This is a genomic window from Kineococcus deserti, from assembly GCF_050871945.1.
GTDB lineage: Bacteria > Actinomycetota > Actinomycetes > Actinomycetales > Kineococcaceae > Kineococcus.
The window spans coordinates 112,770-169,782 of the sequence record NZ_JBJLSI010000007.1; the positions used below are offsets into that span (position 1 = coordinate 112,770).

A 57,013-nucleotide genomic window follows, 5' to 3' on the forward strand; every position below is an offset into this window, starting at 1 on the left:
GTGGCGCGCCTCGGCGTGCAGCATCCCGGCCGTGAAGGCGCACAGCTGGCCCGGCAGGTCCTCCTTGGCCAGTCCCTCGTAGGGGCCGGCGGCGACGTGCCGGACGCGGACCCCGTCACCGTCCTCCACGACGGGCGGCTGGTCGGAGGAGGTGCGCCGGGTGAAGACCTCGACCTCCACGCCGCGACGGGCGAGCTGGCGCGCGAGCTCGACGACGTAGACGTTCATGCCGCCGGCGTCACCGGTGCCGGGCTGGGCGAGCGGGGACGTGTGCACCGAGACCATCGCGACCCGCGACACGTTCCCCACGCACGCTCCTCCTGCTGTGATGACCGGCTGCCACGACCGGGGGTGAGGTCCGGCCGCCGACCCGTCGTAGTGTCCCGACGTGCCCCGGCAGTCTGCCTCCCGAGTCCGCACCGGCGCCTGCGGGGGTTCCCCCTCCGGCGCGGCGGTGGGAGCGGTGACGCGCGGCACGACCGGCCCGGACCGGTTGCGGCGGGTCGAACGCTGGCTGGCCCAGACGCAGGCGGCCCGGCTGCGCCGCGCGGCCGATCCGCTCGTCGTCGACCTGGGCTACGGCGCCTCCCCGGTGACGGTGACCGACCTGCAGCGCTGGCTGCGCCGGGTGTGCGCCGACGTGCGCGTCGTCGGCCTGGAGATCTCCCCCGAGCGGGTCGAGGTGGCGCGGGCGGCGCTGGCCGGCACCGAAGGCGCCCCGCAGTTCGCCGTCGGGGGCTTCGAGATCCCCACGGCGGGCGATCCCGTGCTGGTCCGGGCGTTCAACGTGCTGCGGCAGTACGAGACCGACCAGGTGGAACGGACCTGGGAGCTGATGCGCTCGCGGCTGGCGCCGGGGGGTCTGGTCGTCGACGGGACCTGCGACGAACTGGGCCGGCGCTCGACCTGGGTGGCCCTGGAGCGCGATGCCGGGCCGGTGTCGCTGACGATCTCGGTCCGGCTGGCCGGTCTGCCCGCGCCCTCGGCCGTCGCCGAACGGCTGCCGAAGGTGCTCATCCACCGCAACGTGCCCGGCGAGGGGGTGCACGACCTGCTGCGCGCGGCCGACGAGGCGTGGGCGCGGGCGGCCCCGGCCGGCACGTTCGGCGTGCGGCAGCGGTGGATCGCCACCTGCCGCGACCTGGCCCGGGACTGGCCGGTGCTGGACACGGCCGCGCGCTGGCGGCTGGGTGAGCTGACCGTGGACTGGTCGTGCGTGGCGCCGCGGGCCGCTGCGGCATGATCGGTCGAGGGGTCGGGAGGGGTGGCGGAAGGGGGTTCGGGTGGCACGCACCACCGGTGGCCGGCCGACGATCCGCGACATCGCCCGTGAGGCCGGCGTGTCCAAGGCGTCGGTCTCCTACGCGCTCAACGACCTGCCCGGCGTCTCCGACGGGACGCGCGCCCGCATCCGGGCCGTGGCCGCCGACCTGGGCTGGCGGCCCAGCGCGGCCGCGCGGTCCCTGTCCAGCGACCGCGCCGGGGCGGTGGGGCTGGTGCTGGCCCGCGACGTCGGGCTGCTGGAGGAGGAGCCGTACTACATGCGGCTGCTGGCCGGGATCGAGAGCGTCCTGGCCCGGGAGGGCCTGGGCCTGCTCCTGACCGTCGTGCCCGACGCCGCGGCCGCCGTGGACGTCCTGCGCGCCTGGTGGGCCGAACGCCGCGTCGACGGTGTGATCCTCACCGACCTGCTGGTGCGGGACCCGCGCGTGGAACTGGTCACCGAACTCGGGATCCCCTGCGCGCTGCGCGGCGGCATCGACGACCGCCTGCCCTCCGGCGGGCACCTGGCGCTGACGGTGGAGACCGACCGGCAGCCGTTCGCCGACGTCGTGGGGCACCTCGTGGAGCAGGGGCACCGGCGGATCGCCCGGGTCAGCGGACCGCGGGAGTACCTGCACACCCGGCGTCGCGACATCGCCTGGCAGGAGGTGACGCGCTCGGCGTTCGGCGAGCCCGCGCCGGTCGTGCCCGCCGACTACACCTCCGCCGGTGGGCTGGCCGCGACGCGTGAACTCCTGGGTCGCGACGACCCGCCGACCGCCGTCGTCTACGACAACGACGTGATGGCCGCAGCCGTGGTGGCCGAGCGCGCCGAGCTGGGCCTGCGCGTTCCCGGGGAGTTCGCGGTGGTGGCGGGCGAGGACTCGATGCTGTGCCGGCTGGCCTCCCCCGCGATCAGTTCGCTGCGCCGCGACGTCGTGGCCGACGGTGCCGGAATCGCGCGGTTGCTGCTCGACGTGGTCGCGGGACGGGCCAGCACCGCGACGGTCGCCGAACCTCGCGAGTTCGTCGTGCGCGGGAGTTCCAGCCGGATGTGACCGGCACCTGTCGATCCGGGTTGACGGGAACCGGGTGCAGGTTCACCGTTGGCCCACCACGGGCAACGGAGTCTCGTGGACCTCCCCGAAGGAGAAGACCGTGCGCCGACGCACCCTCGGCACCGCGCTCCTCGCGGCTGCCGCGCTGACCACCACCACACTCACCGCCTGCTCCTCCGGGGACGACTCGGGCGGCGATGCGGGAACGACCCTGACCTACTGGGCCAGCAACCAGGGCACCAGCCTGGACGACGACAAGGCAAAACTCACCCCCGAGCTGGAGAAGTTCGAGCAGCAGACGGGCATCCAGGTCGAGCTCGAGGTGATCCCCTGGGACAGCCTGCTGAACCGGATCCTGTCGGCCACCACCTCCGGGGAGGCCCCCGACGTCCTGAACATCGGCAACACCTGGTCGGCCTCCCTGCAGGCCACCGGCGCGTTCCTGCCGTTCGAGGACGAGCAGTTCGAGGCCATCGGCGGACGCGAGAAGTTCCTGGAGTCCTCGCTGAGCTCGACCGGCGCGGAGGGGGAGCCACCCGCGTCGGTCCCGATCTACGGGCTGGCCTACGGCCTGTTCTACAACAAGCAGATGTTCGCCGACGCCGGGCTCACGCCCCCGACGACCTGGGCCGGTCTCGTCGACGCGGCGAAGAGGCTCACCGACCCCGCGGCGGGGACGTACGGGCTGACGGTGGCCGGCGCGAGCTACACCGAGAACGCGCACTTCGCGTTCATGTTCGGCAAGCAGAACGGTGCCGAGTTCTTCGACGACTCCGGGCAGCCCACGTTCACCGAGCAGGGCAACGTGGCCGGCCTGAAGCAGTACCTGGACCTGATGGCCACCGAGAAGGTCGTCAACGTCTCCGCGGCCGAGCACCCGACGACGAACGACATGATCGGCGACTTCACCTCCGGCAAGGCCGCGATGTTCATGGCCCAGAACAACGCCGAGGCGACCATCGCGGCCAACGGCATGAGCGCGGACCAGTACGGCGTCGTCCCCATCCCCCTCCTCGACCCGCTCCCGGCGGGCGGACAGCGCGTCAACAGCCACGTCGCCGGCATCAACATCAGCGTCTTCGCCGACTCGGACAACACCGACGGCGCACTGCAGTTCGTGGAGTTCATGACGAGCACGGAGGAGCAGGTCGTGCTCAACCAGGCGTTCGGCTCGCTCCCGGTCACCCAGGAGGCCGCGGCGGACCCCGCGTTCGCGACCGAGAACCTCGAGGTCTTCAACAGCGTGCTGGCCGAGACCGCGGCGCCGATGCCGATGATCCCCAACGAGAGCCAGTTCGAGACGACGGTCGGCCAGGCCATGCAGGGCCTGTTCGGCCGGATCGCGACGGGGCAGACCGTCGGCGAGGCCGAGATCGCCGACGCCCTCGACCAGGCGCAGCAGCAGATGGCGGCGGGCGGGGCCTGACCGTGGCCACCCCCAGAGCCACCGCCTCCGGTTCCGGGGGGGGGGGGGGGGGGGGGGGGGGCGCCCCCCCCCCCCCCCCCCCCCCGCCCCCCCCGCCCCGCCCCCCCCCCCCCCCCCCCCCCCCCCCCCCCGCCCCCCCCCCCCCGCCGGGCCCGCAGCCTGCTGGCGCCGCGCTGGCTGCCCTACGCGCTGCTGGCCCCGGCGCTGCTCTTCGAGCTGCTGGTCCACATCGTCCCGATGCTCACCGGCATCTTCATCAGCACCCTGCAGCTGAACCAGTTCTTCGTCCGCCGCTGGCTGGACGCCCCCAGCGCGGGACTGGGCAACTACGCGGTGGCCCTGAACTTCGACGGGGCGATCGGCGCGGCCCTGCTGCGCTCGTTCGCCATCACGTTCGCGTTCACCGTCGCCACCCTGGCCTTCTCCTGGGCGCTGGGGATGTTCGCCGCGGTCCTGCTGCAACGGCCGTTCCGGGGCCGGGCGTTCCTGCGGACCCTGTTCCTCGTCCCGTACGCCCTGCCCGTCTACGCCGGCGTCATCACCTGGAAGTTCATGCTGGGCCGCGACAACGGCATGGTCAACGCCCTGCTCGGCGACCTCGGCGTCACGAACGGCGACACGTTCTGGCTGCTGGGCGGCAACGCGTTCGCCTCCACCGTGGTCACGGCGGTGTGGCGACTGTGGCCCTTCGCCTTCCTCACGCTCATGGCCGGTCTGCAGTCGATCTCGAACGAGGTCTACGAGGCCGCGGCCGTGGACGGGGCCGGCCTGTGGGAACAGTTCCGGCACTTCACCCTGCCGATGCTGCGACCGGTCAACCAGGTCCTGCTGCTGGTGCTGTTCCTGTGGAGCTTCAACGACTTCAACGTCCCGTACATCCTGTTCGGGCAGTCGGTCCCCGCGTCGGCGGACCTCATCTCGATCCACGTCTACCAGTCGTCGTTCATCACCTGGAACTTCGGCGTGGGGTCGGCCATGAGCGTCCTGCTGCTGCTCGTCCTGCTCGTCGTCACCGCGATCTACCTGCCGTTGAGCAACCGGAGGCTGCGCGATGCATGAACCCGTCTCGTTCCGCGTGCTGCGCGTCGTCGGGCTGACCGCCCTGTCGCTGTTCGTGCTCGCCCCCGTCTACGTCATGGTCTCCAGCTCGCTCAAACCGCTGGGCGACGTCCAGGGCGAGTTCACCTGGATCCCGTCCACGGTCACGGTGCAGCCGTTCGTCGACATCTGGTCCACGATCCCGCTGGGCCGGTACTTCGTGAACAGCCTGGTCATCTCGCTGCTGGCGACGGTGTGCTCCGTGGTGCTGGCCATCTCGGCGGCCTACGCCATCAGCCGCTACCGCTTCCACGGGCGGTCGGCGTTCCGGGTCACCGTGCTGTCGACGCAGATGTTCCCCGGCATCCTGTTCCTGCTGCCGCTGTACCTGATCTTCGTCAACCTGGGGCAGGTGACGGGGTTCGCCCTGCAGGGCAGCCGGGTCGCCCTGGTGATCACCTACCTGACGTTCTCGCTGCCGTTCGCGATCTGGATGCTCGTCGGCTACTTCGACTCGATCCCCCGCGAACTGGACGAGGCCGCGCACGTCGACGGCGCGGGACCGCTGCGCGCGCTCGTCACCGTGATCCTGCCCAGCGCCGCCCCGGGGGTCGCGGCGGTCTCCATCTACTCGTTCATGACGGCCTGGGGCGAGACGCTGTTCGCCTCGGTCATGACGAACTCGAGTTCGCGGACCCTGGCGATCGGGCTGCGGGAGTACTCCACCCAGACCAACGTCTACTGGAACGAGGTGATGGCGGCCTCGCTCGTCGTGAGCGTCCCCGTCGTGGCCGGCTTCCTGCTGCTGCAGCGCTACCTGGTGCAGGGCCTGACCGCGGGGGCGGTCAAGTGAGCCCCGGGACGCCTCAGGCCTCCAGCCAGATGGTCACGGGCCCGTCGTTCACGAGCTCGACGGCCATGTCCGCCCCGAACCGGCCGGTCTCCACCCGCAGCCCGTGACCGCGCAGGGCGTCGGCGACGGCGTCGACGAGCGGCTCGGCCACCGCACCGGGAGCGGCCGCGTTCCAGGTCGGTCGCCGCCCCTTGCGGGTGTCGGCGTAGAGGGTGAACTGGCTGACGAGCAGGACGGGGGCGCCGACGTCCACGGCGGACTGCTCCTCGCGCAGGATGCGCAGCTGGGCGACCTTGCGGGCGACGAGCTCGACCTGCGCGGGCCCGTCGTCGTGGGTGGCGCCCAGGAGCACCAGCAGGCCCGGTTCGTCGATCGCCCCCACCATCTCGCCGCCGACGGTGACCTTCGCGCGCGTGACGCGCTGGACGACTGCCCGCACGGTCTGCTCCTCCTCTTGACCCGTCCGGGTGGACGCGTGGTGACGATCCGGTCGACGTGGGCTGAACCTGACGCGACGGCAGGGTTGCGAGCCTACGATCGACGGGTGCTCCAGACCCTGCTCGACGTGCCCGTCGTGATCCCCGTCACCCTGCTCGCCCTGGGGATCTGCGCACTGGGAGCGCTGGTGCGGCCGCGGATCGACGTGGCGCTGGTGCTGGGACTGCTGGCGGCCATCTGGACGCGGGTGAACCAGCCGGTCGAAGGCCGCATCCTGCACACCTGGAGCCGCGACCGGGGGTTTACCGAGGCCGACCTGCTCTCGGTGGCGGCCCTGGTCGTCGTCGCGGTGACCCTGCTGCGCTGCGCGTGGCGCTGGGTCGCGCGGGCGCGCGCCGGCGAGCCGGCCGTCGCGCCGCGCTGAGCCTCAGCGGCTCACCAGGGGCCGTAGGGGCCCTGGTTGCCGCCGCGGTTGCCTCCGCGCGGGCCGCCGCCGTACTGGCGCACCGCGGGGCGGACGTCGGCCAGGTACACCGCGGCGCCCACGACGGAGATGATCCCGAAGATGCTCAGCGGGGAGAACACGGAGACGAAGGCGACCGCGGCGGCGACCGCGGCGATGATCGTCCAGAACGTCTTGGTGCGCTTGCCGGCCGCGACGAACGCCCCGGCCGGGCGGCGCAGGCAGTCGACGAGCGCCCACGCGCACAGGGCGAACGCTGCGACCCCGAGGATCAGCAGGACGCCGTTCTGCAGGTTGTTCAGCAGCTCCACACCAGAACTCTACGGTCCAGACCCCTCCGGAGTTCCGGCCTGCGGGGTGTCGGTGCGCAGCAGGTCCCCCAGCCGGCGGTACGCCGCCTGCTCCTCGGCCTGGGTCCGCGGGGCCGGAACCCGCCAGTCGTCGTCGTGCAGCCGGGCCCGGGCCTCGGCCACGGACAGCAGGTGCCGGCGCACGGCGTGCGGGTCGGTGTGCGGGCCCAGGCCCGCCGCCCGCAGGGCGTCGAGGGCGTCGGCCAGCGAGCGGTGCGCGTACCGGTTGCGGACGAGCACCGCCACGACGACGGCGACGAGCACGCCGAGCACGGTGTCGGCCACCCGGTCCAGCACGAGCGTGGACACCCCCGCCCCCGAGGTCCCGAGCCGGGTCAGCAGCAGCGACAGGCCGGTGATCGCGATGGTGCCGATGGCGTAGTTGCGCGGCATGCAGAACTCGACGGCGAACATGCACAGCGCGGTGAGCAGCCACAGCCGCACGTCGTCGGTGGCCAGCGGCACGAGGGCGGCCGCCAGCCCCACCCCCACCAGGGTGCCGGCGCCGCGTTGCACCGCCCGCTGGGTGGTGGTGCCCGCCGACGGCGACTGCAGCACCGCCGCGGCCGCCACCGCCGCCCAGTACACGTGCCCGAACCCCAGCGCCGAGGCGAGCAGGGTGGCGGCGGCGCAGGCGATGCCGACCCGCACCGCCGGGGCGTGCAGCACGCCGGGCTCGCGCAGCGCCGTCCACACCCGCCGACGCGGCCAGGCAGCCGCCGCGGGGAACCGGCCGGCCGGGGCGGCCGGCACGGGCCGCCGCCCGGCCAGGGTGGGCAGCACCACGCGCAGCGGGCGCTCGGGAGCACCGGCGTGCAGCACCCGTTCGGCGTGGGCCAGCCACCCCGGCAGCGGACCGCAGGTCCCCTGCTCCGGCCCGGGCCCCAGCACACCCCACGCCGCGTGCACCGCGGCCACGGCGGCGGTTTCCGCGCGGGGATCGCCCGGGCACCGCCGGGCGTGTAGGACGGCGGCCAGCGCCCGGGCGACGGCGTTGCGCTCGGGGCCGTCCGGCCGCCACAACCCGGCCGCGGCGCTGAGGGCGACGGCGAGCGCCGCGCACGTCAGGGACACCGCGGCCACGGCGGGCAGGTCGGCGAGCGTGAGCGGCTCGACGCCGAGGGTGCCCGCGGCGAAGACGGGGATGAGCCCGGCCGGCGGTCCGGTGCGGACGGCGTCGGTGACGAACTTGGCGACGGTGGCGACCACCGCGACGACGACGGCCGGGACGAGCACGTCGGCCCACCCCGTCAGCGGCAGCACGGCCGCCCCCGCGCCGGCCAGGACCGCGAGCGTGAGCCCGAGCCCGGTCCAGGCCTGGGTGCGCCAGCGACGGGCGTAGGACTCGTTCCGGCCGTAGAGGTTGGCCAGCGCCCCGAAGGTGGCGGGCGCGGCGAGTTCGGGAACCTCGGCCCACAGGGTGAGGGCCAGCGGGACGCCGAGCGCCACGGTGGCGGTGCCGGCCGCCCACCAGGGGTGCCGTCCGGGGGCCAGGCGCAGCCAGCCGGGCACCGCCCGGACGAGGTGGGCGATGAGTTGCACGGGGCAACCGTAGCAAGAAGTCAACAGGTGTTTCACCTGCGAAGTACTTGTCCCTACACTGCCGGGGTGAGTCCGAGTTCCCGTGCCAGGTCGCAGGACCCGGTCGACGTCGCCCGCCGGGAGTGGTCCGCCGTCCACCCCGACCTCGACACCGGGCCGATGGCCGTCACGGGTCGGCTGCGGATGGTCGCGGCGGCGCTGGCCCGCGCCACCGAACCCGTCGTGCGCGCCGAGGGCCTGACCCGCCCGGAGTTCGACGTGCTGTCCGCCGTGCGGCGGGCGGGGCGCTCCCCGCTGACCCCCACCGGCATCGCCGCCGCGACGCTGTCCTCGGGGGCGGCCACGACCAAGCGCCTGGACCACCTCACGAAGGTCGGCTACCTGCAGCGCGCTCCCGACGAGCGCGACGGCCGGGTGACGCGGCTGTCGCTGACCCCGGCGGGCACCGCCCTGGTCGACCGCCTGCTGCCCCGGGTCCTGGACGCCGAACGCGACTTCGCGGCGTCCCTGAGCGAGGCGCAGCGCGACGACCTCACCGAGAGCCTGCGGACCCTGCTGCGCGGTACACCCTGACGATCGGGGACGGACGGGTCAGCGCGGGGTGCGCAGCGCCTCGTCCACGGACACGACCCCGTCGCGGTACCGCCGCGTGATCTCGTCGGTGCACGCGTCCATCGCCTGCTGCACCCGCGAGCGGTCCGCGGACAGCTCGTGCTCGAGCTCGACGAGCCGCTCCCGCGCGGCCTTGAGCTGGGAGTCGTCCATGGCCGACAGGTCGGACAGGTGCGGGTCGGCGACGGCGAGCTCGGCGCGCCGGCGGTGCTCCCCGACGCGGCTGGGCTCCACGGAGGTGAAGCGGCCCATGCCGTGGTTGGTGCGGCGCGGGTCGGCCAGGACGTCGGTCAGCTTGGCGACGAGCTCGGCGTCGGACCGGGCGTGCCGCACGTCGGCGGCGCCGTCGGTGCCGGTGCGGCGTTCCTCCTCGGCCCCGAGCAGGTCGAGCCGGCCCTGGATGAGGCGCCGGGCGTAGGAGAGGTCGGCCTCCTCCTGCTCGGCGGTGGTGCGGTGCTGGCGCAGGGTGGCCAGGTCCATGTCCTGCAGTCCCGCGAGGAACTCCGGTGCCAGGACCTTGTCGAGCGCGCGCCGGCCTCCTGCCTGGTACCCGCTGACCTGCTCGTCCACATCGGCCTCCCCCGTCGACTCCACCACTCGCAGCAACATCACCATCACGGCGCGTGCGCACCCCGAGTATGACCCACGCACCCGCCGAAGGGCAGGCCCGACGCGTCGGAGACGCTCCGCAGGGCGGCTCGAGGCCGGATCAGGGAGCGACGACGACTTCCTGCGCGGCGGCGATCCGCCGCTGCTCGGCCCCCTCGGTCGCCGAGCCCGCGACCGCGTACAGCTGGGCGTCCACCGGCAGCGACCGCTTCACGACGGCCAGGGCCACGGGCCCGAGCTCGTGGTGGCGCGCGGCCGTCGTCACCGTGCCGACCCGCCTGTCCCCGTGGACGACGTCGTCGCCGTGGGCGGGCAGGTCGTGGGAGGACCCGTCCAGGTGCAGCAGCACCAGCCGGCGCGGCGGGCGGCCCAGGTTGTGCACCTTGGCCACGGTCTCCTGCCCGCGGTAGCAGCCCTTGTGCAGGTGCACGGCCGTGCGCAGCCAGTCCAGCTCGTGCGGGATGGAGCGCTCGTCGGTGTCGCGCCCCAGCCGCGGCCGCCACGCCTCGACCCGCAACGCCTCGCTCGCCCAGGTCCCGGCCAGCCGCCGGTCCCCTACCGCGGCGGTCAGCTCGGCGCGCGGCACGAGCACCTCGCGCCAGGGCCGCTCGGCGCCGGGGTGCTCGTAGGTCGACACCGCCGAGTAGCTCGCGGTGTCGGCCGAGCCTCCCTCGTTGGCGGGGACCGCCCCCGGCCACGGGTCGACCCACACCGGCCCGGCCGGGGAGTCCGCCGCGCGGCTCGGCTCGCCCAGGACGGCGAACTGCGCCGACACGTCCTCGATCTCGACGCGCAGCATGAACCGCATGCGCTCCAGCCAGGTGCGCAGCGCGTCGACGGCACCGGGTTCGGTGGTGATCCAGGTCGCCTGCCCGTCCTCGAGCAGGTGCAGGTCGTGCTCGATCCGTCCCGTCGGGCTGAGGACGAGGGTCTCCGTCGAGGTCCCCGCCGGCAGGCCCGTCAGGGCCTGGGTGGTGATGCTGTGCAGCCAGCTCAGCCGGTCCGGACCGGTCAGCCGCAGCACCCCGCGGTGGGACAGGTCGACGACGGCCTCGCCGCGCACGAGGGCGCGCTGCTCACCGTTCGGGTCGCCGTAGTGCCAGGCGACCCCGGCGTCCAGCCCCTCGGCCGCGACGGCACCGGGACTGTCGAGCAGTGGCGAGCGGAGCTCCTGGGCCGGTGCGCTCACGGGTTTCCTCCTACTGCGGTTGCCGGCACCGGGCGCACCGGCCCCGCAGGGCCAGGTGCCCGGTGTCGACGGCGAAGTCGTTGCGGGACAGGATGTCGGCCGCCATCGTGTGCGCGGGCCCGGGATCGGCTTCGGCCACCTCACCGCACCCGTCGCAGACCAGGTGCAGGTGCCCGCCGTGCTCCACGGCGTGGAACACGGGCACCCGCCGGTCGAGCTGGGTGCGGGCGACGAGCCCGACCTCCTCCAGGACCGCCAGCGCCCGGTAGACGGTCGAGGGGTCCACCGGGCCTGAACCCGGCTGGGCCGCGAGGTGTTCCGCGACGTCGTCCGCGCCGGCGTGGCCCAGGGCGCGCACGGTCTCCAGCACGCGCCGGCGCTGCGGGGTCAGCCGCAGCCCGCGGGCGTGCAGCACGTCCCCGAGGTCGGCGGGCTCCACACCCGGCGGGGAGGTCAACTGGAGGAGACCCGCTTGAGCCGCGCCGAGGCGTAGCTGCGCATCGGGTGGCCCTCGAGCGTCACGTCGAGCGCCCACAGCAGGTCGCCCTCGACGAGGCCGTACATCCGCGTCGCCGCGGTGTACTCGTGCGCCGTCGTGGTGCGGGCGACGACGTCGGTGGTCAGGTCGATGCGCGGACCGCGGGCGGTGCCGGCCAGGATCTCCACGACGCCGGTCGGGTGGGTCAGCAGGACCTCGAGCTCGACGGGGCGGGGCCCGTCGGCGGGCGCCCCGGTGGTCAGGTCGACCGGCTGCGGACGCCAGTACCCGGTCTCGACGTCGAGCGGTTCGGTCGTGTTCCCCTCCTCGTCCAGCGCCCACGTCGTCGACGTGTAGGAGAGGAAGTCACGGCCGTCGTGGGCGAACTCGACGACCTGGCCGAAGCGGGTGTCACCTTCGCCGCGGGCGGGGTGGCCCAGGACGCCGGCCCCCTCCCAACGGCCGATGAGCCACGACAGCGGGACGAGGGTGAGCGGGGTGTCGGTGCGCAGAGGAAGGGCCACGGGTCAGCGCTGACCCTTGTAGAGGCGGTACACCACGAAACCGGCGAACCACGCGATGACGATCGACACCACGATCAGCAGGACGAGGAAGAACACTTCGAGGGCGTGCACCCGCCCGAGACTACCCGGGCGGGGACGCACGGGCCCCGGGACGTGGGCGGGCTCACTACAGCAGCAGGAGACGCCCCACGAGGTAGGCGCCGCCGCCGGCCAGCGCCACCGGCACGGCCGCCACGGCCAGCGCCGCGGGCACCGCGTGCACGGCCGGCAGCCGCCCGGACAGCGCGCGCCACGCCGAGACCAGCAGACCCGCCCCCGCACCGGCGACGATCCCGGCCACCGCCCAGCGACCCTCGGACACGACCCCGTCCGCGCCCAGCAGCACGGTCAGGGCCGCCGCGAGCCAGCCCGTGGCCCCGCCCACGACGAGGTTGACCGGCCCGGCGACCCGCAACGGCCAGGTCGTCGCCGCCACCGCGCTGGTCGTGACGACCGCGGCCAGCACGACGGGCGCCAGCGAGGGCCCGGCGTAGGTGGTCGGCACGGCGATCCAGCCCGCCGCCAGGACGACGACGGCCTGGCCGGTCACGACCGCGGTCACCGACTCCACCAGGCGGGGACGGCCGTCGCGACGCAGCAGCTGGTGCCCGAAGGCGCCGAGCAGGGCGAGGGCGGTCACGGCCGGCAGGCTGCCCAGCACGCCGGAGACCTGCGTGCCGTCCGCGCGCGCCGTCTCGGCGGTCGCCACGGCGACGACGGCCGCCACGACGGCGACCAGGGCCACGACCGCGGTCGTGCCGCGGCGGGCGGGCAGGTCCAGCAGTTCGGGCCAGCCGACGGCCACGAGCGCGCCGAGCAGGACGACGGCCAGCCCGAGCACCGGCAGCGGACCGAAGGAGGCCAGGCCCAGCAGCCCGGCCAGGGCGAGGGTGGCGGTCGCGGTCGCGGTCGAACTCACGAGCTCCGCCGTCCGGTCGTGCGGGGCGCCCCGGTCCACGGCGTCACGACGCGCCCCTTCTCGCTCACGGTCCGATCCTCGCAGAGCGTCGCCGGGACGGCAGGGGTGGTCCTGTTCGACTTCGCGCCACACGTAGGCTGCGCACCGTTATCCTGCAGACCTCCGTAGGCGCGCGACAGGGCGGGGTCGACCCGACCGGCCGTGACGCGGCGCCCACGGCCCGAGCGAACGGAGGGCAGGACAGCGGGTGGCCCAGATCCTCGTCTTGACCAACGCACTGGCTCCTTCGACGGAGGTGCTGCCGGCTCTCGGGTTGTTGCCGCACAGCGTCCGGGTCCTGCCGGCCGAGGCCTCCGTCCTCGTCGACGAGCCGACCTCCGACGCCGTCCTGGTCGACGGCCGACGTGAACTGGCCGCCGCGCGGTCGCTGTGCCGGCTGCTGCGGACCACGGGTCTGTCGCAGCCGCTGCTGCTCGTCCTCACCGAGGGGGGCATGGCGGCGGTCGCCGCCGACTGGGGCGCCGACGACGTCCTGCTCGACACCTGCGGCCCGGCCGAGCTCGACGCCCGGCTGCGCCTGGCGGCCGGGCGGTTGCGCCGACCCGTCGAGGACCCCGAGGGCGCCACGCCCAGCGAGATCCGCGCCGGTGACGTCGTCATCGACGAGGCCGCCTACTCCGCGCGCGTCCGCGGCCGCCAGCTCGACCTGACCTACAAGGAGTTCGAGCTGCTCAAGCACCTCGCCCAGCACCCGGGCCGCGTCTTCACCCGCGCCCAGCTGCTGCAGGAGGTCTGGGGCTACGACTACTTCGGCGGCACCCGGACCGTCGACGTCCACGTCCGGCGGTTGCGCGCCAAGCTCGGCGCCGAGCACGAGAACGCCATCGGCACCGTGCGCAACGTCGGGTACCGGTTCGTCTCCTCCGGCCGCGGCCTCGACGACGGCCTGGAGCTGGGCGAGGGCCTGGATCCGGACGAGGGCCTGGAGCCGGGCGGAGACCTGGGCCACGGTCCGGCCGACCAGGGCTCGCCGTCCCCGGCGGACCTCCTCGACGGCCCGGCCGCCCCGGACGCCGGCCCGTTCGGCCGCGGTCTGCCGCGCCGGTGAGCGGCCCGAGCGCCCTGAGCACGGCGCCCGAGCTGACCGGGGGGACCCGCACGGCGGTGCTCGACCTGGCCGCGGCCTCCTCGGAGGCCGACGACGCGACCTCGCTGTCCGAGGACGCCGTCCTGCGGCTGGGTCCCGGGCACGAGGGGGTCCACCACCTGCTGCGCACCGACGGCGACGACGTCGTGGGGTACGCCCAGCTGGTCGGCGGGGCAGCGGGGTACGAGGGCGAACTGCTCGTCCACCCCGCACACCGTCGCCGCGGTCACGGAACCGCCCTGCTGGCCGAGGTCGAGCGGCTCACCGACCGCGCCCCGGTGCGGCTGTGGTCGCACGGCGACACCGCCGGGGCGGTGGCCCTGGCGGCCCGGCACGGCTGGTCGCGGGTGCGTGAACTGCTGCGGCTGGAACGCCCGGGCCGGGGCCTGGCCGACCTCGAGGTCCCCACGCTGCCGGCCGGGACCTCGGTGCGCCCCTCCGTCCCCGGCGCCGACGACGAGGCGTGGGTCGCGGTCAACGCCGCCGCCTTCGCCACCCACCCCGAGCAGGGACGCTGGACCGTCGACGACCTGCGCGCGCGGCAGGCCGAGGCGTGGTTCGACCCCTCGCTCCTCCTGCTCGCCGTCCAGGAGGGCGCCGGGGGTGAGCAGGTTGTCGGGTTCTGCTGGATGAAGGTCGCCGACGGGCAGGGTGAGCTGTACGTCCTGGGCATCGCCCCCGACCACGCCGGAGCGGGGCTCGGCCGGGCCCTGCTGGTGCGCGGCCTGCAGGCCGTGGCCGCCCACCCGGACTCCCCGCGGCTGGTCGACCTGTACGTCGACGGCGACAACACGCCGGCCGTGAAGCTGTACACCCGGCTGGGTTTCGAGCGGGCCGGCGTCGACGTCCAGTACGCCTCACCCACCCCTCGCCCCACCCCCTGAGCTGCGGCGACGACGGTTCACCCACCGTTCACCCGGGTCACAGGCGCTCACTGCGCGTGTACGGGAGGCGATGGCAGAATCGACCCATGACGGCCACGACGCGCGCCACCGCACCCCTGCCCGCCGTGACCTCGGTCGAAGAGACGGCTGACCTGCCCGAGGACCGGTTCGCCGACCGCGAGGTCTCCTGGCTGGCCTTCAACGAACGCGTCCTGCAGATGGCCGAGGACCCGGACGTGCACCTGCTGGAGCGGGCGCGGTTCCTGTCGATCTTCGCCAACAACCTCGACGAGTTCTTCATGGTCCGCGTCGCCGGGCTCAAGCGCCGCATCGCGACGGGACTGGCCGTCACCGCCGCCAGCGGCCTGGAGCCGCGCGAGGTGCTCGACGCGATCGCCGTGCGCGCCCACGAACTCACCGAACGGCACGCCGCGGTGTTCCTGGAGCAGGTCCGCCCGGCCCTGGCCGAGGCCGGCATCACCATCGTGCGCTGGGACGAGCTCGTCCACGACGAGCAGGTCCGCCTGCACGGGTTCTTCCGGGACCACGTGTTCCCCGTCCTGACCCCGCTGGCCGTCGACCCGGCGCACCCGTTCCCGTACATCTCCGGCCTCTCGCTCAACCTGGCCGTCGTCGTGCGCAACCCGACCACGGACAAGGAGCACTTCGCCCGGGTCAAGGTGCCGCCGCTGCTGCCGCGGTTCGTCGCCGTCGAACCGGCCGACGGGCAGGACGCGCGCGCGGCCCGTTTCGTCCCGCTCGAGGACGTCATCGCCGTCCACCTCGATCAGTTGTTCCCGGGCATGGAGGTCGTGCAGCACCACACCTTCCGAGTCACCCGCAACGAGGACCTCGAGGTCGAGGAGGACGACGCGGAGAACCTGCTGCAGGCGCTGGAGAAGGAACTCCTGCGCCGCCGCTTCGGCCCGGCCGTGCGTCTGGAGGTCGCCTCCGACATCGCCCCCGAGGTGCGCGACCTGCTGGTGCGCGAGCTCGGCGTGCACGAGCAGGAGGTGTACGAACTGCCCGAGCCGCTGGACCTGCGCGGTCTGGGGGACATCGCCGACCTGGACCGGCCGGAACTGAAGTTCCCCAAGTTCGTCGCCCGCACCCACCGCGACCTCACCGACGGCGCGGAGACGGCCAAACCCTCCGACGTGTTCGCCGCGATCCGCAACCGCGACGTCCTGCTGCACCACCCCTACGACTCCTTCTCCACCAGCGTGCAGGCGTTCCTGGAGCAGGCCGCGGCCGACCCGAAGGTCCTGGCCATCAAGCAGACCCTGTACCGGACCTCGGGCGACTCCCCCATCGTCGACGCGCTCATCGACGCCGCCGAGGCCGGCAAGCAGGTGCTGGCCCTGGTGGAGATCAAGGCGCGGTTCGACGAGCAGGCCAACATCACCTGGGCCCGCAAGCTCGAGCAGGCCGGCGTGCACGTCGTGTACGGGCTGGTCGGCCTGAAGACGCACGCCAAGCTCAGCCTCGTCGTGCGGCAGGAGCAGGGCGGGCTGCGTCGCTACTGCCACGTCGGCACCGGGAACTACAACCCCAAGACGGCCCGGTTGTACGAGGACATGGGCCTGCTCACCGACGACGTGCAGGTCGGTGAGGACCTCACCCGGCTGTTCAACCAGTTGTCCGGGTACGCCCCCAAGACCGCCTACAAGCGGCTGCTGGTGGCGCCGCGCTCGCTGCGCACCGGGCTCATCGACCGGATCGACCGCGAGATCGACAACCACCGGCAGGGTCAGCCGTCCGGGGTCCGCATCAAGGTCAACTCCATCGTCGACGAGGGCGTCATCGACGCGCTGTACCGCGCCTCGAACGCGGGAGTTCCCGTCGACGTCGTGGTGCGCGGCATCTGCGCGCTCAGACCCGGCATCCCCGGCCTGTCCGAGAACATCCGGGTGCGCAGCATCCTGGGCCGCTTCCTCGAGCACAGCCGGATCTTCTGGTTCGCCTCCGGCGGCGACCCGGTCGTCATGATCGGCAGCGCCGACATGATGCACCGCAACCTCGACCGCCGCGTCGAGGCCGTCGTGCGGCTGGGCGACCCGCGGCACGTGCGGGAGATCTCCCAGCTGCTCGACCAGTGCATGGCCGAGACGACCAGTTCCTGGCACCTCGGGGCCGACGGCACGTGGACCCGCCACCACCAGGACGCCGACGGAAAACCGTTGCAGGACATGCAGGAGCACATCATCGCGACCCGTCCGGGACGCCGCCCCAGCACGCGTCGCCGACGGTGAGGCGCCCCGCCGTCCCCGACCGGGTGGACGTCGAGGCCGCCGGGTGCGTGGTCGTGCGCCCCGGCCCGGGGGGTCCGGAGGTGCTGCTGGTGCGCCGGCCGGCCTCGGCGGTCCGCCCGGCGGACTGGTCCTGGCCCAAGGGCAAGCTGGACTCCGGCGAGCACCCGGCCGTGGCGGCGGTCCGCGAGACCGCCGAGGAGACCGGGGTGCGCGTCCACCTCGGGGTTCCCCTGCCCGAGCGCCGGTACGAGGTCACCGGTGGACTGACCAAGCGGGTGCGCTACTGGCTGGCCCGCCCCGCCGGTGCCGCCGACCCCGACGTGTTCGAGCCGGCCGATTCGGCCGAGATCACCGAGACCGCGTGGGTGCCGCGGGCCGAGGCGGCCGAACGGCTCACCTGGCCCGCCGACGTCGAGCTCCTCGACGCCGCCCTGCCCTCGGACGAGGGGCCGGAACCCACCTGGCCACTCGTCGTCCTGCGGCACGCCAAGGCCGTCAAGCGCAGCGACTGGTCCGACGGCGAGGCGGTCCGCCCGCTGCTGGACACCGGTCACGACCAGGCCTGGAAGCTGGCCCCGCTGCTGGCCTGCTACGACCTGCAGGCGCTGGTCACCTCGCCGTGGGCGCGGTGCGTGCAGACGGTGCTGCCGGCCGCCGAGCTCACCGGCCTGGCGGTGGCGGAGGAACCGGCGCTGACCGAGGCCGCGTTCCGCGCCGAACCCAAGGCGGCCACCGACGTCGTGGCCGCGCTGCTGGCCGCGGGCCGGGCCGTCGTCGTGTGCTCGCACGGTCCGGTGCTGCCCTCGCTGCAGGCCGTGGTGGCCGAGCGCGCCCCGGACCGGGCCCTGGCCCGGGAGGTGACCCGCAAGCTCGACAAGGCCGCTCTCGTCGTGGCGCACCTGCGCGGGCACGGGGCGACGGCACGCATCGTCGGGGTCGAGCGACACGCGTTCTAGAAACGTCACCGAAACATCGGATTCAAGTCACGGAGCGTGAATCCGGTCACCCGTTCACCTTCTGGATGATCCTCGTCCGCCGACTCGGAACCCGATCGACCGCTCGGATTCACCGTTCGTTCACCCACGGCGTCGGATCGCGTCATGTGCCGTGCCTACCGTTCCACCACGTCGGAACCCGCGCCGGCGCCCAGAGCGCGCCTGCCGAGCGAAAGCGAGCTCTTCCTGTGAACCGCAGCATCCTCCGTCGCGCCGCCCTGCCGGCCGCCCTGGCCCTCTCCTTCGGCCTCGCCGCCTGCAGTGGCTCCAACGAGGCGACGACCGGCAGCGGCTCGGACGAATCCTCCACCTCCTCGTCGCTGAGCGGCTCGCTGAACGGCGCGGGCGCCAGCACGCAGACCGTCGCGCAGCAGACCTGGGCCGCCGGGTTCCAGGGCACCAACCCCGACGTCCAGCTGAACTACGACCCGGTCGGTTCCGGCGGTGGCCGTGAGCAGTTCCTCTCCGGCGCCGTCCCCTTCGCCGGCTCCGACGCGTTCCTGGACGACGAGGAGCTGGCCCAGGCGCAGGAGCGCTGCGTCGGCGGCAACGCCATGGACCTGCCGACCTACGTCTCCCCGATCGCCATCGCGTTCAACCTGCCGGGCGTGGAGACCCTGAACCTGTCGCCGGCCACGGTCGCCAGCATCTTCACCGGCACCATCACCACCTGGAACGACCCGGCCATCGTCGCGGAGAACGCCGGCGTCACCCTGCCGGCCACCGCGATCACCCCGGTGCACCGCTCGGACGACTCCGGCACCACCGAGAACTTCACCGAGTACCTGCACGCCGCGGCTCCCGACGTGTGGACCGCCGAGGCCGACGGCGCGTGGCCGCTGACCGGCGGCGAGGCCGCCCAGGGCACCTCCGGCGTCGTGCAGGCCCTGCAGGGCGGCGAGGGCACCATCGGCTACGCCGACGAGTCGCAGATCGCCCCGACCGAGCTCGGCACCGTGTCCGTCAAGGTCGGCGAGGCCTACGTCGGCCCCACCGCCGAGGCCGCCGCGGCCGTCGTCGACGCCTCCACCGAGGTCGAGGGCCGCCCCGAGGGCGACATCGCCATCGAGCTGGACCGCACCACCACCGCCGCCGGCGCCTACCCGGTCGTCCTGGTCTCCTACAGCATCGTCTGCTCCGCCTACGAGGACGCGGCCCAGGGCGAACTGGTCAAGGCCTACATGGAGTACGTCATCTCCGAGGAGGGCCAGAACGCCGCGGCCGAGGCCGCCGGTTCCGCGCCGATCTCCGAGGACCTGCGCACCCAGATCACCGCCTCGCTCGACCGCATCGGCGCCTGATCCAGCAAGACACCGACGGCGGTGACGGGTGGAGCAGTTCCACCCGTCACCGCCGTCCCGTTCCACCACCCGGGGCCACCGTTCCGGGGACCAACGACCTCGGAGGACCCGGGTGAGCAGCCCCACCCCCACCGCAGGTGACCGCGTCGAACTCGAACGCGGCGCCAAACGCCCCGGCGACAGGATCTTCAGCGGGACCGCGACGGGAGCGGGTGTCCTCATCCTGCTCGTCCTGGCCGCGGTGGCCGCCTTCCTCGTCGGCCAGTCCGTGCCGGCCCTGACCGCGGACCCGACCGAGGTCGACGGCGGCGAGGGCCTCGTCGCCTACATCTGGCCGCTGCTGTTCGGCACGATCCTGGCGGCCCTCATCGCCCTGCTCATCGCGACCCCGATCGCCGTGGGCATCGCGCTGTTCATCTCCCACTTCGCCCCGCGCCGGCTGGCGCAGGGCCTGGGCTACCTCGTCGACCTGCTCGCCGCCGTGCCCAGCATCGTCTACGGCATCTGGGGCATCGTCGTGCTGTCCCGCGCGACGGCGCCGATCTACGGCTGGCTGGCCGACAACCTCGGCTTCATCCCGCTGTTCGAGGGCCCGGCCTCGGCGACCGGCCGCACCATCCTCACCGCCGGTCTCGTCCTCGCGGTCATGGTGCTGCCGATCGTCACCGCCATCAGCCGCGACGTCTTCATGCAGACCCCGCGGCTGCACGAGGAGGCCGCCCTGGCCCTGGGCGCCACCCGCTGGGAGATGATCAAGTACTCGGTCATCCCCTACGGCCGCTCCGGTGTCGTCAGCGCCTCCATGCTGGGCCTGGGTCGCGCGCTCGGTGAGACCATGGCCGTCGCGCTGGTGCTGTCGGTGTCGAACGTCGTCACCTTCAACCTCATCAGCAACACCAACCCGTCGACGATCGCGGCGAACATCGCGCTGAACTACCCCGAGTCGTCCGGGCTCGACATCAACGTCCTCATCGCCAGCGGCCTGGCCCTGTTCGTCCTCACCTTCCTGGTGAACTTCGCCGCCCGCTGGGTCGTCCAACGCTCCGGAGCCAAGGCATGACCACCACCACGCCCGGGTCGGCGGACGAGCTCGCCGCCGCCATCGACCAGCCGCTGAGCCAGGCCAAGCTGCCCCGCTGGGCCCCGTGGGGCTCGCTGGTGCTGGCCGTCGTCGTCTCCCTGGCGGTCCTGCTGCCCGGCGGCACCTCCGTCGCCGCCGTCGTCGTGCTCGCCGCCCTGCTGCACCTGGTGGTCATCGGTGTCGCCTCCGGGGTGCGCGAGGGCAGCCGCAAGGCCAAGGACCGCCTCGTCACCGCGCTGGTGACCATCGCCTTCGGCATCGCGATGGTCCCGCTGGTCTCCGTCGTGTGGACCGTCGTCGACAACGGCCGGCACCGCCTGGACGCCGACTTCTTCACCATGTCGATGTTCCGCGTCGTGGGCGAGGGCGGCGGCGCCCTGCACGCCATCTGGGGCACGATCATCGTGACCCTGCTCGCCGCGGTCATCTCGGTGCCCATCGGGCTGCTGGCCGCCGTCTACCTCGTCGAGTACGGCGCGGGCAGCCGGCTGGCCAAGGCCATCACGTTCCTGGTCGACGTCATGACCGGCATCCCCTCGATCGTCGCCGGCCTCGCCGTCGCAGCGGTGTTCGCGCTGCTCATCGGCAACAGCGAGCGGCTCGGCATCATGGGTTCGATCGCGCTGGCGATCCTCATGATCCCCACGGTCGTGCGCTCGACCGAGGAGATGCTCAAGCTCGTCCCGAACGACCTGCGCGAGGCGGCGTACGCCCTGGGCGTGCCCAAGTGGCGCACCATCACCAAGGTCGTCCTGCGCACCAGCGTCTCGGGCATCGCGACGGGCATCACGCTGGCCGTGGCCCGCGTCGCCGGCGAGACCGCGCCGCTGCTCATCACCCTGGGCCTGACGACGGGCACGAACTTCAACCCCTTCGAGGGCCGGATGGCGACGCTGCCCGTCTTCGCCTACACGCAGTACACCCAGCCCGGCGTGCCCGCCGAGGCCGGGACCGAGCGCGCCTGGACGGCGGCGCTCGTCCTGATCATCCTGGTGATGGCGCTCAACCTCGTCGCGCGGCTCATCTCGCGCTTCTTCGCCCCCAAGACCGGCCGCTGACCGTTCGCTGACCTGTAAGGAGCCACTCCCATGGCCAAGCTCATCGACGTGAGCGACCTGAACATCTTCTACGGCGACTTCCTCGCCGTGGAGGACGTCAACATGACCATCGAGCCGCGGGCCGTGACCGCGCTCATCGGTCCGTCCGGCTGCGGCAAGTCGACCTTCCTGCGCACGCTGAACCGCATGCACGAGGTCATCCCCGGCGCCCGGGTGGAGGGCAAGGTCGTCATGGACGGCCAGGACCTCTACGACAAGGACGTGGACCCGGTCTCGGTGCGCCAGCACATCGGCATGGTGTTCCAGCGGCCCAACCCGTTCCCGACCATGTCGATCTACGACAACGTCGCGGCGGGCGTCCGGCTGAACGCCAAGCGCATGCGCAAGAGCGACCTGGACGACCTCGTCGAGAAGTCGCTGCAGGGCGCGAACCTCTGGAAGGAGGTCAAGGACCGTCTCGACAAGCCGGGCCTGGGCCTGTCCGGCGGTCAGCAGCAGCGTCTGTGCATCGCCCGCGCCATCGCGATCCGGCCCTCGGTCCTGCTCATGGACGAGCCGTGCTCCGCGCTGGACCCGATCTCGACCCTGGCCATCGAGGACCTCATCGGTGAGCTCAAGAGCGAGTACACGATCGTGATCGTGACCCACAACATGCAGCAGGCCGCGCGCGTGTCGGACAAGACCGGGTTCTTCAACCTGGCCGGCGTGGGCAAGCCGGGCAAGCTCGTCGAGATCGACGACACCTCGACGATCTTCAGCAACCCCTCGCAGAAGGCGACCGAGGACTACATCTCAGGCCGCTTCGGCTGAGCCGCCCCCGCACGCGGAAGGGCCCCGGCGATCGCCGGGGCCCTTACGCGTGCGGGTCCGGGGCACACAGCAGGAAGTGCACCGGGACGTAGAAGAGCGCGGCGAACAGGCCCGCGGCCGGCAGCGTGAGGACCCAGGCGCCGACCATCGACCGGGCCACCCCCCAGCGCACGGCGGAGAAGCGCTTGGTGGCCCCGACGCCCATGATCGCCGAGGAGATCGTGTGGGTCGTGGAGACCGGGGCGTGGAACGTCAAGGCCGCGACGTACAGGACCGAGGCCGACACCGCCTCGGCCGCGAAGCCGCGGGCGGGGTCGAGGTGGATGATGCGCCGCCCCAGCGTGCGCATGATCCGCCAGCCACCGGAGTAGGTGCCCAGGCTGATCGCGAGCGCGGCGGACAGCTTGACCCACCACGGGATCGACTCGCCCTCGTGGAAGCCGCCGGCCACCAGCGCCAGGACGATGACACCCATCGTCTTCTGCGCGTCCTGCAGGCCGTGCCCGAGGGCCATGGCGGCGGCCGAGACGGTCTGCAGCATCCGGAAGCGGCGGTGGGTCGGAGCCGGGGCCTGGCGGCGCACGGCCCAGAGGATGACGACCATGACCAGGTAGCCGAGCAGGAACCCCGACAGCGGCGAGATCACCATCGGGATGATGACCTTGTCGAGGATGACGCTCCAGTGCACCGTCGCGCTGGAGGCGACGCCGGCCCCGGCCAGCGCACCGATGAGCGCGTGCGAACTGGACGAGGGCAGGCCCACGCGCCAGGTGACGAGGTTCCAGCCGATCGCGCCGAGCAGGGAGGCCAGCACGATCGCCATGCCGTACGCCCCGCCCCCGACGTCGACGATGCCCGATCCGATGGTCTCGGCGACGCCGGTGCCGAGGAAGGCGCCGATGAGGTTGAACACCGCGGCCATCAGCAGGGCGATGCGCGGGGTGAGGGCGCGGGTCGACACGGAGGTGGCGATGGCGTTGGCGGCGTCGTGGAAGCCGTTGGTGAAGTCGAAGGTCAGGGCGACGGCGACGACCACGATGACGAGGGCCAGCTCCACCGGTCAGGACTCCTTGACCGCGATGGTCTCCACGGTGTGGGCCACGTGCTCGAAGGCGTCGGCCGCGTCCTCGAGGGTCTCGATGATCTCCTTGTGCTTCATGATCGCGATGGCGTCGTAACCGCCGTCGAAGATCTCGGCCAGGAGCCGGCGGTGGATCTGGTCGGCCTGGTTCTCCAGGCGGTTGATCTCGACCCAGTAGTCGGACAGGTCGGCCAGCGACCGCAGCCGGGGCATGGCCTCGGCGGTCAGCTCGGCCTGCCGGGCCAGGACCTGGACGAGGTCGGAGACGGCGTCGGGCAGCTTGCCGACCTTGTACAGGACCATGAGGTCGACGGCGGCCTGCATGAGGTCGAGGCAGTCGTCCAGCCGGGAGGTCAGCTGGTAGATGTCCTCGCGGTCGAAGGGGGTGACGAACGAGGAGTTCACCCGCCGCAGGACGGCGTGCGCGGCCTCGTCGCCGCGGTGCTCGATCTCCTCCATGCGGGTGCCGAGTTCGACGCGCCGGGCGTGGTCGCTGCCGATGACCTCGGTCAGGACGGCCGTGGCCTCGACGAGGATCCTGCCCGTGTCGGCGAACAGCTCGTAGAACGAGTTGTCCTGTGGTGTCAGTCGGAAACGCACGCCATGCTCCGCGGAGTCGATCGGTGGGTCGGGGATCTCCAACCCGACCCGCGACTCTAGGCGGTCGGCGCACCGGGGGCCGACACCGCCCGCGTCGTCAGGCCTCCTGCGGGCCGCCCTCGACGCCCAGGACCCGGTCCAGCTCGCCCTCGGGCAGCGGGCCGTCGCTCTCGGAGGCGGCGACGACGACGTCGGTGTACAGCTCGATCTCCTCGGCCAGGACCGTGTCGGCCAGCGGGGCGGGCGGGGCCGCGGCGACCGGGACGTGGGGGCGCGGGCCGGACGAGGTGTCCGCCCCGGACGGGAGCTCCGGATCGAGGGAGTGCGTCATGGTGCTCCCACCGTACGCCGCCCGTCCCCCCGTGGGGGACGGGTTCCGGAACCCTCAGCCGAGGGGAGTCGCGACGTCGCTCTGCGTCGACTGGGCCGGGTCCGGCGGCCCGCTGGGACCGGCGGTGGCGCTGTCCGTGGCGCTGTCCGTGGCGCTGTCCGTGGCGCTGTCCGTGGCGCTGTCCGTGGGGCTTCCCGTGGGGCTCGGCGTGGGCACGGTGAGCGGTGGCCGGTCCTCGTCGGTCAGGACCGTGCGCTGCAGGTTCACCTCGGCCAGTCCCAGTCCCCCGACCGTCACCTCGTCGTAGGCCAGCAGCTTCCCGGCGTCCTCCCCGCTCGCGCCGAAGTACAGCAGCGTGGCCGACAGCGGCACGGGTTCGCCGTCGGCCAGGCGGTTCAGGCCGGCGGAGGTGATGCCGGCGCCGCCGGTCGTGCCCTCCACCATGATCCGGGTGCCCGAGGCGTCGAGGGTCACCGAACGCTTGTGCAGGTGCCCGGCCAGCACCAGCGGCACCCGCCCGAGGAGGGGCTGCAGACCGCTGGGGTCGTGGACGAGGGCGACGTCGACGGGGTCGTCGGGGTGCGCGGCTCCCCAGTCCTCGATCCCGGCGGCCAGGACCTCGTTGGCGGCCTCCTGGACGTCCTCGGCCCCACCGGTGGCCGGCGCCCCCTCGCCGTCGGGGGTGAAGACGGGGTCGCCCTGACCGGCCAGGACGAGGCCGGCGACCTGGGCCGTCGAGCCCTGGTCCAGCACGACGGCGCCCTGGGCGGCGACCTGGGCCTGGGTGTCGGCCGAGTCGTGGTTGCCCCGCACCCACACGTACGGGACCTCGATCCCGCCGATGCGGTTCAGGTAGCTGGCCTCGGCCGCGCTGCCCAGGGTCGTGGTGTCGCCGGTGTCGATGACGGCCTGCACCCCGAACTGGCTGACGAGGTTCTCGGTGAGGTCGTACCCGAGCGGGTTCAGGTGCAGGTCGGAGATGTGCAGGACCGTCGTGACGTCCTCCCCGAGCCCGCCGCCCCCGGCCTGGCCGTCGCCCAGGACGGGCAGGTTGGCCGCGGCGGCGTACAGCGTCGAGACGCTGCGGACGATGTCGGACAGGCCGCTGCGGTAGCTCTCCAGCCGGTCCAGGGCGTTCTCGGTGGTGGAGACGAGGTAGGGCGCGCGCGAGAGCAGGCCGGTGAACTGCGGCTGGCGCAGCGCGGCCGGGTCGAACGTGGCCCACGCTCCCCCACCGGCGGCCACGACGACGACGAGCAGCCCCGCACCGGTCTGCAGGGTGCGCCGGCGGGAGCGGTGGACCACGACGGCCGCCAGCAGCGCCCCGGCGAACCCGCAGGCCAGGCTGTACGCGGCGGCGCGGACGGTGGCGACGCGGACGGTGTCGGCGGCCGTGAGCTCCAGGGCGAGCAGCTGCTGCGGGGACCGGACCAGCCGCGCGGCCGCGTCCAGGTCGACGCTCTCGATGGTGGCGGTGACCACGACCGGTGCGCGGTGGGTGTCGAAGGTGACCTTGCCGACCGGCGGCAGGTCCACCTCCACCCCCGGCGACAGGCTCGGGCGCACCCGCACCTCGGTCTGCAGCGGACCGACGTACGTGCTGGCTCCGGGAGCCAGCGAGAAGCCGATCCCGGCCCCGACGAGGGTCACCAGCAGGATCCCGAACCACGGCAGCACGTGCCGCCGCACGAACCGGGTTCCCCGGCGCCGGCCGAACCGGTGGGCCGCGTCCCGCCAGCGCTGGGGCGGGCGGGGCAGGCGCGGTCGGCGGATCCTCGGGGACATCACCCACGATCTTCCCGCAGCAAGGGCCGTCGCGCCGTCCGTGGGGCGGCGCGCGGTGACCGCAGACCCGATCACCGCGCACGCGGTGACATCGCGCCCGAACCCCACCCGCCCGGCCACCGGCGCGCGGTGACCCCGCACCCGATCACCGCGCACGCGGTGACATCGCGCCCGAACCCCCGGCCCGGCCCCTTCGGGCGGGCGGTTCCGGTCGGCGCGCAGCGGGTACTGCCCGGTCATGAGCGAGAACACCGACCTGCGCGACCTGCGGTCCCCCTCCCCCACCGGCCGTCCCGGCCCCGCCGTCGTCACGGGCGCCGAGTCCGGCATCGGCCGGGCCGTGGCCGTCGAGCTGGCCCGCCGCGGCCACGACGTCGGCGTCACCTGGTTCCGTGACGAGGCCGCCGGCCGCGCGACCGTCGAGGAGGTGCAGGCCCTGGGCCGGCGCGCGGCGCTGCGGCACGTGGACCTGCGCGAGCTGCCGGCCGCCGCGGACGTCCTGGACGACCTCGCCGAGGAGCTCGGCGGGATCGAGGTGCTGGTCAACGACGCCGGGACGGGCACGTCGACGTTGCTGCTGGACCTGTCGTTCGAGGACTGGCGGGAGGTGATCTCGGTCGACCTCGACGCCGCGTTCCTGTTCCTGCAGCGCGCGGCGCGGCGGATGGTGGCGGCCGGCCGCGGTGGGCGCGTCGTCAACATCACCAGCGTGCACGAGCACCAGCCGCGCGTGGGGGCGGCGCCGTACTGCGCGGCCAAGGGCGGTCTGGGGCTGCTGACGCGGACCGCGGCCATCGAGCTGGCCGAGCACGGCATCACCGTCAACGCCGTCGCGCCCGGCGAGATCGCCACCCCCATGACGGGCCAGGAGGACACCGATCCGCACACCGAGCACCGCCCGGGGGTGCCGTTGGGCCGTCCGGGGGACGCTCGGGAGATCGCCTCGGTCGTGGGCTTCCTGTGCTCGCCGGAGGCCTCGTACGTCACGGGGGCCTCGTACGCGGTGGACGGCGGCATGCTGCAGATGGGTCCGATGGCCGGTTCGCACCTGACGAGCGAGGACTGGCGACGCCCGTGACTTAGGCCCGCCTCTCTTGACTGGTTCCAGACTGGCCTGGTTGGGTCGGACCCGTGACCAGTGCCGAGCGCCTGCGGGCGAAGGGGTTGCGGGCGACCCGTCCGCGCGTCGTCGTGCTGGACGTCCTCGACGCGGCCCGCGCGTCCCACGAGCACCTGCCCGTGGCCCAGATCGCCGAGCGCGCCCGGGTCAAACTGCCGACGGTGTCGACGCAGGCCGTGTACGACTGCCTCGACGCCCTCACCGGCGCGGGCCTGGCCCGCGGCATCGAACCGGCGGGCCACCCCGCCCGGTTCGAGGCGCGGGTCGGCGACAACCACCACCACCTGGTGTGCCGCGACTGCGGCCGCACGGTCGACGTGGACTGCACGCTCGGTCACGCCCCCTGTCTCGCGCCCTCCGACACCGCCGGGTTCGCGGTCGAGGAGGCCGAAGTGGTGTTCTGGGGTCGTTGCCCCGAGTGCCGCAGCCAACGGTCCTGACGAAACATCGCCTGACTGAACAGCAAGGAACAACGAGAGGAAGTGCGATGACCGACGTCGCGAGCCAGCCCTCGGCCCCCGGGGACGACCGTCCGGTCCTGACCAACCGTCAGGGCCACCCGGTCTACGACAACCAGAACCAGCGCACCGTCGGGGCCCGCGGCCCGGCGACGCTGGAGAACTACCAGTTCCTGGAGAAGATCAGCCACTTCGACCGCGAGCGCATCCCCGAGCGTGTCGTGCACGCCCGTGGCGCGACCGCGTTCGGCTACTTCGAGGCCTACGGCACCTTCGGCGACGAGCCGATCTCGAAGTACACCCGCGCGAAGCTGTTCCAGACCAAGGGGGCGCGCACCGAGGCCGCTCTGCGCTTCTCCACCGTCGCCGGCGGCCGGGACTCCTCCGAGGCCGTGCGCGACCCGCGCGGTTTCGCGGTGAAGCTGTACACCGAGGACGGCAACTGGGACCTCGTCGGCAACAACCTCGCGGTGTTCTTCATCCGCGACGCGATCAAGTTCCCCGACTTCATCCACTCGCAGAAGCCGGACCCGGTGACCTTCGAGCGCCAGGTGCCGAACCGCGTGTTCGACTTCTGGAGCCAGTCGCCCGAGGCCATGCACATGCTGACGCTGGTGAACTCCCCCCGCGGGATCCCGGCCAGCTACCGGCACATGCAGGGTTTCGGCGTCAACACCTACAAGTGGGTCAACGCCGCCGGTGAGACCGTCCTGGTCAAGTACCACTGGTACCCCACCCAGGGTGTGAAGTCGTGGACCTCGGCCGACGCGGCCGCGGTGCAGGCCCAGGAACTCGGCGTGCACACCAAGGACCTCTACGACGCGATCGACCGCGGCGACTTCCCCGAGTGGGAGCTGAAGGTCCAGATCATGTCCGACGACGAGCACCCCGAGCTCGACTTCGACCCGCTGGACGACACCAAGGTCTGGCCGGAGAACCAGTTCCCGCTGACCCCGATCGGCAAGCTGGTCCTGAACCGCAAGCCGGCGAACTTCTTCGTCGAGTCCGAGCAGATCGCGTTCGGCACCGGCGTCCTGGTGGACGGCCTGGACTTCTCCGACGACAAGATGCTCGTCGGCCGGACGTTCTCCTACTCCGACACCCAGCGCTACCGCGTGGGCCCGAACTACCTGCAGCTGCCGGTCAACGCGGCCAAGGTCCCGGTGCACACCAACCAGCGCGACGGCCAGATGGCCTTCGGCGTGGACGGTGCGGGGTCGAACCCGTCGGTGAACTACGAACCGTCGATCCTGGGTGGCCTCAAGGAGGCCACCTACCCCACGCACGACGAGCAGGGTCCGGTCATCTCCGGTCGCCTGACCCGCAAGCGCATCCCGCGCACGAACGACTACCAGCAGGCCGGTGAGCTGTTCCACCTGTTCTCCGAGTGGGAGCGCGAGGAACTGGTCGCCAACCTCGTCGGTGGCCTGTCGCAGTGCGACCGCGCCATCCAGGAGCGCATGGTCTGGCACTTCTACATGGCCGACGACGCCTACGGCGACGCGGTCGGCGGCGGCCTGGGCATCAGCGCCGACGACGTCCGTGACCTGCAGCCGCTGCAGAGCCAGACGCTGAACGAGGCCGAACTGGCCCGCGCGGCGAACCTGGGCAAGAACGGTGTCCGCGACGTCGAGGGTCTGGTCATGACCCACGTCGTGCCGAACGAGCGGGACGTCCGGGCCTGAGCCTGGTCGAGCGCTGAGGAGGGCGCCGGTTCCCGCGGGGAACCGGCGCCCTCCGTCGTCTCAGTGGTCCAGGGCGGCGACCCGGTCGTGTGCGTGCCGGAACCACCCGGGTCCCGTGGCCGCCGCGTACGCGATGCCCAGCGGTACCCCGAGGAGGCGGTTCGGACGGTCGACGCCTCGGCGGCGCAGGCGTTCGGGAAGTCCTCGGCCCAGGAGCCACACCGGCGTCGCGGCCGCCGCGACGGTGAACTGCCGAAGCGTCACCGTCGTCTCGTGGACCGGCCACGAGACGCCGGCGTCCGGCGCCGGCGCGTGCTCCCGCGTCGCCGCGTTCCACACCGCGTCGGAGGCGGCCAGCACCAGCCCGCCGACCGCGCCCACGGCGCACCACTTCACCCACCGCCGGCCCCTGCTGGGTTCGTCGAAGACCGCCTGACCGACGGCGATGAGGGATCCGTCGACGACGGTGTTCAGGACGGCGAGACCACGGGCGAGGTGGAGGGGCTCCATGATCGGCGAACGCCCCGGCCGGCCGCCCCGTTCCTCCGGGCCCTCACGCGGCGTCGAGCGAGCGGCGGATCCAGGCGGGTGCGGCCGTGGGGCGCGTGCGGGGAGGAGGTGTTCTCCGCGTGCGCGTCGGTGTCGCCGATGAGGACCTTCAGCACGGTGAACCGCACGAGCTGGTCCACGTCACCCCCGTCGCCGGCCAGCAGCCCGGCGATCGGAGGGAGGTCGGCCGCCGGACGGTGCCAGCCCCGGGGGGGAGGGGGACGACGAGGACCCTCATGGCCCTGGTGGACGTCTGTCGTCGTCCACCAGGGTGATGCGGCATCAGCGGCCGGCGTAGTCGCGACGGGCCGTCTCGACCTGCGACGCCGACGCCTCGAGCAGGTCCGCCAGGTCGCGCAGGCGCTCGGCGACGGCCGCCCCGAGCGCGGTGAGTTCGTACTCGACGCGCGGCGGGATCGCGGTCACGACGTCGCGCAGCACCAGGCCGTCGCGTTCCAGCGTCTGCAACGTCTGCGACAGCATCTTCTCGCTGACGCCGTCCACCTTGCGCCGCAGCGCGTTGAAGCGGAAGCTCCCCTCCCCCAGCGCCACCAGCACGAGCGAGGCCCACTTGGAGGTGACGTCCTCGAACGCCGCGCGCGAGGTGCAGTCGCGGGCGAAGACGTCCGCCACGAGGTCCTGCGCGGGTCCGTCGGTGTCCATGTCCCGAGGTTACCGCGGGAATGGAGGGCACTTTCCAATAGTTGGTGCCCTCGCAAGCACAGCGTCCAGCAGAGGAGCCCGTCATGACCACCTACGCCGTCACCGCCGCCAGCGGCCACCTCGGCCGCCTCGCCGTCGAGGACCTCCTCGCCCGCGGCGAGGGCGACGTCGTCGCGATCGTCCGCGACCCCGGGAAGGTCGCCGACCTCGCCGGGCGCGGGGTCACCGTCCGCGCGGGCGACTACGACGACCCGGCCTCGCTGGCCGCGGCGCTGCAGGGCGTCGACCGGCTCCTGCTGGTCTCCGGCAGCGAGCCGGGCAAGCGCATCGCGCAGCACACCCGCGTCGTCGAGGCGGCGAAGGCCGCCGGCGTGCAGCGCATCGCCTACACCTCGATCCTGCGCGCGGACACGTCCGGCAACCCGCTGGCTCCCGACCACGCCGGCACCGAGGAGGTCCTGGCCGCCGCCGGGATCGAGTTCACGGTGCTGCGCAACAGCTGGTACCTGGAGAACTACACCGCCCAGCTCGGGCAGTACCTGCGGACGGGCGAGATCGTCGGTTCCGCGCACGAGGGCCGGGTCAGCGCCGCCAGCCGCGCCGACTACGCACAGGCCGCCGTCGCCGCCCTGACCGCCGAGGACCCCGGGCAGGTCCACGAACTCGCGGGCGCGAGCTTCAGCTTCCCCGAACTGGCCGCCGCCGTCACCGAGGTGACCGGCGCCACCGTGACCTACCGCGACCTGACGACGCAGGAGCACGTGCAGACGCTGCAGGCCGTGGGCCTCGACGCCGGCACCGCCGCCTTCGTCGCCGCGCTCGACGCCTCGATCGCCGCCGGTGACCTGCAGACCGACCGGACCGACCTCGTGGAGCTGCTGGGCCGCCCCGCGACCAGCCTCACCGACGCCCTGCGCGCCGCCCACGGCGCCTGAGACTCCCGCGGCGGGCACGCCTCCCGTCCCGGGAACGTGCCCGCCCGGGGCGGGACGTGTGCTCCCCACCGGGTGGAGGCGGGTCGGGCGGGCGGACGGTGTGCTTTCCGCGCAGTATCGGAAGGTGTCTCCCGACCGGAAACTGCCACGTCTGCCGCTGTCCGCGGTGTTCCCGCCCCCGCCCGGCCCGGGCGTTCCCGGCGACCCGGGGGTGTGCCCACCCGGCGGGCCGTTCCGCCGGGTCCACGCCGAACGTGCCGTCGTCCTCGGCGGGCCCGCGGCGATCCTGCTGCAGGTGGCGCACCCCTTGGTCGCCGAAGGCGTTGCGGTGCACAGCGACTACACCTCCGGACCGGCGCGGCGGTTGCTCGGAACGCTGCAGGCCGCGTTGACCGTCGCGTTCGGCGACACCGCGCAGGCGCACGAGATGGCGCGTTCCGTCGGGAGGCAGCACGCCCGGGTGCGCGGCGTCACCCGCACCGGGAGCCCGGGAACGCCCGCGGGCACCCCCTACCGCGCGAACGACCCGCACCTGGCGCTGTGGGTGCACGCGACGCTGGTGTGGACGGCACGGCGGGTGGCGCACCGGTACGCCGGGCTGGAGCTGTCCGCCGCCGAGCGCGAACGGCACTGGCAGGAGTCCAAACCGTTCGCCCGGCTGTTCGCCGTCCCCGACGACGTCCTGCCGGGCACCGTCGCCGAGTTCGACGAGTACTTCGCCGGCACCCTGCGACGGCTGGTCGTGACCGACGCCGCCCGCCGGGTCGCGGCCGACGTCCTCACCCAGCGCACGGCTCCCCCGCTGCCGGGGATCGCGGCACTGGTCCGCAGCGTCACCTCCGACGTCCTGCCCGAACCGCTGGCCGTGGCCTACGGGACCCCTCGCACCCGTGGCCGGCGCGTCGTCGCCACCGCCACCCGCGAACTCCTGCGGGCCGCCAGACCGGTGCTGCCGCGGCGCATCGCGCAGTGGCCGCACGCGGAGGTGGCCCGCCGCCGCCTCGACGCCGGGGCTCAGGTGTTGCAGCCGCGCGCGTCCACCGCCCAGGTCTGACCGCCGACCACCTGCAGTTCGTCGACGAGGTTCACGGCCGAGCACACGTGGTTCGGCACCAGCCGCAACCGGGTCCCGACGGGCACGTCGAGGCCGGTGATCGTCGCGTGGTGCTCCGACAGCGCCGCGATCCGGGCCTCGGGGTGGTCCAGCAGGCGGCCGAACCCGGAGGCGTAGGCGGGGCGGTCGGCGCCCAGCACCTTGCTGCCGGCGTCGGCGACGATCCGGTCGGCGAACCGCGCGACGACGGTGGAGGTCACGGTGAGCGCGATGTGCTCGGGGGCGATGCTGCCCAGTTCCCACTGCTGGGCGTCGCCGAACACGTAGACGCCGGGCCGGTACTCGGTGAGGACGCCCGCGTCGGCGAACGCGGCCGACGGCGTCGACCCGCCGCTGACGACGCGCGCCGCGATCCCCTCCGCGGCCAGCGAGTCGACGGCGCGGGCGAGTTCACGCGCTTCGTCGGCGGCGGCCGCGGCCCGGCCGGTCGGTGAGTAGGAGTGGCCGGGGAACGCGAACACCCCCTCGACGGTCAGGCCGGCGTCCCGGGCCGCCGCCGCGATCGCTCCGGCGGCAGCGGCGGGTGCACCGCTGCGGCCCATCCCGGGGTCGACCTCGACGAGCACCCGGAGCCCCGGAACCCGCGCGAGCGCCGGCACCGACGCGGTTCCGGACAGCCCGACGCTCACCCGCGCGCGTCCGGTCAGCGCGCGCAACCGCGCTGCGCGGGCCTCGTCGACGAACAGCGGGTAGGCGATGAACAGGTCGTCGCAGACCTGCGCGAACACCTCGGCCTCGGCGACCGTCGCCACCGTCAGCCCGACGGCGCCGGCCGCCAGTTGCCGCCGGGCGATCTCCAGGGACTTGTGGGTCTTGGCGTGCGGCCGCACCGCCAGCCCGGTCAGGGCCGACCGCGTCCGGGCCAGGTTGTCCTCGAGCAGGTCCGGGTCGACCAGCACGTGCGGCGTCGGGATCTCCACGACGTCATCGTGCCCCGGCCCACGCCGAGCCGGTGAGCGACCCCGCCGACGTCGCGCGGAACCAGCGGCCCCACGACGGCGCCGCTGGCCCGCTGCGTCCGGTGCGGTGCGGTTCAGGACTCCATCGACGCGTCGAGGCTGATCTCGACACCGGTGAGGGCCTTGGAGACCGGGCAGGTCTCCTTGGCGGCCTGCGCGGTCTTGACGAAGGTGTCGTTGTCGATGCCGCCCACCTCGCCGGTCACCTTGAGCGTGATGCCGGTGAGCCTGAACCCACCGGCGGAGTCCGGGCCCAGCGAGACGTCGGCGACGACCTCCAGGCTCTCGGGGGTGCCGCCGGCCTCGGCCAGCAGCGCGGAGAACTGCATGGCGAAGCACGAGGAGTGCGCCGCGGCGATGAGTTCCTCGGGGCTGGTGGTGCCCCCGGCGTCCTCGGCGGCGCGCTTGGGGAAGGAGACGTCGTAGGTCCCGACCTGGGAGCTGGACAGCTCGACCTGGCCGGACCCCTGCTCCAGGGTGCCGTTCCAGGCGGTGCGTGCGGTACGGGTGGGCATGGTTCCTCCACGGTTGCGGACGTCTGGCCGCCCCATCCTCACCACTGCCCCGGCGCCCCGCCACCCCGGTCCACCCGGGTCCACCCGGCAACGACGAAACGCCCCGGCCGGACCGGTGAGGGTCCGACCGGGGCGTCGGTCGTGCGGGTGCGCGCAGGGCGCGGGCCCGAGGGCCCGCTCACCCTGCGCAGCAGGTGGTTCAGTCGCGCGGGGCGCTCTCACGGCGCGGGCCGCGGTAGCCGCCCTCACCACGGGGGCCACCGTCGCGGAAGCCGCCCTCGCGGTCACGGCGGGGACCACGGGAACCGCCGTCGCGACGCGGGCCACCGCGGAAACCGCCGTCGCGACGCGGGCCGCCGCGACGCGGGCCGCGACCCTCACGGGTCTCGACCTTGCGGGGCTTGACCTCGACCGGCTCGCCGGACTCGGCGACCGCGGTCACGGCCTCGTCGCCGGCCAGGACGTGCTCGACGTCGTTGGCCGTGACGTTGGCGTCGCGGTGCAGCCAGCCGTAGCGACGGACCTGGTCCGGCAGCGCGATCGCCAGGACGGTGCCCTTGGCGCCGGCGCGCGCGGTGCGGCCGGAGCGGTGCAGGTAGTCCTTGTGGTCGTTCGGCGGGTCGACGTGCACGACGAGGTCGACGTCGTCGACGTGGATGCCGCGGGCGGCGACGTCGGTCGCGACCAGGACACGGGTCTCCCCGCGCGAGAACGCGTCGATCGCCTTGGAGCGCTGGGCCTGGCGCAGGTCGCCGTGGATCGCCTCGGCCGGCGCGCCGGCCTCGGCCAGCTGGTCGGCCAGGCGCTGGGCGCCCAGCTTGGTCCGCACGAAGAAGATGCTGCGCGCGGGACGCTGGCTGATCTGCGTCAGGATCGGCAGCTTGTCGTGCGGGCGCACGGCGAAGACGCGGTGCTCCATCTGCCCGACGGCCTCGGGGTCGGCCGGCACGGCGTGGAAGGCCGGGTCGGTCAGGAAGTCCGTCACCAGGGCCTCGACACCGCGGTCGAGGGTGGCGGAGAAGAACATCCGCTGCCCACCGGGCTTGGTGCCCTCGAGGATGGCGCGCACGTTGGGCAGGAAGCCGAGGTCGGCCATGTGGTCGGCCTCGTCCAGGACGGCCACGTCGACCTCGCCCAGGGAGACGGCGTCGCGGTCGATGAGGTCCACGAGGCGGCCCGGGGTGGCGATGAGGACGTCGATCCCGCGCTGCAGCGCGGCGATCTGGCGCCCGTACGGGACACCGCCGACGACGACGGACATGCGCAGGTCGAGCGCGTCACCCAGCGGGCGCAGCGAGTCGGCCACCTGCATGGCCAGTTCGCGGGTCGGCACCAGCACCAGGCCGCGCGGGGCGCCGGTGATGCGGCCACGGCCACCCTGGGCCAGCCGGGCCAGCATGGGCAGACCGAAGCCCAGGGTCTTGCCCGAGCCGGTGCGGGCGCGGCCCAGGATGTCGCGGCCGGCGATGCCGTCGGGCAGCACGCGCTGCTGGATGGCGAACGGCGCGGTCATGCCGCGACGCTCCAGCGCCGCGACGAGCTCGTCGGGCAGGCCGAGCTCGGAGAACGTCTGCTCCACGACCTCGAGCTGCTCGGCGGCGGTCAGCGCCTGCTCGGTGGCCGAGGGCGCGAAGGACCGGGGGCTGCGCGGCGGGCCGCTGCGGCTGCTGCGGCCGCGGTAGCCACCCTGACCACCGCCGTTGCGGCCCTGGTAGCCGCCGCCACCCTGGCCACGGCTGGAGTAGCCGCCGCCGGAGTAGCTGGAGCCGCCCTGACCACCGCGGTACCCACCGCCGGAGCGGGGACGGTCGTCGCGGTCGTAGGAGGAGCCGGAGCGCTCACCGCGGTCGTAGCCGCGGTCCTCGGAGCGGTAGCCGCGGGACTCGCGGCGCTGGTAGCCGCCCTCGTCGTTGCGCGAGGGACGGTTGGAACGGTACGAACGGTCGTCGTACTGGGGCATGGGGTACTGAACTCCACGTGGGGCTCGTCGGCCGCACGGCGGTCCGTCCCCAGGGCGCGCCAGACGACGCAGATGCTGAGGAATGGGACTCAAGCGACCTCGCGGGCGGCTCGCCCGCTGAGTGGACGGCATCAGACCGTCTCGAGAAGCGTAACAGGCCCGGGCCCCGAACCCTTCCCCGCGACCGCCCCGCCGGCCCGCTCAGCCGCGCGAGGCCTGGATCGCCGTGAGCGCGATCGTGTAGACGATGTCGTCGACCAGCGCGCCCCGCGAGAGGTCGTTGACCGGCTTGGCCAGCCCCTGCAGCATCGGCCCCACCGAGATGACACCTGCGTTGCGCTGCACCGCCTTGTACGTCGTGTTCCCGGTGTTCAGGTCGGGGAAGACGAAGACCGTGGCGCGACCGGCGACCGGTGAGTCGGGGGCCTTGGAGGCCGCCACCGAGGCCACGGCGGCCGCGTCGTACTGCAGCGGTCCGTCGATGATGAGATCCGGGTCACGTTCGCGCGCGATGCGGGTCGCCTCGGCGACCTTGTCGACGCTGGACCCCGAGCCGGACGAGCCGGTCGAGAAGCTGATCATCGCCACCCGCGGCTCGATGCCGAAGGCGCGCGCCGAGGCCGCCGACTGCAGCGCGATGTCGGCCAGGTCCTCCGCGCCCGGGTCGGGGTTCACGGCGCAGTCGCCGTAGATGACGACGTCGTCGGGCAGGCACATGAAGAACACGCTGGAGACCAGCCGCGCGCCCGGCTTGGTCCGGATGATCTGCAGCGCAGGGCGAACGGTCGCGGCGGTGGTGTGCACGGCGCCGGCGACCAGGCCGTCGACGTCGCCGGCCTGCAGCATCGTGGTGCCCAGCCAGATCGGGTCGGCCAGGGAGTCGCGGGCCACGTCGGGCTGCATGCCCTTGTGCTTGCGGGCCTCGACGAGGACGTCGACGTACCTCTCGACGAGCCCGGCGGGGTCGAGGACCTCGACGCCGTCGGGGATCGTCAGCCCGAGCCCGGCCGCGACCGAGGCGACCTCGTCGGGGTGGCCGAGCAGGACGGGGCGGGCGATGCCCCGCTGGGCGCAGATCGCGGCGGCCTGGACGGTGCGCGGTTCGGTGCCCTCGGGCAGCACGATGCGCTGCACCCGCTCGGCGGCCAGCGTCGTCAGCCGACGGCGGAACGCGGCCGGCGACAGCCGCGGCCGGTGCGAGGGCGTGGGCAGCCTGGCCAGCCACCCCGGGTCGAGGGCGTCGGCGACGGTGGAGCTGACCGCGAGCGCCCGTTCGGCGTCGTCGGCCGGGACCTCGGGGTCCAGCCGGTTGACGGCGGTGGCGGTGGCGTAGGTGCTGCGGTCCGAGCGCAGGATGGGCAGCCCGGTGGCGGCCGCGGCGGCGGTCAGCTCGGCGACGCGCGGGTCCATGCCGACACCGGCGGTCAGCAGCAGGCCGGCGAGGCGGTTGCCGTTGAGCGCGGCCAGGCAGGTGGCCATGACGACGTCGTGCCGGTCGCCGGGGACGAGGATGAGCCGGCCCTCGCGCAGCAGCGGCAGCATGCCGGGCACGGCCTGGGCGGCGACGACGACCTCCTTGATGCGCCGGCCCTGGTCGCCGTGGGTGAGCACCTCGACGTCCAGGTCGTGCACGAGGTCGCGCACCCGGGCCCAGGTCAGGTCGCCGCGGAAGGGCACGGCGCCGACGAGCGGGATGCCGTGGTGCTCCAGCGCCCCGCGCAGCGCGGCGATGCGGGCGACGGCCGTCTCGGGGTCCTCGGGCACGGGCCAGCGGGAGACCACCCCGCCGATGACGCGCAGCGCCTCCCCCGCCCGGTAGGTGCCGGCGGTGACGGCCATGTCCTCGGCGATGCGTTCGGGGGCGCCGGGTTCGGCCCCGTCCAGGCCGGCGGAGCCGACGAGCAGCACGTCGGCGTCCAGGGCGGTGGCCAGCGCCTGGTTGACCCGGCCGGAGAACACCTGGTCGGCCGAGGGGGCCAGCCCCTCGACCACGACGACGTCGTGGGCGGCGAGCACCTTCTCGGCCGCGGCGACGACCTCCTCCATGAGGTCGTCGACCTCACCGCGCGAGAGGCGTTCGACGACCCGGGTGGCCGCGATGGGTTCGGCCGGGTCCAGCGCCGTGGTCAGCCGGACCAGGGCGACGGAGCGGTCGGCGTCGTTCCCGCGGGTCGGCTGGGCCAGCGGTTTGTGGAAACCGACGGCGACGCCGCGCGCGTCGAGGGCGCGCACCAGTCCCAGGCAGGTCGAGGTGAGCCCGGCACCGTGGCCGGTGGGAACGACGAGCAGCACGCGGGCCATGGGTTCACCTTCTCCCACCGCGGGCCGGACGGCGACGGCGGGGCGGTCGCGGACAGGTCGGGTTGGGTCGCCGGTTGGGTCGCCGGTTGGGTCGCCGGTTGGGTCGCCGGTTGGGGATCGTTGACGCATCGGGCCGGACCTACCGGCCCGATGCGTCAACGGTGCCCACCCCGGGCGGCGCCCCACAGCGCTCCTCGACCAGCGCCCCGGTGTCGCGGGGGCTGTGCAGTACCTGGTCCGTCGGCACGACCATCGCCAGCGGGCCGGGCCCGCCGACGGTGATGCGCCCGGTGGGCGTGCAGGAGCGGCCGTGTTCGTCGTTGGCGGCGGGGTCTTCGACCAGGCCGAGGTGGCGCAGCCGCGTCAGCAGCATTGAGCGGACGTTCTTGGCGTTCTCACCGATCCCACCGGTCAGCACGAGTGCGTCGAGGCCGCCGAGGGAGACGGTCAGACCCGCGATGTGCTTGGCCGCGCGGTGCACGAAGACGTCGAGCGCCAGGGTCGCGCCGGCGTGCCCCTCGGCGGCCTTCTGCGACAGCGTCCGCACGTCGTTGCTCAGTCCCGACAGCGCCAGCAGCCCCGAGGAGGAGTTCAGCTGCCCCACGATCTCGCCCACCCCCAGGCCGGTGCGGTCGGCGACGAGTTCCAGGACGGCCGGGTCCAGGTCGCCGGAGCGGGTGCCCATGACCAGACCCTCCAGCGGGGTCAGGCCCATCGTCGTGTCGACCGACCGCCCGCCCAGGACAGCCGTTGCGCTGCAACCGTTGCCGAGGTGGGCCACGACGATCTTCAGGTCCCTGGGGTCGCGCCCGTCGGCCTCGTGCAGGATCTGCGCGGCGCGCTGGCTGACGAAGCGGTGGCTCGTGCCGTGCATGCCGTAGCGGCGGACGCCGAACTCCTCGTACCACTGCGCCGGGACGGCGTAGCGGTAGTTCGTCTCCGGCATCGTCTGGTGGAAGGCGGTGTCGAACACCGCGACGTGCTCGAGGTCGGGCAGGACGGCGCGGGCGGCCTCGATGCCCGAGGCGTTGGCGGGGTTGTGCAGCGGGGCCAGGGCGGACAGTTCGTGGATCTGCGCCAGGACGCGGTCGTCGATGCGCACCGACCCGCGGAACACCGCCCCGCCCTGCACGACGCGGTGCCCGACGCCCAGCAGCGGCGGCAGGTCGAGGTCGAGCAGGCGCTGCAGGACGTGCGCGAGCGCCCCGCGGTGGGTGGTGGCGGCCGGGGTGATCGTGCGGGTGCCCTTCGCGGTGGTCATGTGCACGACCGCGTCGGGGCTGCCGATGCGCTCGCCCAGGCAGCTCAGCGTCCGCTCCCCCGTGACCGGGTCGACGAGGGCGAGCTTGACCGACGAACTGCCGCAGTTCACGACGACGACGGAACCCTGGCTCACGCTGTTCTCCTCCTCGGACCCGTTCCGCCGGCGCGGAACCCGTTCGACCTTCTCACGCACCCCCGGGCGGGCCCACCCGGCCGGGCAGCACCGTGAGCAACGTCTCGGCGAGGTCGGGCATGGTCTCGGTGGCTCGCGGGCCCTCGGGTTGCAGGTAGGCCATGACGGCGACGTGCTCGGCCGGGTGGGCCAGCGCGCCGCCGGAGTTCACGACCTGTCCCCAGCCCGTGGCCCACCGGGTTCCGGAGGTGGCGGTGCCGCAGGGGCAGAACGGCCACACCCCCAGGCCGACGTTCAGCGGGGCCAGGTCGACGAGCTGGGCGCGCGAGGCCTCGTCGAGGACGAGGTCGGAGGCGAACAGCGCGCCCTGCCAGCGGGCGAGGTCGCCCGGGGAGGCGACGATGCCCCCGGAGGAGAAACCCACCCAGCCCGGGACGACGGTGTCGTCGACCGCGAAGGTCGGCAGGTCCAGCGGTCCGGCGATCCGCTCGGCCACCAGGTCGGCGTACGACTGTCCCGTCACGTGCTCGAGCAGCAGCCCGAGCCACAGGAACCCGCTGTTGGAGTAGCTCACCTGCGTGCCCGCGGCGGACAGCGACGGTGCCTGGACGGCCAGCGTGACGAGCTCGGCGGGGGTGTGCTCGACCTCGGGGTCGTAGCCGGGGGCGTCGGTGTACTGGGGCAGACCGCCGGCGTGGTGCAGCAGCTGGCGCGGGGTGACGGCGGCGCCGGCGGGAACGCCCTCGAGGTCGGGCACGGGGGCGTCCAGGTCGATCGTCCCGCGCGCGGCCTCCTGCAGGACCAGCGCGGAGGTGACCCCCTTGGTCAGCGACGCCGCGAGCACGGGTTCACCGGCGGGCAGCCCCTCGCCGACGGTGACCGAGCTCGTGCCCTCCCAGACGGTGTCCCACAGCGCCGCGCCGGAGGCGACGCCCACGCTGGCGGCGTCGATGCCGTCGGTGCGGGCGACCCAGTCGTCCAGGGCGGCCTGCAGGGCCTGCCCGGGCAGGTCGGCCAGGGGCCGCTCGCGGGTGGGCAGGACGACCTCGGGTTCGGCGACCTGCTCGAACGCCGACCGGGTCAGCGCACTGCGGTCCGAGGGGCCGGGGATGGCCAGCAGCGACGGGCTCGGGCCGCCGGTGAAGGCCACCGACAGCGCCACGCACGCCGCCGCGACGGGGACCGGCGCGCAGACCGCGAGCGCGGGCCGGAAGGGGCGTCGGCCCGGCCACCAGCGCGGGGGCCGACCGCCGGCCACGTCCTCCACCCAGCCCACGGCCAGCACGGCCAGGACGGTCAGCAGCACCGAGGCGGCGACGACGAGGGGGACGGCGAGCCGGAGGCGGGCCTCGGGCCAGAGCTCGTCGACGGTCGTGCGGGACAGGACGATGGCCGCCGGGTGCCACAGGTAGACGGTGACGGCCCGGGCCGTGACGCCGCGGGTGAAGGCGGCGACCGCCGGGTGTGCGGCCAGGCGCCGCAGCGGCTGCTGCGCCGCGCCCAGGGCCGCGAGCCAGCCGAGGGCGACCAGGGCCAGCAGCAGGTAGGAGGAGTTCAGCGATCCGCGCTCCAGCGGCACGACGCGGGTCAGCCCCAGCGCCAGGACCGGCGCGCCGAGGGCCGCCACGAGCAGGGCGCCTCGCCCCGGCCGGCGCACGGCGCGGGCCCAGGCGGCGCCGAGGACGGCGAACAGGCCGTAGCACAGGGCGTCGCCGACCCCGGTCCGCCAGCCCCCGGTCAGGGTGGGCACGCCGTAGCGGGGGCCCACCTCCAGCACGGCCAGCCCGGCCAGGGCGACCGCGGCGACGAGCAGCGGGCGACGCGCCAGGCGCACCACCAGCGGGGCGAGCAGGACGAGCCACAGGTAGTCGCTGACGTACCACAGGTGCGAGGTGAGCCAGCCCTGCTGGCCCTGTGCGCCGACGGGCGGGGCCAGCGGCGCGATCCAGCGCAGCCAGTGCTCCAGCAGCAGCGGCTCACCGCTGCGCCGCGCGGTGAGGGCGGTGGTGGCCAGCACCGCGGCGCCGAACACCCAGAACGGCAGCAGCAGCCGGCGGGCCCGCCGCAGCGCCGTCCGCGCCCAGCTCCGCCGGCCCGGGACACGCCCGAGGCTGGTGGCCAGCAGCGACCCGGCGAGGAAGAACATCACCGGCATCGCCGGGAAGACCCAGGACAGCCAGGCCCAGGCCAGGGCGTGCCACAGCAGCACCCGCCCCAGCGCGACGGTGCGCAACCCGTCCAGCAGCGGGTCGCGCGCGGACGTCGTCGCGGTCGGTTCGAGGACGGGGACTGCCTGGTTCATCGCCCCGAGCCTCTCACTCCGCCGGCTCACCCCACCGCGACGAGCCCCCCGGTCGAGGGCCACGTCTCCCGGCGGTGCGCGGTCTCCCAGAACAGCCACTCGTAGCGGGTCGCGACGGCGAACGCCTCGTGCATGGCCTCCTGCACGGCCTCGGTGTGCTCGGCGGCGGCCTCGTCGACGAGGCGACGTGCGGTCGCGACGGAGGCGTGGAAGCCGGGGGCGTCGTAGGTGGCGACCCACCGGGCGTACGGGTGGCCCGGCCCCTCCGCCGCGACCAGGTCGGCGCGCGCGGCCAGCCGGCGGCCGGCGTCGGCGTAGATCCAGAAGCACGGCAGGACCGCGGCCGCGGCGACGGGGTAGGGCGCGGTGGCGGCCGCGGCCACGAGGTAGGAGACGTACCCCAGGGTCGTCGGCGAGGCCTGCGGGGTGCCCGTCGCGGGGGGCAGCAGCCCGGAGTCCAGGAGGTCGGCGTGCAGGGCGGACTCCACGACGGCCGCCCCGTGCGCGGAGCTGGACCAGAAACCCGCGCTGTCGGCGCCGGGGGCGCGAGCCGCCAGCAGCGACAGCGCCCGGGCGTAGCCGGCGAGGTAGAGGGCGTCCTGTTCGAGGTAGTGCCGGAACGTCGCCGGGTCGAGGGTCCCGTCGCCGAGCTCGGCCAGGAACTGCGACTCCTCGATCGCAGCACGCAGGTCGGCGGTGCGTTGCCAGGTGGTGTCGGTGAACGTCACGAGTGCTCCCGGAGGGTGAAGGCGTGGTCGAGGGGGCCGTGCCCGGTGCCGATGCGCCGTCGGGCGCCGGACTCCAGAGCGGCCTGCAGGTAGTCGCGGGCGGGGTCGACGAGGGTTCCCCAGTCGGCGCCGGGGTTCAGGGCGGCCTGGGCGGCCAACGCCGAGGACAAGGTGCAGCCGGTGCCGTGCGTGGAGGTGGTGGCCACCCGCGGGCGGCGCAGCAGGGCGGTGCCCGAGCCGGTGGCCAGCACGTCGACGCTCTCGTCGCCGGACAGGTGCCCGCCCTTGAGCAGGACTGCTGTGCCGCTGCGCTGCAGGAGGTCCTCGGCCTGGCGGCGGCAGTCCTCCACGGTGCGGGCCGGGTCGGCGCCCAGCAGCGCGGCGGCCTCGGGGACGTTGGGCGTCACCAGGTCGGCCAGCGGCAGCAGGTCCTCGCGCAGGGCCTCGACGGCGGCGGGGTCCAGCAGCCGGTCCCCGCTGGTGGCGATCATCACCGGGTCCAGCACGACGGGCCCGAGGTCGTGGCGCCGCAACGCCTCGGCGACGGCGGACACGACCTCGGCGCCGGCCAGCATGCCGATCTTGGTGGCGTGCACGGTGATGTCGTCCAGCACGGTGTCGATCTGCTCGGCGACGAACCGCGCCGGAACCGGGTGGACGGCGCGGACCCCGCGGGTGTTCTGCGCGGTCAGCGCCGTGATCGCGCTGGTCCCGAACACGCCGTGGGCGGCGAACGTCTTCAGGTCCGCCTGGATCCCCGCTCCCCCGCCGGAGTCGCTGCCGGCGACGGTGAGGGCGGTGGGGGCGGGGCTCACGCCCCCTCCCACTGCCGGCGCAGTTCCCGGGCGGCCCGTTCGGGGTCGTCGGCGGTGCAGATCTGCGAGACGACGCAGATCCCGCTGATGCCGGTGCCGCGCAGGGTGTCCAGGTTGTCGGGGTGGATCCCCCCGATCGCGACGCACGGGACGGGCGCCGCGGCCACGACGGCCCGCACCCCGTCGGCGCCCAGTTCGGCCGCGGCGTCGGGTTTCGTCGCGGTGTCGCGGACCGGGCCGACGCCGAGGTAGTCCACGACGGCCGGGTCGACGGCCGCGGCCTGTTCCGGTGTGGAGACCGACAACCCCAGCAGCAGGTCGGGGGCGATCCGTCGCACGTCGGCGGCCGGCAGGTCGGACTGCCCCAGGTGCACCCCGTCGACGCCCGCGACGAGGGCGACGTCGACGGCGTCGTTGACGAACAGCGGAACCCCGGTGCCGCGCAACGCCTCCTGGACGGCCAGGACGAGGGCGAGCCGGTCGCGGTCGGCGCCGTGCTTGGCGCGGACCTGCACGGCGTCGACCCCGCCGGCGACGGCGGCGCGGACCACCGCGGCCACCCCGCGCGGGCCGCACTGCTCGGTGTCGGTGACCAGGTACAGGGCGGGCTCGAAGCGGCCCCTCACGCGAACCGTCCCGTGTCGGATCCGAGGTCCGGCGCGTCGACGGCGTCGAGCTCGTCGATCCAGGCGGTGGCGAACGAGCCGGGCCGTGCGGCACGGCGGGCCGCGCGTTCGGCGGCCAGGGCGACGTGGGCGTGGGCGGTGGCCGCGGCGAGCAGCGGGTCGGCCTCCACCCCGGCGCAGGCCGCGACGAGGGCACCCAGGGAGCACCCCGCCCCCGTCGTGCGGGTCAGCAGGACGTGCCCGCCGCGGACGCGGACCGTGCGGTCGCCGTGGACGACGACGTCGACCGCCCCGGAGACCGCGACGGCGCCGCCGGTGCGGCGGCTGAGGTCGCGAGCAGCCTCGACCGCCTCCTCCGCACCGGCCGTGGAGTCGACGCCGCGACCGCCCGCTCCGGCGCCGGCCAGCGCCAGGACCTCCGAGGCGTTGCCGCGCACGACGGTCGGGGCGAACTGCAGCAGGTCCCGCGCGACGCCCGTGCGGAACGCGAGCCCGCCGACGGCGACGGGGTCCAGCACCCACGGCGTCCCGCTGCGCTGCGCCGCCTCCGCGGCCAGCGCCATGGCCCGGGCGCGGACCTCGTCGAGGGTTCCCACGTTCACCAGCACCGCCGAGGCGACGGCGGCGAACTGCGCGCTCTCGGGCACGTTGTCGACCATCGCCGGGGCCGCCCCGGCCGCCAGCAGGACGTTCGCGGTGATCGTCTGCACGACGGAGTTGGTGAGGCACTGCACGAGCGGGGCGCGCTCGACGAGCGCGGCCCGGACCCGGGCCACGTCCTGCGGGCTCACCTCGGCCACTTCAACGGCTGCCATGCCGCGACATCCCTTCGTCAGCATTACCTGCGTCAGGTTCGACGGGTGTGATCTCAGCTGCGCGATCCGCACGCAGCACCCCGTGTCGCCGGGAACCGTACACCGGCGCCGTTTGAGAAGACGCCGCCGGGGTAACCAGCAGTCATGAGCCTGAACCTCTCGGGAGCCGACCTCTCGGTCCACCCGCGGACCACGGCTGGACAACACCTGTCGCTCATCGCCGGGGTCCTGCTGATCGTCCTGGGCGTGGCCGGCTTCGCCGTCAGCGGCTTCTCGAACTGGACGGGCGGAACCCTGGAGCAGCAGGTCATCGGGTTCGCCGTGAACCCGCTGAGCAGCGCGATGCACGTCGTCCTGGGGGTGCTGGGCCTGCTCGGGCGCACCGGCGCCCGCCGAGCGCGCTGGTACGGCATCGTCCTGTTCCTGGCCGGCGCCGGCCTCTTCGCCTACGCCGCGCTCGACGGTGGCGCACCGCTGAACCTGAACTGGCCCATCAGCACGCTGCACGCGGTGTTCGCCTGCCTGGGCCTGCTCATCGCGTTCGTGCCGGTGCGCACCGGCCGCCGCCGTTCCACCGCGGAACTGGACTGAGCGCCCAGTTCCGCGGGCCGGACCGGCCCCGGGCTACTCGCCGCCCTCGCGGACGCCCGCCCACAGGTCGACCCCGGAGTCGACGGCGAACTCGTCGATCGCCGTGAGTTCGTCCTCGGAGAACTCCAGGTTCGCCACCGCGGCGACGTTGTCCTCCACCTGCTGCACCGAACTGGCCCCGATGAGGGTCGTGGTGATCCGCCGGTCGCGCAGGGTCCACGCCAGCGCCAGCTGCGCCAGGCTCTGCCCGCGACCGGCCGCGATCTCCTGCAGGCCACGGATCCGGCGCAGCGTCTCGTCGTTCAGGATGCGCGGGTCCAGCGACTTGCCCTGCGCCGCACGGGAGTCGGCCGGAACGCCGTCCAGGTAGCGGTTCGTCAGCAAACCCTGCGCCAGCGCGGTGAACGGGATGCAGCCCACGCCCTCCTCGGCCAGGACGTCCAGCAGCCCGGACTCGATCCACCGGTTGAACATCGAGTACGAGGGCTGGTGGATCAGCAGCGGCGTGCCGAGGTCACGCAGGATCCGCGCGGCCTGCAGCGTGCGCTCGGGGCCGTAGGAGGAGATCCCGACGTACAGCGCCTTGCCGGAACGGACGATGGAGTCCAGCGCCCCCATCGTCTCCTCGAGCGGGGTGTCGGGGTCCGGACGGTGGTGGTAGAAGATGTCCACGTACTCCAGGCCCATGCGCTGCAGCGACTGGTCCAGCGAGGCGGTGAGGTACTTGCGCGAGCCCCGGTCCCCGTACGGGCCGGGCCACATGTCCCAGCCGGCCTTGGAGGAGATGACCAGTTCGTCGCGGTAGGGCTTGAAGTCCTCGCGGAACAACCGGCCGAAGTTCGTCTCGGCCGCCCCGTAGGGGGGTCCGTAGTTGTTCGCCAGGTCGAAGTGGGTGATCCCCAGGTCGAAGGCGCGACGGGCGATGTCACGCTGGGTCTGGAACGGCTTGTCGTCGCCGAAGTTGTGCCAGAACCCCAGCGACAGCGCGGGCAGGTCGACGCCGCTGCGGCCGCAGCGGCGGAAGGGCATGGACTCGTACCGTCCAGCGTCAGCGGTGTAGGTCACCCGCCGATCCTGCCACCCCGCGCGTCAGCGCAGTGACACCGCCGCCTTCGCCAGCGCCTCCACCCGGTGGAAGTCGTGGTTCGCCAGCGCGTCGTGCGGGGTCACCCAGCTGCCCCCGACGCACCCGACGTTCGGCAGCCCGAGGTACTCGGGGGCGTTGGCCGGGGAGATCCCGCCCGTGGGGCAGAACCGCACCTGCGGCAGCGGCGAGCGCAGCGCGGCCAGGAACGCCGCCCCACCGGCCTGCTCGGCGGGGAAGAACTTCAGCTCGTGCAGGCCGAGTTCGAGCGCGAACAGCGCCTCGGAGACCGTCGAGACCCCCGGCAGCAGCGGCACCTCCCGGCTGCGCGCGGCCTCCACGATCGAGCGGGTCGTGCCCGGGCTGACGAGGAACTGCGCCCCCGCGTCGACGGCCCGCGCGACGTCGTCGGCCGAGACGACCGTGCCCACGCCGAGCAGGATGTCCGGCACCTCGGTGGCGATGTCACGCACCGCGTCCAGGGCCGCCGGGGTCCGCAGCGTCAGCTCGACGATCCCGATGCCCCCGGCCAGCAGCGCCCTCGCCAGCGGGACCGCGGCGCTCGCGTCGTCGAGGACGACCACGGGGATGACCGGGGAGACGTCGAGCACGCTCGGTTGCATGGCCCCACAGGCTAGCCGTGCGCCGACCCGCAGGGCAGGCGGTCGGTCGGCGGACCGCCGCCCCTCCTCCCCCGGCGCCCCGGACCCCACCCCGGTGATCAAGGATTCGACGTCGGCGATCAAGGACTCACGGACCGGCGCTCGGCGTCGAATCCTCGATCGGCGCTGCCGCATCCTCGATCACCGGGGTTCGCGGGGAGGCCGGCGGGCGACGGGAACCCGCTCGGCGAGCTGGCGGCGCGCCTCACCCCACGTCGACGGCGCCGGCGACCACCGTGCCGTCGACGTCGATCCCGTCGTCCACGACCTGCAGCGAGTCCAGCCGCACCTGCTCGGGAACGTCCGACAACTCGATCGACCAGCCGTCGAAACCCGCGGCCTCCAGCAGCCGTTCGGCGCGGCTGAGCGGGACCTGCGCGCCGGCCAGTTCGGCACGCAGCGGCTCGAGCCGCACGAGCTCGCCGTCCAGCGCGGGCCGGACGGTGAGCGCGAGGTCGAGGCCCAGCCCCAGCACCCGCACGGTCGTGGAGGCCCGCACGGCGTCCTCGTCCCGGGCCAGCGCGACGTCGAGCCCACCGACGGAGATCTCCCGCGCGAGCTCGTCGAAGGACACGTGCGCCCGCACCGTCCCCGCCGAGACGTCGACGGTCCCGCCCCGGCCGGCCAGCACGGCCGGCGGCACGTCGACCTCCGGCAGGCGCACGCGGACGTCCTGCAGCGCCACCGACCCCGCGGGCAGGTCGTCGACCTGCACGGTGACGTCGTCGAAGCGGCCGCGGACGACCTGCCACAGGAACGACCCGCCGGCGACCGAGACCCGCGGGTCGGAGGGCAGGTCGTACTCCTCGCGCACCGCCGCGGCGAACCGGTCGGTGGCCCAGGTGCGCGCCGCCAGGTCGGCCGCGACGAGGACCACCCCGAGGGCGACGACGGTCACCAGCACACGGACGAGGCGAGATCGCACGGATCCACTGTGTCAGGCGGCCAGCAGTTCCCCGGCGACCGCGGGCGGCAGCCCCCGGAAGGCGTGCACGGCGACCAGCCGGCACCGGGCCACGCGGCGCAGGACGGCCACCCGGGCCGGGTCGAGGTCCGGCAGCCCGCGCCGCACGCCCCGCTCCAGCGCCGCCGCCTCGCGCCGGCGGCCCCGGGCGGCGGCCAGGTCGAGGTGGGCCAGCAGGTTCGCCGCGTCCAGCGCGGGGTCGGCCAGCGCCGCGGTGTCGACGTCGAGGAACGTCACCCGCTCCCCCAGCAGCACCTGCCCGTCGTGCAGGTCGCGGTGGGCGGGCACCAGCGGTTCCCCGCAGCCGTCCGGCGCGGACCCCAGCGCCGAGGCGGCCTCGGCGGCGCGCGCGGCCAGCGCGGGCGGGGCGAGGCCGAAGGCGACCGCGTCGGCGACCCACCGCTCCAGGACGGCCACCTCGGCCGCGGCGTCGTGGACGGGCAGGTCGCGCGTGCGGGCGGTGGCCAGCGCCGCCAGGGCCGCGCCGGTGCGTTCCCCGTCGCGTTCGCAGGCGGTGAGGTCCCCCGAGTCCAGCGTGCTGCTCAGGTCGTGACCCTCGGCCGCGGCCAGTTCCAGCACGCCGTCGCGGGCGGCGAGCACCTCGACCAGGGCAGGGTCACCGGGACGTCCCAGGGCGCGGGCCAGCGCCGCGTGCCGGTCCAGCGCCGTGCGGGTCGCGCGGGCGGAGGCGAGCTTCACGAAGGTCGCCTCCCGGCGCAGGACGGCCCGTTTGCCGTACCGGTGCCCGACCAGGACGCCGGGAAGCCCGGCCAGCCCCGGCAGCCCGGGGTCGACGGTGCGGACACGCACGGGGTGGCCGGGACCGTCGGCGGTTCCGGCCACCACGCCGCCCCGCCCGTCGCGGCCCTCCAGGACCAGACCGGCCGAGGGGTCTCCCGGCCGGCGCGGCCACACGCGCCTCCACCGCACCTCCCCGCTCACGACGCCACCGCCCGTGCGGCCAGCTCGACCAGGGCCCGGGTCGCGGCCGCCCAGCCCGGCCGGCGCCGCCGGAACGGTTCAGGGGCACGCAGCAGCGCGGCCGCCGCGACGAGCACCGGCGATCCCCCGTCCTCCCGGGCCGTCGCCGCCGCCCAGCACGCCCGGTCCCACCCCCGCGGGGCGCGGCAGGCCCGGTCGAGGTCGAGGACGACCACCCCCTCGTCGGTCTGCAGCAGCTGGTCCGGGGACAGGTCGCCGTGCGCGAAACCCCGCGGTTCCAGGTCGCGGCCGCGTCCGGCCAGCCGGTGCCAGCCGGACACGGTGCGCCGCAAGCGGTCGTCGAACCCGGCGTCCAGCCGCGGGGTGCCGGCGGCGGCGCGCTCGACGGCGCTCGCCAGGTCGCGGCGGCCCAGGACGGGCAACCCGGTGACGTCCGCCGTCGCCATCCGCTCCAGCAGGTCGCCCAGGTCGGCTCCGGGCCGCACGGGCGCCCCCGGCACCCACCGCGCGGCCGCCACGTGGCGGCCGTCCAGCTCCAGGGCCGGGCTGACGATCCCGGCGCGCCGCACCGAGTCCGCGGCCCGGGCGCTGCGCACCGCGGTGTGCGGGTCGGCGTGCACCTTGGTGACCACACCGGCGCTCGTCTCCCGCAGGACGGCCCGTCGTGCGGGGTTGTGCGCCACCGTCCGGCCCGCTGCCCGCCCACGCAACCAGGGCAGCGCCCGGTCGCCGGCCGCGGGAGCCAGCACCAGCCGCAGCCGTTCGTCGACGACGGCCCGGCCCCCGGCACGTTCGGCGGCGCGGACGTCCTTGCCGGCCTTGCGCCAGGCGACCGCGGAGTAGGCCGTGAGCAGCCACCAGGGTCCGCCGTCACCGGGGTCGAGCGCGGCCCGCAGCGAGGTGGCCGGCTTGTGCCGCAACCGGTCCACCCGCAGCCCCGGTACCGCCACGCCGTGCGCGCCGGCCCACCGGCGCAGCAGTCCGGTGTCCAGCACCGTCAGCACGCCCGGCAGGCCGGGTTCGGCGCGGGCCAGCCGCGCGTCGAACCCGCTCTCCTCGCTCACCGCGACACCACCTCCCGCGCCCGCGAGCGCACCGTCGTGAACTTCCCCTCGCGCAGTTCCACGACCCGGTCGCAACGCTCGAGCAGCGAGGGGTCGTGGGTGACCAGCAGCGTCGTGCGCCCCGCGGCGAGGCGTTCCAGGGCCGCCAGCACGGTCTGCGCCGAGGCCGCGTCCAGGCCCGTGGTGGGTTCGTCGAGCAGCAGCAGACCGGGGTCGCGCAGCAACGCACGGGCGATCGCCAGCCGCTGCCGCTGGCCTCCGGACAGCGACGTCCCGCGCTCGGCGAGGAACGTGTCGTACCCGTCCGGCAGGGCGGTGACGAACTCGTGGGCCCCGACCGCCCGCACGGCCGCCTCGACGGCCGTGTCGTCGGCGTCGGGCCGGCCCAGCCGGACGTTGTCGCGCACCGTTGCCGCGAACAGGACGGGTTCCTGCAGGACGACCGCGACGTGGTCGCGCACCTGGCGGCGGCGCAGCGTCGTCACGTCGTGCCCGTCGAGCAGGACCCGCCCCGCCGTGGGGTCCAGCAGGCGCAGCAGCAGGTGCAGGGTCGTCGACTTGCCGGTGCCGCTGCCACCCACGATCGCGATCCGCTCCCCCGGGTGCACCACGAGGTCGGCGCCGTCGAGCACCGCCCGGCCCGGGACCCGTTCCACCCGGACGCCCTCGAACCGCACCGAACCGCGCAGCCGGCGCAGCGCCGAGGCGTCGTCGTGCTCGGGCAGCGGGTCGGCGCGGTCCAGGCAGTCGGCGACGCGCTCGCCGGAGGCGGTGGCGCGGGCGATGCGCCCGGTGTGCTTGGCCAGGTCGCGGACGGGTTTGAAGGCGGCCTTGAGGTAGGTGAGGAACACGACGAGTTCCCCGACGGTCAGGGCGCCGTCGGTGACCCGCAGCGCGCCCACGACGAGCACCACGGCCGTCGCCAGGCCCACGAGGACGTCGACGCGGCGTTCCAGGCCGGCCGCCAGCCGGCGGGCCCGGACCCCGTCGCGCAGGTTCCTGTCGTCGGCCGCCCTGAAGGCCCGCGCGTGGTGGTCCTGCAGGTCGTAGGCCTGCACGAAACCGATGCCCGCGAACGCCTCCGAGGCGTCGGCGGCCAGCGTTCCCTCCCGCCGGCGGGCATCGCGACTGGCCTGCGTGATCCTGCGGCCGCTGCGCCGGCCGTTGAGCAGCAGCAGCGGGACCACCGCCACGACGGCCAGCGCCAGCAGCGGGTCGAGGACGACCATGACGACGGCCATCGCCACGAACGTCACCACGCTGCCCAGCAGCGGCAGGCCGGCGGTGATGGCGGCCTCCTGCACCCGCCCGACGTCGGAGACGACGCGCGTGACGAGGTCACCGGTGCGGGCCCCGGCGTGGAAACCCGGCGCGGCGTGCAGCAACCGCGAGTGGACCTCGGCGCGCAGCCGCGTGGTGGTGCGCGAACCGACGATCGCGAACGCCGTGGCCGTCAGGTAGGCGCACACCGCCCGCCCGGCGGCCAGCAGGACGACGGCGACGCCGGCCAGGACGACGACCCGCAGGGTTCCCGAGGCTCCCGGGGAACCGGCTGCGGCCGGAACCACGTGGTCGACGACGACCTTCAGCGGCCAGGGTTCGGCCAGCCGGAACGCGACCTCGGCGAACAGCGCGACGAGCCCGCCGGCGGCGATGCCGCGCGACCCCTTCGTGTGCGGGGCGACCAGGGACACGGTGCGCCGCAGCGGGCTGCGCGTCACGCCGCCACCACCGGCGCGCCCAGGCCCTCGACGGAGCGGGCGACGACGTGCCGCCAGGTGCCGCGGGCGGCCACGGCCCGCCGTCCGGCGACGGCGAGGTCGCCGCGCAGGTCCGGATCGGTCCGCAGCAGTTGCAGCGCGGCGGTCAGCGCCTCGACGTCGCCGGGCGGGACGAGCAGGAACTCCCGGCCGTCGGCGTAGGTGACGGCCAGGTCCCCCACGGCGGCGGCCACCGTCGCGACCCCGCACGCCAGGTACTCGGCGACCTTCAACGGGGAGAAGTACCCGCCGGCCGCGGGGTAGGGGGCCACGGCGACGTCGGCCCGTGCGAGGAACGCGGGAACCTCCGCCGGGTCGACGGTACCCGGTGCCGTGCAGCGGATCCCGAGTTCGGCGGCGCGCTGCAACGCCGCGGGCCGGCCCGGGCCGTCGCCGACGAGCAGGAGCTCGACGTCGGGTCCGGGCAGGCCGGTCAGCCGGCCGGCGGCCTCGACGAGCAGGTCGACGCCGTGCCAGGGGCGGAACGCCCCGACGAACGCCAGGCGCACCACACCGTCCACCGGCCGGGGAACCGGCGCGAACCGGGTCGTGTCGACGCCGTTGGGGACGACGACGACGTCGGCGGCGGGTTCCACCCGGCGCACCCAGTGCGCGACGGGGGAACTCACCGCGACGACACGTCCGGCCGCGGCGAACGCCCGCCGGGTCCGTTCGTCGGCACCGGCCACGTCGTGCAGGCCGCGGTGCGCCGCCTGCTCCAGCGGCAGCGGCGCGTTCACCTCCAGCACCGCGGGAACCCCCGCGCGCCGCGCCACCTCCTGCACGGCGCAGGCGAACAGCGCGTACCGCTCGTACACCAGCGCCTGCCCGCCCTCGAGCAGTTCCGCCACGAGCGTCCCGGCGCGCACGTCGGCGACGGCGAGGTCGGCCTCCCGTTCGCGGCGGGACCGGCCCGCGGGCAGCTCGACGTGGTGCACGCGGACCCCTTCCAGCCCGGCCGGGGCCGCTCCACCGGGCCGGGTGGTGACGACGTGGACGTCGTGCCCGGCGGCGACGAACACCCGCAGCACCTCCTGCACGTGCACCGAACAGCCCTTGCCGCCGAACACCGGAACCCCCGGGTCCAGGCTCACGTGGACGATCCGCATCAGGACACCCCCGCCGGGGTCAGGGCGTCCGCGGTGAGCTCGGCCAGCCGCGCCGCCTGGTGCCGGACGTCGAAGAACTGCTCGACCCGGGTGCGGGCCGCCCGCGAGTGCGCCCGCGCGAGCTCGGGATCGTCCAGCACCCGGCGCAACGCGACCGACAGCGCGACCGGGTCCCGTTGCGGCACCAGCGTTCCGGTGATGTCGTGCAGCACCGCCTCCGGGATTCCGGTCACGGGGGTGGACACCACGGGAGTTCCCAGGGCCATCGCCTCCAGCAGCACCGTCGGCAACCCGTCACGGTCCCCGTCGGCGGCCACCACGCACGGGGCGGCGAACACCGCGGCCCGGCGCAGCAGCGCGACGACGTCGTGCTGCGGCAGCGGGCCGGGGAACTCCACGGCGTTCCCGAGCCCGGCCGCGCGCCGCCGCAGGTCGGCCTCGTCCCGGCCCGCGCCGGCCAGCACCAGCCGCACCGGGTCACCGGCGGCGCGCAGGATCCGCACGGCCTCCAGGAGGTCGTCGAAACCCTTCTTCTCGACGAACCGCCCGACGGCGGCGACGAGACGTCCACGGCCGATCGGCGCCCGGTAGGACAACTCGTCCAGGTCCAGGCCGTTGTGGACGCGGACCGTCGCGGCCGCCGGGTGGTGCCGCCGCAGGTGGCGCAGGTTGTAGTCGCTGACCGTCACGACGGCCGCGGCGTCGGCCAGGACGCCTTCCAGCGCGGCCGCGTCCGCCGTTCCGTGCACGTAGATGTCCTTGGCGTGCGCGGTGACGGTGTAACCGATCCCCAGCAGCCGGGCCGCCAGCCGCGTCGTGCGCCCCGGCAGCGAGGCGAAGTGCGCGTGCAGGTGGCTCACCCCCGCCTCCCGCGCCCACAGGGCGACCCCCACGGCCTGGGCCGCGACGTCGACGTCGGCCGCGAGGAGTTCGTCGAGGCAGGTGTCGAAACCGGGCAGTTCCCGGGCCGCGCGCAGCGAACTCCACAACGTGGTGCTGGAGCGGCCGCCGCTCTCGCCGATCCAGGTGACGGGCGCGGTGACGCCGGCCAGCAGGGCGTGGAACCGCGGGTCGGTCGGCGGGCGCAGGCTCGCGACGGCGATCCGCTCCCCCTGCGCCTCGCGCGCCGCGATCTCCCGGACGACGAACGTCTCGGAGAAGCGCGGGTACACCTTCACGACGTACCCCACGAGGGGTTTCTCAACTGGCACGACGGGACTCCGATCCTCGGGGGCTGCGGGTGAGGTGGGTGAGCAGTTCGTCGGCCCGGCGGCGCACGGCCGCCAGGCCGTCGAGGGCGAACGCCGACCGGGTCGGGCCCGGGGCCGTCAGGGCGCGGGCGATCCAGTGGCCGAGGGCCGCGGCGTCGGGGGCCTCCAGGACGTCGAGGAGACCGTGGGAGGCCATCGCCCGGGCCCGCACGAGCTGCTCGCGCCGGGGCCGGGTCCGGGGGACGACGAGGGCGGGGGTCGGCGTCGCGAGGACCTCGGCGACGGTGTTGTACCCGCCCATGCACACGACGGCGTCGGCCTGCGCCGCCCAGTCGGGGAAGGAGTCGGTGAACGGCACGACGTGCAGGTCCTCGCGCTCGCCCGCGGCCCGGTCGAGGTCGGCGCGGACGGCGGGGTCCGCGAACGGGCCGGGCAGCAGGACCAGGTCGGTCCCGGACGGCAGCGGCGCGGCGAGCAGGGCGCGGGTGAGGTCGGCGCCGTCGGCTCCCCCACCGACGCCGGCCAGCACGGTCCGGGTTCCGGGGCGGTGGGGCAGCTCGGCCGCCCGCCCGGTGCGGCGGCCGTCGGCGAGGTAGCCGAGGAACCGGGTGCGCCGGGTCTGGGCCGGGCTCAGCCGCAGGTCGCGGCGCAGGTCGTGCACGGCGGCGTCGCCGTAGACCCACACCTCGTCGTACCAGCGGTCCAGGGCCTGGCCGCTCCCCTCCCGCCGCCACTGCGCGCGGGCGGTGGCGGGGCCGTCCAGCACGTCCCGCAGGCCGAGGACCACCCGGGTGCCGGTGCGCCGCAGCGCCTCCAGCGCCCCGGCGAGCTCGCCGCGGAAGCCGTGCGGGACCTTGTCGACGACGAGCAGGTCCGGCGCCCAGGCCGTCAGCGCCGCGGTCAGCGTGGCCGCCCGCAGCCCGACGACGACGTCGAGGGGAACGTCGAGGGCACCGGCCGCGTACCCGCCGTCGGTGTCCTTGCGCACCGACGGCAGCACCAGCAGGTCGATCCCCTCGGGCCGGGGGAAGCGTTGCGCCGCGGGCGATCCGGTGATCAGCAGGACGTCGGGCCGGGTGGGCGCCGAGCGGATCGCGGCGGCGAGGGCGAGGTTGCGGCGCAGGTGGCCGAGGCCGCAGGTGTCGTGCCCGTAGAGCGCCACCCGCGGGCGACGGTGGGAGCTGGGTGCCACGGTGGTCCTCGAATCCTCGGTGAACGGCTGGTGGCCGTCGGGTGAGTGGAATGCTGGGAGCCGACCGTGAGGGGACGATGAGCCGATCATGAGAGAGCTCTCACGCCCGCCTCATGACCCGGCGGCCGCCCGCCGCCGACACTGGGGCCATGCGAACTCCGATCGTCGTGGGCCTGCTGGGCGTCAGCGCCGTGGGCGTCCTCACCCTCGGCCTGTCGATGGCCTGGGGTGAGGACGCCCACGGCGACTTCGGCGACGCCGTCGTCGCGTCCGCCTCCGGCGCCCCGTCCCCCGACCCCGGGACACCGCCCGGGACCGGCGGGGCCACCGACCCGGGGCAGACCTCCGGCCCGAACCCCACGCAACTGCCCGAGCAGGCCCCACCGCCCGCGCCCGCCGCACCGCCGGCACCTGCGCCGCCGCCGGCCCCCACGGTCGGCGGTGGTCCCGTCGTGAACGTCCCGCCCGCCGACGCGGTCGAACTCGACGACGACCACGACGACGCGGACGACGACGCGGACGACGACGCGGACGACGACCTCGACGACTCCGGCGGCGACGACTCCGACGACGACGGGGACGACGAGAACACGTGAACCTGCGTCGCCTCGTCCCTGCCCGCCGCAGGCTCCTGCGCTCGGTCCGGGCCAAGGTCCTGACGGCCGTCCTCGCCGCGGCCGGTCTGGGGCTCCTCGTCACCGGCACCGTCTCGGTGCTGCTGCAGCGCGGCAGCACCGAGGAACGGGTCGACGTCTCGGTCAGGCAGGAGATCGACGAACTGCGCGCCTTCGCGGCCAACGGCGTCGACCCGCAGACGGGCCGCCCGTTCGCGACCGTCGCGGACCTGTTGCGCACCAAGATCGAGAGCGACGTCTCCGACGCCCACGAGACCGCCCTCGGCATCGTCGTGGACGGCCCGACGTACGCCTCGGCCGTCCGCCCGTTCGACCTGAACACCCCGGCGGTGCGGGCCCTGGCGACCGGTCTGGCGGCCGACTCCCCGGCGCGCACGACCGTGGTGGACACGAACGTCGGGCGTACCCAGGTCACGGCCGTCCCCGTGACGTTCACACCGCTGGACCCCACCCAGCCCGCACGCGGGGTCTACGTCGTGGGCCACGCCCTGGAACCCGAGTTCGCGGTCGTCACCGACAACGCCCGAAACTTCGCCATCACCGCGGTGGGTGCCCTGCTGCTCGTCGCGGCCGTCGGGTACCTCGTCATCGTGCGGCTGCTGCGCCCCCTGGACCACCTGCACGACGCCGCGACCGGGGTGGGGGTGGAGGACCTGTCCCACCGGGTTCCCGTCCACGGCGACGACGACGTGGCCGACCTGGCGCGGGGTTTCAACGGCATGCTGGAACGCC

Annotated in this window: 57 protein-coding genes and 1 riboswitch (2 of these 58 only partly in view); of the genes, 23 read left to right on the forward strand and 34 right to left on the reverse strand. The window is 74.3% G+C overall.

What is annotated here, in order from left to right; genetic code table 11:
• Positions 1-285: the 5' end (the start) of a D-inositol-3-phosphate glycosyltransferase gene (mshA, locus tag ACRYR2_RS07980; RefSeq protein WP_432562394.1), read on the reverse strand. Its footprint begins 966 nt before the window's first position; only the first 285 of its 1,251 coding nucleotides appear in the window; it begins with the start codon at positions 283-285; the stop codon falls past the left edge of the window.
• A gap of 103 nt (positions 286-388) precedes the next feature.
• On the opposite strand from mshA, the gene ACRYR2_RS07985 reads away from it, so the two are divergent.
• From ACRYR2_RS07985 to ACRYR2_RS08005, 5 genes are all read left to right on the forward strand, one after another.
• On the forward strand, positions 389-1,243 hold the full coding sequence (locus tag ACRYR2_RS07985; protein ID WP_432562305.1) for a class I SAM-dependent methyltransferase: 855 nt from the start codon (positions 389-391) through the stop codon (positions 1,241-1,243).
• 40 nt (positions 1,244-1,283) lie between these two features.
• Complete coding sequence (locus tag ACRYR2_RS07990) at positions 1,284-2,321, forward strand: LacI family DNA-binding transcriptional regulator (RefSeq protein ID WP_432562306.1); 1,038 nt, start codon at positions 1,284-1,286, stop codon at positions 2,319-2,321.
• Positions 2,322-2,421: 100 nt separating this feature from the next.
• Positions 2,422-3,747 (forward strand): ABC transporter substrate-binding protein, encoded by a 1,326-nt coding sequence (locus tag ACRYR2_RS07995; protein WP_432562307.1) that lies wholly within the window; start codon positions 2,422-2,424, stop codon positions 3,745-3,747.
• Positions 3,748-3,906: 159 nt separating this feature from the next.
• Positions 3,907-4,806 carry a carbohydrate ABC transporter permease gene (locus ACRYR2_RS08000; protein WP_432562395.1) on the forward strand — a complete coding sequence of 300 codons (900 nt, stop codon included), beginning with the start codon at positions 3,907-3,909 and terminating at the stop codon, positions 4,804-4,806.
• Positions 4,799-5,638, forward strand: coding sequence for a carbohydrate ABC transporter permease (locus ACRYR2_RS08005; protein ID WP_432562308.1), 840 nt, complete (start codon positions 4,799-4,801; stop codon positions 5,636-5,638). The genes ACRYR2_RS08000 and ACRYR2_RS08005 overlap by 8 nt, the downstream gene beginning before the upstream one ends.
• Positions 5,639-5,651: 13 nt before the next feature.
• On the opposite strand, the gene dtd is transcribed toward ACRYR2_RS08005, so the two are convergent.
• The gene (gene dtd / locus ACRYR2_RS08010; protein WP_432562309.1) at positions 5,652-6,077 is read right to left on the reverse strand and encodes a D-aminoacyl-tRNA deacylase; all 426 of its coding nucleotides are present in this window, start codon (positions 6,075-6,077) and stop codon (positions 5,652-5,654) included.
• Between the two features lie 105 nt (positions 6,078-6,182).
• Between dtd and ACRYR2_RS08015 the strand changes: the two genes are divergently transcribed.
• Positions 6,183-6,500 (forward strand): hypothetical protein, encoded by a 318-nt coding sequence (locus ACRYR2_RS08015; protein ID WP_432562310.1) that lies wholly within the window; start codon positions 6,183-6,185, stop codon positions 6,498-6,500.
• An 11-nt stretch (positions 6,501-6,511) separates the two neighbouring features.
• Here ACRYR2_RS08015 and ACRYR2_RS08020 read toward each other — a convergent pair whose 3' ends face one another.
• Both ACRYR2_RS08020 and ACRYR2_RS08025 read right to left on the reverse strand, forming a co-directional pair.
• Entirely contained in the window at positions 6,512-6,850 is a 339-nt protein-coding gene (locus ACRYR2_RS08020; RefSeq protein WP_432562311.1) for a DUF2516 family protein, read from the reverse strand.
• 9 nt (positions 6,851-6,859) lie between these two features.
• Positions 6,860-8,431, reverse strand: a complete 1,572-nt coding sequence (locus ACRYR2_RS08025; RefSeq protein ID WP_432562312.1) for an FUSC family protein — start codon at positions 8,429-8,431, stop codon at positions 6,860-6,862.
• 66 nt (positions 8,432-8,497) lie between these two features.
• Between ACRYR2_RS08025 and ACRYR2_RS08030 the strand changes: the two genes are divergently transcribed.
• A complete protein-coding gene (locus ACRYR2_RS08030) occupies positions 8,498-9,004 on the forward strand; it encodes a MarR family winged helix-turn-helix transcriptional regulator (protein ID WP_432562313.1) in 507 nt (168 codons plus the stop codon).
• 18 nt (positions 9,005-9,022) lie between these two features.
• On the opposite strand, the gene ACRYR2_RS08035 is transcribed toward ACRYR2_RS08030, so the two are convergent.
• The 5 genes from ACRYR2_RS08035 to ACRYR2_RS08055 form a co-directional block, all read right to left on the reverse strand.
• On the reverse strand, positions 9,023-9,652 hold the full coding sequence (locus ACRYR2_RS08035; RefSeq protein WP_432562314.1) for an RsiG family protein: 630 nt from the start codon (positions 9,650-9,652) through the stop codon (positions 9,023-9,025).
• 100 nt (positions 9,653-9,752) lie between these two features.
• Positions 9,753-10,841 carry a CAF17-like 4Fe-4S cluster assembly/insertion protein YgfZ gene (ygfZ, locus tag ACRYR2_RS08040; protein ID WP_432562315.1) on the reverse strand — a complete coding sequence of 363 codons (1,089 nt, stop codon included), beginning with the start codon at positions 10,839-10,841 and terminating at the stop codon, positions 9,753-9,755.
• Between the two features lie 10 nt (positions 10,842-10,851).
• On the reverse strand, positions 10,852-11,298 hold the full coding sequence (locus ACRYR2_RS08045; protein ID WP_432562316.1) for a Fur family transcriptional regulator: 447 nt from the start codon (positions 11,296-11,298) through the stop codon (positions 10,852-10,854).
• On the reverse strand, positions 11,295-11,843 hold the full coding sequence (locus tag ACRYR2_RS08050) for a nitrobindin family protein (protein WP_432562317.1): 549 nt from the start codon (positions 11,841-11,843) through the stop codon (positions 11,295-11,297). Before ACRYR2_RS08050 ends, ACRYR2_RS08045 begins: the two co-directional genes overlap by 4 nt.
• Positions 11,844-12,009: 166 nt before the next feature.
• Entirely contained in the window at positions 12,010-12,801 is a 792-nt protein-coding gene (locus tag ACRYR2_RS08055) for a hypothetical protein (RefSeq protein WP_432562318.1), read from the reverse strand.
• Positions 12,802-13,048: 247 nt separating this feature from the next.
• On the opposite strand from ACRYR2_RS08055, the gene ACRYR2_RS08060 reads away from it, so the two are divergent.
• The 8 genes from ACRYR2_RS08060 (at position 13,049) to pstB (ending at position 22,329) form a co-directional block, all read left to right on the forward strand.
• Complete coding sequence (locus tag ACRYR2_RS08060; protein ID WP_432562319.1) at positions 13,049-13,909, forward strand: winged helix-turn-helix transcriptional regulator; 861 nt, start codon at positions 13,049-13,051, stop codon at positions 13,907-13,909.
• The gene (gene mshD, locus ACRYR2_RS08065; RefSeq protein WP_432562320.1) at positions 13,906-14,832 is read left to right on the forward strand and encodes a mycothiol synthase; all 927 of its coding nucleotides are present in this window, start codon (positions 13,906-13,908) and stop codon (positions 14,830-14,832) included. The genes ACRYR2_RS08060 and mshD overlap by 4 nt, the downstream gene beginning before the upstream one ends.
• Positions 14,833-14,918: 86 nt before the next feature.
• Positions 14,919-17,084: an RNA degradosome polyphosphate kinase gene (locus ACRYR2_RS08070; RefSeq protein WP_432562321.1), complete on the forward strand. Its 2,166-nt coding sequence runs from the start codon at positions 14,919-14,921 to the stop codon at positions 17,082-17,084.
• Positions 17,081-18,040 carry an NUDIX hydrolase gene (locus tag ACRYR2_RS08075; protein WP_432562322.1) on the forward strand — a complete coding sequence of 320 codons (960 nt, stop codon included), beginning with the start codon at positions 17,081-17,083 and terminating at the stop codon, positions 18,038-18,040. The genes ACRYR2_RS08070 and ACRYR2_RS08075 overlap by 4 nt, the downstream gene beginning before the upstream one ends.
• A 227-nt stretch (positions 18,041-18,267) precedes the next feature.
• Positions 18,268-19,380: a phosphate ABC transporter substrate-binding protein PstS gene (pstS, locus tag ACRYR2_RS08080; protein WP_432562323.1), complete on the forward strand. Its 1,113-nt coding sequence runs from the start codon at positions 18,268-18,270 to the stop codon at positions 19,378-19,380.
• 112 nt (positions 19,381-19,492) lie between these two features.
• Positions 19,493-20,440, forward strand: a complete 948-nt coding sequence (pstC, locus tag ACRYR2_RS08085) for a phosphate ABC transporter permease subunit PstC (RefSeq protein WP_432562324.1) — start codon at positions 19,493-19,495, stop codon at positions 20,438-20,440.
• A complete protein-coding gene (pstA, locus tag ACRYR2_RS08090; protein ID WP_432562325.1) occupies positions 20,437-21,519 on the forward strand; it encodes a phosphate ABC transporter permease PstA in 1,083 nt (360 codons plus the stop codon). The genes pstC and pstA overlap by 4 nt, the downstream gene beginning before the upstream one ends.
• 30 nt (positions 21,520-21,549) lie before the next feature.
• Complete coding sequence (gene pstB, locus ACRYR2_RS08095; RefSeq protein ID WP_432562326.1) at positions 21,550-22,329, forward strand: phosphate ABC transporter ATP-binding protein PstB; 780 nt, start codon at positions 21,550-21,552, stop codon at positions 22,327-22,329.
• 43 nt (positions 22,330-22,372) lie between these two features.
• Here the strand turns inward: pstB and ACRYR2_RS08100 are convergent, their stop codons facing one another.
• From ACRYR2_RS08100 to ACRYR2_RS08115, 4 genes are all read right to left on the reverse strand, one after another.
• Complete coding sequence (locus ACRYR2_RS08100; protein ID WP_432562327.1) at positions 22,373-23,386, reverse strand: inorganic phosphate transporter; 1,014 nt, start codon at positions 23,384-23,386, stop codon at positions 22,373-22,375.
• Between the two features lie 3 nt (positions 23,387-23,389).
• On the reverse strand, positions 23,390-24,010 hold the full coding sequence (locus ACRYR2_RS08105) for a DUF47 domain-containing protein (protein ID WP_432562328.1): 621 nt from the start codon (positions 24,008-24,010) through the stop codon (positions 23,390-23,392).
• A gap of 97 nt (positions 24,011-24,107) precedes the next feature.
• Positions 24,108-24,341: a hypothetical protein gene (locus tag ACRYR2_RS08110; RefSeq protein WP_432562329.1), complete on the reverse strand. Its 234-nt coding sequence runs from the start codon at positions 24,339-24,341 to the stop codon at positions 24,108-24,110.
• 54 nt (positions 24,342-24,395) lie between these two features.
• Entirely contained in the window at positions 24,396-26,126 is a 1,731-nt protein-coding gene (locus ACRYR2_RS08115; RefSeq protein WP_432562330.1) for a metallophosphoesterase family protein, read from the reverse strand.
• 238 nt (positions 26,127-26,364) lie between these two features.
• Here ACRYR2_RS08115 and ACRYR2_RS08120 point away from each other — a divergent pair, with 238 nt between their 5' ends.
• The 3 genes from ACRYR2_RS08120 to ACRYR2_RS08130 are packed head-to-tail and all read left to right on the forward strand — an operon-like array spanning position 26,365 to position 29,389.
• Complete coding sequence (locus ACRYR2_RS08120; protein ID WP_432562331.1) at positions 26,365-27,204, forward strand: SDR family oxidoreductase; 840 nt, start codon at positions 26,365-26,367, stop codon at positions 27,202-27,204.
• A 53-nt stretch (positions 27,205-27,257) separates the two neighbouring features.
• On the forward strand, positions 27,258-27,686 hold the full coding sequence (locus ACRYR2_RS08125; protein ID WP_432562332.1) for a Fur family transcriptional regulator: 429 nt from the start codon (positions 27,258-27,260) through the stop codon (positions 27,684-27,686).
• A gap of 47 nt (positions 27,687-27,733) precedes the next feature.
• Positions 27,734-29,389 (forward strand): catalase, encoded by a 1,656-nt coding sequence (locus ACRYR2_RS08130; protein WP_432562333.1) that lies wholly within the window; start codon positions 27,734-27,736, stop codon positions 29,387-29,389.
• Positions 29,390-29,449: 60 nt separating this feature from the next.
• On the opposite strand, the gene ACRYR2_RS08135 is transcribed toward ACRYR2_RS08130, so the two are convergent.
• Entirely contained in the window at positions 29,450-29,899 is a 450-nt protein-coding gene (locus ACRYR2_RS08135; protein ID WP_432562334.1) for a hypothetical protein, read from the reverse strand.
• A gap of 321 nt (positions 29,900-30,220) precedes the next feature.
• Positions 30,221-30,601: a winged helix-turn-helix transcriptional regulator gene (locus ACRYR2_RS08140; protein ID WP_432562335.1), complete on the reverse strand. Its 381-nt coding sequence runs from the start codon at positions 30,599-30,601 to the stop codon at positions 30,221-30,223.
• 83 nt (positions 30,602-30,684) lie between these two features.
• On the opposite strand from ACRYR2_RS08140, the gene ACRYR2_RS08145 reads away from it, so the two are divergent.
• Entirely contained in the window at positions 30,685-31,536 is an 852-nt protein-coding gene (locus ACRYR2_RS08145; RefSeq protein WP_432562336.1) for an SDR family oxidoreductase, read from the forward strand.
• 124 nt (positions 31,537-31,660) lie between these two features.
• The gene (locus ACRYR2_RS08150) at positions 31,661-32,590 is read left to right on the forward strand and encodes an oxygenase MpaB family protein (protein ID WP_432562337.1); all 930 of its coding nucleotides are present in this window, start codon (positions 31,661-31,663) and stop codon (positions 32,588-32,590) included.
• On the opposite strand, the gene ACRYR2_RS08155 is transcribed toward ACRYR2_RS08150, so the two are convergent.
• The 10 genes from ACRYR2_RS08155 to thiM form a co-directional block, all read right to left on the reverse strand.
• Complete coding sequence (locus tag ACRYR2_RS08155) at positions 32,551-33,564, reverse strand: alanine racemase (protein ID WP_432562396.1); 1,014 nt, start codon at positions 33,562-33,564, stop codon at positions 32,551-32,553. The two genes, ACRYR2_RS08150 and ACRYR2_RS08155, sit on opposite strands and share 40 nt — an antisense overlap.
• Before the next feature lie 119 nt (positions 33,565-33,683).
• Positions 33,684-34,124, reverse strand: a complete 441-nt coding sequence (locus tag ACRYR2_RS08160) for an OsmC family peroxiredoxin (protein WP_432562338.1) — start codon at positions 34,122-34,124, stop codon at positions 33,684-33,686.
• 199 nt (positions 34,125-34,323) lie between these two features.
• The gene (locus tag ACRYR2_RS08165; RefSeq protein WP_432562339.1) at positions 34,324-36,084 is read right to left on the reverse strand and encodes a DEAD/DEAH box helicase; all 1,761 of its coding nucleotides are present in this window, start codon (positions 36,082-36,084) and stop codon (positions 34,324-34,326) included.
• A 201-nt stretch (positions 36,085-36,285) separates the two neighbouring features.
• A complete protein-coding gene (gene pta / locus ACRYR2_RS08170; RefSeq protein ID WP_432562340.1) occupies positions 36,286-38,385 on the reverse strand; it encodes a phosphate acetyltransferase in 2,100 nt (699 codons plus the stop codon).
• Positions 38,386-38,524: 139 nt separating this feature from the next.
• Positions 38,525-39,781 carry an acetate/propionate family kinase gene (locus tag ACRYR2_RS08175; protein ID WP_432562341.1) on the reverse strand — a complete coding sequence of 419 codons (1,257 nt, stop codon included), beginning with the start codon at positions 39,779-39,781 and terminating at the stop codon, positions 38,525-38,527.
• Positions 39,782-39,833: 52 nt separating this feature from the next.
• Positions 39,834-42,083, reverse strand: a complete 2,250-nt coding sequence (locus tag ACRYR2_RS08180) for a serine hydrolase (protein WP_432562342.1) — start codon at positions 42,081-42,083, stop codon at positions 39,834-39,836.
• 26 nt (positions 42,084-42,109) lie between these two features.
• Complete coding sequence (locus tag ACRYR2_RS08185) at positions 42,110-42,811, reverse strand: TenA family protein (protein WP_432562343.1); 702 nt, start codon at positions 42,809-42,811, stop codon at positions 42,110-42,112.
• Positions 42,808-43,626 carry a bifunctional hydroxymethylpyrimidine kinase/phosphomethylpyrimidine kinase gene (thiD, locus tag ACRYR2_RS08190; protein WP_432562344.1) on the reverse strand — a complete coding sequence of 273 codons (819 nt, stop codon included), beginning with the start codon at positions 43,624-43,626 and terminating at the stop codon, positions 42,808-42,810. Before thiD ends, ACRYR2_RS08185 begins: the two co-directional genes overlap by 4 nt.
• Positions 43,623-44,252, reverse strand: a complete 630-nt coding sequence (gene thiE, locus ACRYR2_RS08195; RefSeq protein WP_432562345.1) for a thiamine phosphate synthase — start codon at positions 44,250-44,252, stop codon at positions 43,623-43,625. Before thiE ends, thiD begins: the two co-directional genes overlap by 4 nt.
• Positions 44,249-45,067 (reverse strand): hydroxyethylthiazole kinase, encoded by an 819-nt coding sequence (gene thiM, locus ACRYR2_RS08200; RefSeq protein WP_432562346.1) that lies wholly within the window; start codon positions 45,065-45,067, stop codon positions 44,249-44,251. Before thiM ends, thiE begins: the two co-directional genes overlap by 4 nt.
• Positions 45,060-45,160: riboswitch (TPP riboswitch) on the reverse strand. (Overlaps the previous gene by 8 nt.)
• Positions 45,161-45,211: 51 nt before the next feature.
• On the opposite strand from thiM, the gene ACRYR2_RS08205 reads away from it, so the two are divergent.
• A complete protein-coding gene (locus ACRYR2_RS08205) occupies positions 45,212-45,658 on the forward strand; it encodes a DUF4383 domain-containing protein (RefSeq protein WP_432562347.1) in 447 nt (148 codons plus the stop codon).
• A gap of 33 nt (positions 45,659-45,691) precedes the next feature.
• On the opposite strand, the gene mgrA is transcribed toward ACRYR2_RS08205, so the two are convergent.
• From mgrA to ACRYR2_RS08250, 9 genes are all read right to left on the reverse strand, one after another.
• Entirely contained in the window at positions 45,692-46,723 is a 1,032-nt protein-coding gene (gene mgrA / locus ACRYR2_RS08210; RefSeq protein WP_432562348.1) for an L-glyceraldehyde 3-phosphate reductase, read from the reverse strand.
• Positions 46,724-46,747: 24 nt separating this feature from the next.
• Positions 46,748-47,365 carry a bifunctional 4-hydroxy-2-oxoglutarate aldolase/2-dehydro-3-deoxy-phosphogluconate aldolase gene (gene eda, locus ACRYR2_RS08215; protein ID WP_432562349.1) on the reverse strand — a complete coding sequence of 206 codons (618 nt, stop codon included), beginning with the start codon at positions 47,363-47,365 and terminating at the stop codon, positions 46,748-46,750.
• 244 nt (positions 47,366-47,609) lie between these two features.
• Positions 47,610-48,329 (reverse strand): LmeA family phospholipid-binding protein, encoded by a 720-nt coding sequence (locus ACRYR2_RS08220; protein WP_432562350.1) that lies wholly within the window; start codon positions 48,327-48,329, stop codon positions 47,610-47,612.
• 12 nt (positions 48,330-48,341) lie between these two features.
• Positions 48,342-49,310 (reverse strand): hypothetical protein, encoded by a 969-nt coding sequence (locus tag ACRYR2_RS08225; RefSeq protein ID WP_432562351.1) that lies wholly within the window; start codon positions 49,308-49,310, stop codon positions 48,342-48,344.
• The gene (locus ACRYR2_RS08230) at positions 49,307-50,374 is read right to left on the reverse strand and encodes a protein kinase family protein (protein ID WP_432562352.1); all 1,068 of its coding nucleotides are present in this window, start codon (positions 50,372-50,374) and stop codon (positions 49,307-49,309) included. Before ACRYR2_RS08230 ends, ACRYR2_RS08225 begins: the two co-directional genes overlap by 4 nt.
• Positions 50,371-52,095 carry an ABC transporter ATP-binding protein gene (locus ACRYR2_RS08235; protein ID WP_432562353.1) on the reverse strand — a complete coding sequence of 575 codons (1,725 nt, stop codon included), beginning with the start codon at positions 52,093-52,095 and terminating at the stop codon, positions 50,371-50,373. Before ACRYR2_RS08235 ends, ACRYR2_RS08230 begins: the two co-directional genes overlap by 4 nt.
• Entirely contained in the window at positions 52,092-53,243 is a 1,152-nt protein-coding gene (locus tag ACRYR2_RS08240) for a glycosyltransferase family 4 protein (RefSeq protein WP_432562354.1), read from the reverse strand. Before ACRYR2_RS08240 ends, ACRYR2_RS08235 begins: the two co-directional genes overlap by 4 nt.
• Positions 53,243-54,433 (reverse strand): glycosyltransferase, encoded by a 1,191-nt coding sequence (locus tag ACRYR2_RS08245; protein WP_432562355.1) that lies wholly within the window; start codon positions 54,431-54,433, stop codon positions 53,243-53,245. Before ACRYR2_RS08245 ends, ACRYR2_RS08240 begins: the two co-directional genes overlap by 1 nt.
• A 10-nt stretch (positions 54,434-54,443) precedes the next feature.
• Positions 54,444-55,646, reverse strand: coding sequence for a glycosyltransferase family protein (locus tag ACRYR2_RS08250; protein ID WP_432562356.1), 1,203 nt, complete (start codon positions 55,644-55,646; stop codon positions 54,444-54,446).
• 149 nt (positions 55,647-55,795) lie between these two features.
• On the opposite strand from ACRYR2_RS08250, the gene ACRYR2_RS08255 reads away from it, so the two are divergent.
• Positions 55,796-56,242, forward strand: a complete 447-nt coding sequence (locus ACRYR2_RS08255; RefSeq protein ID WP_432562357.1) for a hypothetical protein — start codon at positions 55,796-55,798, stop codon at positions 56,240-56,242.
• Positions 56,239-57,013: the 5' portion of a sensor histidine kinase gene (locus ACRYR2_RS08260; RefSeq protein ID WP_432562358.1), read on the forward strand. 740 nt of this gene lie beyond the right edge of the window; only the first 775 of its 1,515 coding nucleotides appear in the window; its start codon is at positions 56,239-56,241; the stop codon falls past the right edge of the window. The genes ACRYR2_RS08255 and ACRYR2_RS08260 overlap by 4 nt, the downstream gene beginning before the upstream one ends.

Bases quoted from the DNA above. Each gene is read 5' to 3' on its own strand.
- ACRYR2_RS08205 (WP_432562347.1), top strand. From the start codon at position 45,212: ATGAGCCTGAACCTCTCGGGAGCCGACCTCTCGGTCCACCCGCGGACC.
- ACRYR2_RS08070 (WP_432562321.1), top strand. From the start codon at position 14,919: ATGACGGCCACGACGCGCGCCACCGCACCCCTGCCCGCCGTGACCTCG.
- pstA (WP_432562325.1), top strand. From the start codon at position 20,437: ATGACCACCACCACGCCCGGGTCGGCGGACGAGCTCGCCGCCGCCATC.
- ACRYR2_RS08240 (WP_432562354.1), bottom strand. From the start codon at position 53,243: ATGCGGATCGTCCACGTGAGCCTGGACCCGGGGGTTCCGGTGTTCGGC.
- eda (WP_432562349.1), bottom strand. From the start codon at position 47,365: ATGCAACCGAGCGTGCTCGACGTCTCCCCGGTCATCCCCGTGGTCGTC.
- ACRYR2_RS08110 (WP_432562329.1), bottom strand. From the start codon at position 24,341: ATGACGCACTCCCTCGATCCGGAGCTCCCGTCCGGGGCGGACACCTCG.
- ACRYR2_RS08035 (WP_432562314.1), bottom strand. From the start codon at position 9,652: ATGTTGCTGCGAGTGGTGGAGTCGACGGGGGAGGCCGATGTGGACGAG.
- ACRYR2_RS08160 (WP_432562338.1), bottom strand. From the start codon at position 34,124: ATGCCCACCCGTACCGCACGCACCGCCTGGAACGGCACCCTGGAGCAG.
- ACRYR2_RS08130 (WP_432562333.1), top strand. From the start codon at position 27,734: ATGACCGACGTCGCGAGCCAGCCCTCGGCCCCCGGGGACGACCGTCCG.
- thiM (WP_432562346.1), bottom strand. From the start codon at position 45,067: ATGGCAGCCGTTGAAGTGGCCGAGGTGAGCCCGCAGGACGTGGCCCGG.
- ACRYR2_RS08145 (WP_432562336.1), top strand. From the start codon at position 30,685: ATGACCACCTACGCCGTCACCGCCGCCAGCGGCCACCTCGGCCGCCTC.
- ACRYR2_RS08135 (WP_432562334.1), bottom strand. From the start codon at position 29,899: ATGGAGCCCCTCCACCTCGCCCGTGGTCTCGCCGTCCTGAACACCGTC.
- pta (WP_432562340.1), bottom strand. From the start codon at position 38,385: ATGGCCCGCGTGCTGCTCGTCGTTCCCACCGGCCACGGTGCCGGGCTC.
- ACRYR2_RS08180 (WP_432562342.1), bottom strand. From the start codon at position 42,083: ATGAACCAGGCAGTCCCCGTCCTCGAACCGACCGCGACGACGTCCGCG.
- ACRYR2_RS08115 (WP_432562330.1), bottom strand. From the start codon at position 26,126: ATGTCCCCGAGGATCCGCCGACCGCGCCTGCCCCGCCCGCCCCAGCGC.
- pstB (WP_432562326.1), top strand. From the start codon at position 21,550: ATGGCCAAGCTCATCGACGTGAGCGACCTGAACATCTTCTACGGCGAC.
- ACRYR2_RS08005 (WP_432562308.1), top strand. From the start codon at position 4,799: ATGCATGAACCCGTCTCGTTCCGCGTGCTGCGCGTCGTCGGGCTGACC.
- ACRYR2_RS08120 (WP_432562331.1), top strand. From the start codon at position 26,365: ATGAGCGAGAACACCGACCTGCGCGACCTGCGGTCCCCCTCCCCCACC.
- ACRYR2_RS08140 (WP_432562335.1), bottom strand. From the start codon at position 30,601: ATGGACACCGACGGACCCGCGCAGGACCTCGTGGCGGACGTCTTCGCC.
- ACRYR2_RS08255 (WP_432562357.1), top strand. From the start codon at position 55,796: ATGCGAACTCCGATCGTCGTGGGCCTGCTGGGCGTCAGCGCCGTGGGC.
- ACRYR2_RS08165 (WP_432562339.1), bottom strand. From the start codon at position 36,084: ATGCCCCAGTACGACGACCGTTCGTACCGTTCCAACCGTCCCTCGCGC.